At 75.4% G+C, this 56,021-nt stretch carries 46 protein-coding genes and 1 pseudogene (1 of these 47 only partly in view); 24 read left to right on the forward strand and 23 right to left on the reverse strand.

Annotated features, from left to right (window positions below):
• Positions 1-119: 119 nt before the first annotated feature.
• Positions 120-740, reverse strand: coding sequence for an L-threonylcarbamoyladenylate synthase (locus ACH5AR_RS28415; protein ID WP_396304374.1), 621 nt, complete (start codon positions 738-740; stop codon positions 120-122).
• A 95-nt stretch (positions 741-835) separates the two neighbouring features.
• Positions 836-1,261, reverse strand: a complete 426-nt coding sequence (locus ACH5AR_RS28420) for a Fur family transcriptional regulator (RefSeq protein WP_396304375.1) — start codon at positions 1,259-1,261, stop codon at positions 836-838.
• A gap of 217 nt (positions 1,262-1,478) precedes the next feature.
• Between ACH5AR_RS28420 and katG the strand changes: the two genes are divergently transcribed.
• Complete coding sequence (gene katG / locus ACH5AR_RS28425; protein WP_396304376.1) at positions 1,479-3,695, forward strand: catalase/peroxidase HPI; 2,217 nt, start codon at positions 1,479-1,481, stop codon at positions 3,693-3,695.
• Between the two features lie 125 nt (positions 3,696-3,820).
• Here the strand turns inward: katG and ACH5AR_RS28430 are convergent, their stop codons facing one another.
• Entirely contained in the window at positions 3,821-4,468 is a 648-nt protein-coding gene (locus ACH5AR_RS28430; RefSeq protein ID WP_396304377.1) for a hypothetical protein, read from the reverse strand.
• A gap of 386 nt (positions 4,469-4,854) precedes the next feature.
• On the opposite strand from ACH5AR_RS28430, the gene ACH5AR_RS28435 reads away from it, so the two are divergent.
• Both ACH5AR_RS28435 and ACH5AR_RS28440 read left to right on the forward strand, forming a co-directional pair.
• A complete protein-coding gene (locus ACH5AR_RS28435) occupies positions 4,855-6,711 on the forward strand; it encodes an ATP-binding cassette domain-containing protein (protein ID WP_396304378.1) in 1,857 nt (618 codons plus the stop codon).
• On the forward strand, positions 6,690-6,857 hold the full coding sequence (locus tag ACH5AR_RS28440; protein ID WP_396304379.1) for a hypothetical protein: 168 nt from the start codon (positions 6,690-6,692) through the stop codon (positions 6,855-6,857). Before ACH5AR_RS28435 ends, ACH5AR_RS28440 begins: the two co-directional genes overlap by 22 nt.
• A 60-nt stretch (positions 6,858-6,917) precedes the next feature.
• Here the strand turns inward: ACH5AR_RS28440 and ACH5AR_RS28445 are convergent, their stop codons facing one another.
• From ACH5AR_RS28445 to tsaD, 4 genes are all read right to left on the reverse strand, one after another.
• Complete coding sequence (locus ACH5AR_RS28445; protein WP_396304380.1) at positions 6,918-7,925, reverse strand: JmjC domain-containing protein; 1,008 nt, start codon at positions 7,923-7,925, stop codon at positions 6,918-6,920.
• Positions 7,926-7,964: 39 nt separating this feature from the next.
• Entirely contained in the window at positions 7,965-9,011 is a 1,047-nt protein-coding gene (locus ACH5AR_RS28450; protein WP_396304381.1) for a cytochrome P450, read from the reverse strand.
• 563 nt (positions 9,012-9,574) lie between these two features.
• Positions 9,575-9,787, reverse strand: coding sequence for a PPC domain-containing protein (locus ACH5AR_RS28455; protein WP_396304424.1), 213 nt, complete (start codon positions 9,785-9,787; stop codon positions 9,575-9,577).
• A 9-nt stretch (positions 9,788-9,796) separates the two neighbouring features.
• Positions 9,797-10,849, reverse strand: a complete 1,053-nt coding sequence (gene tsaD / locus ACH5AR_RS28460) for a tRNA (adenosine(37)-N6)-threonylcarbamoyltransferase complex transferase subunit TsaD (RefSeq protein WP_396304382.1) — start codon at positions 10,847-10,849, stop codon at positions 9,797-9,799.
• A gap of 163 nt (positions 10,850-11,012) precedes the next feature.
• Between tsaD and ACH5AR_RS28465 the strand changes: the two genes are divergently transcribed.
• Both ACH5AR_RS28465 and ACH5AR_RS28470 read left to right on the forward strand, forming a co-directional pair.
• Entirely contained in the window at positions 11,013-11,615 is a 603-nt protein-coding gene (locus ACH5AR_RS28465) for a superoxide dismutase (protein WP_396304383.1), read from the forward strand.
• Positions 11,616-11,856: 241 nt separating this feature from the next.
• Entirely contained in the window at positions 11,857-12,888 is a 1,032-nt protein-coding gene (locus ACH5AR_RS28470; protein ID WP_396304384.1) for a glycosyltransferase family 2 protein, read from the forward strand.
• 30 nt (positions 12,889-12,918) lie between these two features.
• On the opposite strand, the gene ACH5AR_RS28475 is transcribed toward ACH5AR_RS28470, so the two are convergent.
• Complete coding sequence (locus tag ACH5AR_RS28475) at positions 12,919-14,370, reverse strand: PLP-dependent aminotransferase family protein (protein ID WP_396304385.1); 1,452 nt, start codon at positions 14,368-14,370, stop codon at positions 12,919-12,921.
• Positions 14,371-14,514: 144 nt separating this feature from the next.
• On the opposite strand from ACH5AR_RS28475, the gene ACH5AR_RS28480 reads away from it, so the two are divergent.
• The 3 genes from ACH5AR_RS28480 (at position 14,515) to ACH5AR_RS28490 (ending at position 17,514) form a co-directional block, all read left to right on the forward strand.
• Positions 14,515-15,750, forward strand: a complete 1,236-nt coding sequence (locus tag ACH5AR_RS28480) for a Tm-1-like ATP-binding domain-containing protein (RefSeq protein ID WP_396304386.1) — start codon at positions 14,515-14,517, stop codon at positions 15,748-15,750.
• A 37-nt stretch (positions 15,751-15,787) separates the two neighbouring features.
• Positions 15,788-16,612 (forward strand): phosphoenolpyruvate hydrolase family protein, encoded by an 825-nt coding sequence (locus tag ACH5AR_RS28485; RefSeq protein ID WP_396304387.1) that lies wholly within the window; start codon positions 15,788-15,790, stop codon positions 16,610-16,612.
• A gap of 92 nt (positions 16,613-16,704) precedes the next feature.
• Positions 16,705-17,514 (forward strand): aminoglycoside 3'-phosphotransferase, encoded by an 810-nt coding sequence (locus ACH5AR_RS28490; protein ID WP_396304388.1) that lies wholly within the window; start codon positions 16,705-16,707, stop codon positions 17,512-17,514.
• A gap of 53 nt (positions 17,515-17,567) precedes the next feature.
• On the opposite strand, the gene meaB is transcribed toward ACH5AR_RS28490, so the two are convergent.
• From meaB to ACH5AR_RS28505, 3 genes are read right to left on the reverse strand one after another with little or no spacing between them, the layout of a single operon-like run.
• Positions 17,568-18,554: a methylmalonyl Co-A mutase-associated GTPase MeaB gene (meaB, locus tag ACH5AR_RS28495; RefSeq protein ID WP_396304389.1), complete on the reverse strand. Its 987-nt coding sequence runs from the start codon at positions 18,552-18,554 to the stop codon at positions 17,568-17,570.
• Between the two features lie 12 nt (positions 18,555-18,566).
• The gene (scpA, locus tag ACH5AR_RS28500) at positions 18,567-20,783 is read right to left on the reverse strand and encodes a methylmalonyl-CoA mutase (protein ID WP_396304390.1); all 2,217 of its coding nucleotides are present in this window, start codon (positions 20,781-20,783) and stop codon (positions 18,567-18,569) included.
• Positions 20,780-22,648, reverse strand: coding sequence for a methylmalonyl-CoA mutase family protein (locus ACH5AR_RS28505; RefSeq protein WP_396304391.1), 1,869 nt, complete (start codon positions 22,646-22,648; stop codon positions 20,780-20,782). Before ACH5AR_RS28505 ends, scpA begins: the two co-directional genes overlap by 4 nt.
• Positions 22,649-23,154: 506 nt before the next feature.
• Here ACH5AR_RS28505 and ACH5AR_RS28510 point away from each other — a divergent pair.
• Positions 23,155-24,240: an NlpC/P60 family protein gene (locus tag ACH5AR_RS28510; RefSeq protein ID WP_396304392.1), complete on the forward strand. Its 1,086-nt coding sequence runs from the start codon at positions 23,155-23,157 to the stop codon at positions 24,238-24,240.
• Between the two features lie 125 nt (positions 24,241-24,365).
• On the opposite strand, the gene ACH5AR_RS28515 is transcribed toward ACH5AR_RS28510, so the two are convergent.
• Positions 24,366-24,863 carry a MarR family winged helix-turn-helix transcriptional regulator gene (locus ACH5AR_RS28515; protein WP_396304393.1) on the reverse strand — a complete coding sequence of 166 codons (498 nt, stop codon included), beginning with the start codon at positions 24,861-24,863 and terminating at the stop codon, positions 24,366-24,368.
• Between the two features lie 55 nt (positions 24,864-24,918).
• Between ACH5AR_RS28515 and ACH5AR_RS28520 the strand changes: the two genes are divergently transcribed.
• From ACH5AR_RS28520 to ACH5AR_RS28530, 3 genes are all read left to right on the forward strand, one after another.
• Complete coding sequence (locus tag ACH5AR_RS28520) at positions 24,919-25,995, forward strand: ABC transporter substrate-binding protein (RefSeq protein ID WP_396304394.1); 1,077 nt, start codon at positions 24,919-24,921, stop codon at positions 25,993-25,995.
• A gap of 160 nt (positions 25,996-26,155) precedes the next feature.
• Entirely contained in the window at positions 26,156-27,628 is a 1,473-nt protein-coding gene (locus ACH5AR_RS28525; RefSeq protein WP_396304395.1) for an APC family permease, read from the forward strand.
• Positions 27,625-28,644, forward strand: coding sequence for an acetamidase/formamidase family protein (locus tag ACH5AR_RS28530; RefSeq protein WP_396304396.1), 1,020 nt, complete (start codon positions 27,625-27,627; stop codon positions 28,642-28,644). The genes ACH5AR_RS28525 and ACH5AR_RS28530 overlap by 4 nt, the downstream gene beginning before the upstream one ends.
• Positions 28,645-28,915: 271 nt before the next feature.
• On the opposite strand, the gene ACH5AR_RS28535 is transcribed toward ACH5AR_RS28530, so the two are convergent.
• The 3 genes from ACH5AR_RS28535 to ACH5AR_RS28545 form a co-directional block, all read right to left on the reverse strand.
• A complete protein-coding gene (locus ACH5AR_RS28535; protein ID WP_396304425.1) occupies positions 28,916-29,251 on the reverse strand; it encodes a BlaI/MecI/CopY family transcriptional regulator in 336 nt (111 codons plus the stop codon).
• A 258-nt stretch (positions 29,252-29,509) separates the two neighbouring features.
• Positions 29,510-32,248 (reverse strand): FtsX-like permease family protein, encoded by a 2,739-nt coding sequence (locus ACH5AR_RS28540; protein ID WP_396304397.1) that lies wholly within the window; start codon positions 32,246-32,248, stop codon positions 29,510-29,512.
• Positions 32,245-33,036, reverse strand: a complete 792-nt coding sequence (locus tag ACH5AR_RS28545) for an ABC transporter ATP-binding protein (protein WP_396304398.1) — start codon at positions 33,034-33,036, stop codon at positions 32,245-32,247. Before ACH5AR_RS28545 ends, ACH5AR_RS28540 begins: the two co-directional genes overlap by 4 nt.
• A 375-nt stretch (positions 33,037-33,411) precedes the next feature.
• On the opposite strand from ACH5AR_RS28545, the gene ACH5AR_RS28550 reads away from it, so the two are divergent.
• Together ACH5AR_RS28550 and ACH5AR_RS28555 are read left to right on the forward strand one after the other, a co-directional pair.
• Positions 33,412-34,146 (forward strand): MgtC/SapB family protein, encoded by a 735-nt coding sequence (locus ACH5AR_RS28550; RefSeq protein ID WP_396304399.1) that lies wholly within the window; start codon positions 33,412-33,414, stop codon positions 34,144-34,146.
• A gap of 76 nt (positions 34,147-34,222) precedes the next feature.
• A complete protein-coding gene (locus ACH5AR_RS28555; protein WP_396304400.1) occupies positions 34,223-34,900 on the forward strand; it encodes a YoaK family protein in 678 nt (225 codons plus the stop codon).
• Positions 34,901-35,828: 928 nt separating this feature from the next.
• Here ACH5AR_RS28555 and ACH5AR_RS28560 read toward each other — a convergent pair.
• Both ACH5AR_RS28560 and ACH5AR_RS28565 read right to left on the reverse strand, forming a co-directional pair.
• A pseudogene (locus ACH5AR_RS28560) lies at positions 35,829-36,266 on the reverse strand (acetamidase/formamidase family protein); the annotation flags it as partial.
• Between the two features lie 67 nt (positions 36,267-36,333).
• Positions 36,334-36,990 (reverse strand): hypothetical protein, encoded by a 657-nt coding sequence (locus tag ACH5AR_RS28565; protein ID WP_396304401.1) that lies wholly within the window; start codon positions 36,988-36,990, stop codon positions 36,334-36,336.
• A gap of 404 nt (positions 36,991-37,394) precedes the next feature.
• Between ACH5AR_RS28565 and ACH5AR_RS28570 the strand changes: the two genes are divergently transcribed.
• The 3 genes from ACH5AR_RS28570 to ACH5AR_RS28580 are packed head-to-tail and all read left to right on the forward strand — an operon-like array spanning position 37,395 to position 40,827.
• Positions 37,395-37,919, forward strand: a complete 525-nt coding sequence (locus tag ACH5AR_RS28570; RefSeq protein WP_396304402.1) for a PadR family transcriptional regulator — start codon at positions 37,395-37,397, stop codon at positions 37,917-37,919.
• Positions 37,916-38,602, forward strand: coding sequence for an ABC transporter ATP-binding protein (locus tag ACH5AR_RS28575; RefSeq protein ID WP_396304403.1), 687 nt, complete (start codon positions 37,916-37,918; stop codon positions 38,600-38,602). The genes ACH5AR_RS28570 and ACH5AR_RS28575 overlap by 4 nt, the downstream gene beginning before the upstream one ends.
• Positions 38,599-40,827 (forward strand): FtsX-like permease family protein, encoded by a 2,229-nt coding sequence (locus ACH5AR_RS28580; RefSeq protein ID WP_396304404.1) that lies wholly within the window; start codon positions 38,599-38,601, stop codon positions 40,825-40,827. Before ACH5AR_RS28575 ends, ACH5AR_RS28580 begins: the two co-directional genes overlap by 4 nt.
• Before the next feature lie 72 nt (positions 40,828-40,899).
• Here the strand turns inward: ACH5AR_RS28580 and ACH5AR_RS28585 are convergent, their stop codons facing one another.
• Both ACH5AR_RS28585 and ACH5AR_RS28590 read right to left on the reverse strand, forming a co-directional pair.
• Positions 40,900-41,361, reverse strand: coding sequence for an NUDIX hydrolase (locus ACH5AR_RS28585; RefSeq protein ID WP_396304405.1), 462 nt, complete (start codon positions 41,359-41,361; stop codon positions 40,900-40,902).
• Positions 41,362-41,382: 21 nt separating this feature from the next.
• A complete protein-coding gene (locus ACH5AR_RS28590) occupies positions 41,383-42,801 on the reverse strand; it encodes an SDR family NAD(P)-dependent oxidoreductase (RefSeq protein ID WP_396304426.1) in 1,419 nt (472 codons plus the stop codon).
• A gap of 445 nt (positions 42,802-43,246) precedes the next feature.
• Between ACH5AR_RS28590 and ACH5AR_RS28595 the strand changes: the two genes are divergently transcribed.
• Complete coding sequence (locus ACH5AR_RS28595; protein WP_396304406.1) at positions 43,247-44,686, forward strand: GuaB1 family IMP dehydrogenase-related protein; 1,440 nt, start codon at positions 43,247-43,249, stop codon at positions 44,684-44,686.
• On the opposite strand, the gene ACH5AR_RS28600 is transcribed toward ACH5AR_RS28595, so the two are convergent.
• Complete coding sequence (locus ACH5AR_RS28600) at positions 44,647-45,591, reverse strand: DUF5995 family protein (RefSeq protein WP_396304407.1); 945 nt, start codon at positions 45,589-45,591, stop codon at positions 44,647-44,649. The two genes, ACH5AR_RS28595 and ACH5AR_RS28600, sit on opposite strands and share 40 nt — an antisense overlap.
• A gap of 188 nt (positions 45,592-45,779) precedes the next feature.
• Between ACH5AR_RS28600 and ACH5AR_RS28605 the strand changes: the two genes are divergently transcribed.
• Positions 45,780-46,616 carry a poly-gamma-glutamate hydrolase family protein gene (locus ACH5AR_RS28605; RefSeq protein WP_396304408.1) on the forward strand — a complete coding sequence of 279 codons (837 nt, stop codon included), beginning with the start codon at positions 45,780-45,782 and terminating at the stop codon, positions 46,614-46,616.
• Positions 46,617-46,653: 37 nt separating this feature from the next.
• Here the strand turns inward: ACH5AR_RS28605 and ACH5AR_RS28610 are convergent, their stop codons facing one another.
• The gene (locus ACH5AR_RS28610; RefSeq protein ID WP_396304409.1) at positions 46,654-47,043 is read right to left on the reverse strand and encodes a DUF3224 domain-containing protein; all 390 of its coding nucleotides are present in this window, start codon (positions 47,041-47,043) and stop codon (positions 46,654-46,656) included.
• 116 nt (positions 47,044-47,159) lie between these two features.
• On the reverse strand, positions 47,160-48,251 hold the full coding sequence (locus tag ACH5AR_RS28615) for a PP2C family protein-serine/threonine phosphatase (RefSeq protein ID WP_396304410.1): 1,092 nt from the start codon (positions 48,249-48,251) through the stop codon (positions 47,160-47,162).
• Positions 48,252-48,404: 153 nt separating this feature from the next.
• Here ACH5AR_RS28615 and ACH5AR_RS28620 point away from each other — a divergent pair, with 153 nt between their 5' ends.
• A complete protein-coding gene (locus ACH5AR_RS28620) occupies positions 48,405-49,382 on the forward strand; it encodes a pseudouridine synthase (protein ID WP_396304411.1) in 978 nt (325 codons plus the stop codon).
• Positions 49,383-49,461: 79 nt separating this feature from the next.
• Complete coding sequence (locus ACH5AR_RS28625) at positions 49,462-50,295, forward strand: SDR family NAD(P)-dependent oxidoreductase (protein ID WP_396304412.1); 834 nt, start codon at positions 49,462-49,464, stop codon at positions 50,293-50,295.
• Positions 50,296-50,325: 30 nt separating this feature from the next.
• On the opposite strand, the gene ACH5AR_RS28630 is transcribed toward ACH5AR_RS28625, so the two are convergent.
• Complete coding sequence (locus ACH5AR_RS28630; RefSeq protein ID WP_396304413.1) at positions 50,326-54,009, reverse strand: SpoIIE family protein phosphatase; 3,684 nt, start codon at positions 54,007-54,009, stop codon at positions 50,326-50,328.
• 325 nt (positions 54,010-54,334) lie between these two features.
• On the opposite strand from ACH5AR_RS28630, the gene ACH5AR_RS28635 reads away from it, so the two are divergent.
• The 3 genes from ACH5AR_RS28635 to eccD form a co-directional block, all read left to right on the forward strand.
• On the forward strand, positions 54,335-54,652 hold the full coding sequence (locus ACH5AR_RS28635; RefSeq protein ID WP_396304414.1) for a WXG100 family type VII secretion target: 318 nt from the start codon (positions 54,335-54,337) through the stop codon (positions 54,650-54,652).
• Positions 54,653-54,683: 31 nt separating this feature from the next.
• Positions 54,684-55,010: a WXG100 family type VII secretion target gene (locus ACH5AR_RS28640; RefSeq protein WP_396304415.1), complete on the forward strand. Its 327-nt coding sequence runs from the start codon at positions 54,684-54,686 to the stop codon at positions 55,008-55,010.
• A gap of 74 nt (positions 55,011-55,084) precedes the next feature.
• Positions 55,085-56,021: the 5' portion of a type VII secretion integral membrane protein EccD gene (gene eccD, locus ACH5AR_RS28645; RefSeq protein WP_396304416.1), read on the forward strand. 401 nt of this gene lie beyond the right edge of the window; only the first 937 of its 1,338 coding nucleotides appear in the window; its start codon is at positions 55,085-55,087; its stop codon lies off the right edge, out of view.

Consider the following 56,021-nt stretch of genomic DNA (forward strand, 5'->3'; position numbering starts at 1 on the left):
CCCGCCGCACCACCGGGGCGTCCGCTGCGCGGGTCCGCTGTGGACCCGGGTGAGGTTTCGGCGGTCCCGTCCCCAACGGGGGGGGCCGGGGCCCCCCCCCCCGGGGGGCGCCCGGCCCGTCACTCGAAGCGCGCCGGGTCCCCGGCGCCGCGCCGGGTGATCTCGGCCTCGCCGTCGGAGAAGTCGACGACCGTCGTCGGCACCGTGCCGCAGTCGCCCGAGTCCACCACCGCGTCCAGCTGGTGGTCGAGCCGCTCCTTGATCTCCCAGCCCTGGGTCATCGGCTCCTCCTCGCCGGGCAGGAGCAGGGTGCTGGAGACCAGCGGCTCGCCGAGCTCGGCGAGCAGGGCCCGGGTGACGACGTGGTCGGGGATCCTGACGCCGACCGTCTTCTTCTTCGGGTGCAGCAGGCGGCGCGGCACCTCCCTGGTGGCGGGGAGGATGAAGGTGTAGCTGCCCGGCGTCGCGGCCTTGATCGCACGGAAGACGTTGTTGTCGATGTGGACGAACTGGCCCAGCTGGGCGAAGTCCATGCACATCAGCGTGAAGTGGTGGCGCTCGTCGAGGCGCCGGATCGACCGGATGCGGTCGAGGCCCTCGCGGTTCTCCAGGCGGCAGCCCAGCGCGAAGCAGGAGTCGGTCGGGTACGCGATGAGGTCCCCGGCCCGCAGGCCGGTGACCACGGTGCCGATGGTGCGCGGCTGGGGGGACTCTGGGTGGACGTCGAAGTACTTCGCCATTGGCCGACCCTAAGGGATCCCGCCCGCGTCCGGCCGGACCGTCGGCGCGTCGGCCCCGGGGGCGCGCCGGAGCGGCCGAGCCGCCGGTCGGCCGCTCAGCCGGCGGTGCCGCCCGCGCAGGCCGGGCACAGCCCCCGGTAGGTGACCTCCACCTGCGCCACGGCGAACCCGTAGCGCTGCTCGGCCGGCAGGTCGCCCAGCGGATCGCCCTGCGGGTGGACGTCGCGGATGGCGCCGCAGCCGGTGCAGACCAGGTGCTGGTGCGGGCGGTGCGCGTTCGGGTCGTAGCGCTTGGCGCGCCCGTCGGTGGCCACCTCGACGACCTCGCCGAGGGTGACCAGCTCGCCGAGGGTGTTGTAGACCGTCGCCCGGGAGATCTCCGGGAGGCGCTCCGCGGCCCGGGCGTGCACCTCGTCGGCGGTCAGGTGCACGTGGTCGCCGTCCAGGACCTCGGCCACGACACGCCGCTGGGAGGTGAGGCGCCAACCGCGCCCACGCAGCCGCTCCAGCAGGTCACTCATATCGATTCACCTATTCAGGGCAAGGGGAGGACCGGAGTTTACCAATGTCAGCTCCGGTCCCTTCCGATTCCCGACCGGATATGTCTTTGGTGTCTTTCTTGACTTGGATTCCGTCCATCGTAGGATCGGCTCCGGCGCTAGCCTGGACAGCAGCAGCAGTAGGTGCCGTAGGTAGAGCTGAAGACACCGTGATCCGCCTTGTGAGGGAAGGATTCCCATGTCTGACAACCACGATGCAACCGGCGTAGAGGCGAGCGCGGAGGGCTGCCCGGTGAACCACGGGCGAGCGCCGCACCCCACCCAGGGCGGCGGGAACCGCCAGTGGTGGCCCGAGCGGCTCAACCTGAAGATCCTCGCGAAGAACCCCGCCGTGGCCAACCCGCTCGGCGAGGACTTCGACTACGCCGCGGCCTTCAGGACCCTCGACCTCCCGGCCGTCAAGCGCGACATCCAGGAGGCCCTGACCACCTCGCGGGACTGGTGGCCGGCCGACTTCGGCTACTACGGCCCCTTCATCATCCGGATGGCCTGGCACAGCGCCGGCACCTACCGGATCAGCGACGGCCGCGGCGGCGCCGGCGGCGGCCAGCAGCGCTTCGCCCCGCTCAACAGCTGGCCCGACAACGCCAGCCTGGACAAGGCCCGCCGCCTGCTGTGGCCGGTGAAGAAGAAGTACGGGCGCGCGCTGTCCTGGGCGGACCTGATCGTCCTGTCCGGCAACGTGGCCCTGGAGGGCATGGGCTTCCGGACCTTCGGCTTCGGCGGAGGCCGGGTCGACGAGTGGGAGCCGGACGAGGACGTCTACTGGGGCCCCGAGACCACCTGGCTCGGCGACGAGCGCTACACCGGCGACCGCCAGCTGGAGAACCCGCTGGCCGCCGTCCAGATGGGCCTGATCTACGTCAACCCCGAGGGCCCCAACGGCAACCCGGACCCGATCGCCGCCGCCCGCGACATCCGCGAGACCTTCCACCGGATGGCGATGAACGACGAGGAGACCGTCGCGCTGATCGCCGGCGGCCACACCTTCGGCAAGACCCACGGCGCCGGCCCGGCCGACAACGTCGGCCCGGACCCGGAGGACGCCCCGATGGAGCAGCAGGGCCTCGGCTGGAAGAGCAGCTTCCGCACCGGCGTGGGCGCCGACGCGATCACCAGCGGCCTGGAGGTCACCTGGACGCCCACGCCGACCACCTGGGACAACAGCTTCTTCGAGACGCTGTTCGGCTACGAGTGGGAGCTCACCGAGAGCCCGGCCGGCGCGCACCAGTGGAAGCCCAAGGACGGCGCCGGCGAGGGCACCGTCCCGGACGCGCACGACCCGACCAAGCGGCACGCCCCGAGCATGCTCACCACCGACCTGTCGCTGCGCTTCGACCCGATCTACGAGCCGATCTCCCGGCGCTTCCTGGAGAACCCGGAGGAGTTCGCCGACGCGTTCGCCCGCGCCTGGTTCAAGCTGACCCACCGCGACATGGGCCCGGTGGTCCGCTACCTCGGCCCCGAGGTCCCGAGCGAGCAGCTGCTCTGGCAGGACCCGCTGCCGGAGGTCTCCTACCAGCAGATCGGCGCGGCCGACGTCGCCGACCTCAAGCGGCGGATCGCCGCCACCGGCCTGTCGGTGTCCGAGCTGGTCTCCACCGCCTGGGCGGCCGCCTCCTCCTTCCGCGCCAGCGACAAGCGCGGCGGCGCCAACGGCGGCCGGATCCGGCTCCAGCCGCAGATCGGCTGGGAGGTCAACGAGCCCGACCAGCTGGCCTCGGTGCTGCGCACCCTGGAGGGCGTGCAGCAGGAGTTCAACGCCCAGGCCGGCGACACGCAGGTCTCGCTCGCGGACCTCGTGGTGCTGGCCGGCGGCGTCGGCATCGAGCAGGCCGCCAAGGCGGCCGGCCTGGCCGTCGAGGTGCCGTTCGCGCCCGGCCGGGTGGACGCGCCGCAGGAGCTGACCGACACCGAGTCCTTCGCCGCGCTGGAGCCCAAGGCGGACGGCTTCCGCAACTGGGTCGGCAAGGGCGCCCGGCTGCCGGCCGAGTACCTGCTGCTCGACAAGGCCAACCTGCTGGGCGTCAGCGCGCCCGAGCTGACCGTCCTGGTCGGCGGCCTGCGCGTGCTGGGCGCCAACCACGGCCGCTCCCCGCACGGCGTGTTCACCGAGACCCCCGGCGTGCTGACGAACGACTTCTTCGTCAACCTGCTGGACCTGGGCACCAGTTGGAAGGCCACCTCGGAGGACGCGCACACCTTCGAGGGCCGGGACGAGTCGGGCCGGGTGCGCTGGACCGGCACCCGCGCCGACCTGGTGTTCGGCTCGAACGCCGAACTGCGCGCCGTCGCCGAGGTGTACGCGGCCGACGACGCCAAGGAGAAGTTCGTCGAGGACTTCGTCGCGGCCTGGGTCAAGGTCATGAACGCGGACCGCTTCGACCTGGCGTGATCGGCGGCGGCTGACGGCGCCGACGGCTGACGGGCGTTCGACGGCGGGAGCCCGGGGCACCGACCCCGGGCTCCCGCCGTCGCGTTCGGGCCGGCCGAGGGGCCTCCGGGCGGGCCCGGCGGGACTCACCCGGCCCGCCCGGCCTCCTCGTCCGACAGCTGCCCCTCGTCCGACGGCTGCCCCTCGTCCGACGGCCGTTCCTCGTCCGACGGCCGTTCCTCGTCCGACGGCCGTTCCTCGTCCGACGGCCGTTCCTCGTCCGACGGCCGTTCCTCGGCCGACGGCCGTTCCTCGGCCCGCTGCTCGGCCGCCCGCACCTGCTCCGCGAACACGCGCGCGTCGATCCGCTCCACCGCGGCCCCGTGCCGGGCCGCCAACTCGTCGACCGGGCCGGGAGCGGACTCCCTGATCTCCAGGGCGAGCAGCGCGCCGCCGTCCGGCACCCGGGGCGAGAGCAGGATCAGCCCGGCGCCGCCCTCGCTCGCCTGGTGCTCCTCGGCCGCGTTGCCGAGCGCCGCGCCCGCCGCGAAGCCCAGCAGCACCCCGACCGGCCCGCCGAGCAGCCCGATCAGGCCGCCCAGCACGCTCGACCCCACGGTGGCCAGCCCCGCGCCCCGGGTGAAGGTGTCCGCGACCTCCAGCAGCCCGTCGGCGCTGCGCTCCATCGCCGCCACCATCCGCAGGCCCGGCAGGTGCTGCGCCTCGTCGAAGGCCGGGCGCCAGGCCCCGGCGTCGGGGAAGGTCAGCAGGACGACGTTGGACTGCTCGCTCATCGCGCTCCGATCGGGCCGGGGCCGGCGGTGGCCGGGCTTCCATCCTCACCCGGGGCGCCGGCCGCTGCCAGCGGGGCGGCTCCGCGGGGCCCGCGCCCGGGGGCGGTCCCGGCACCGCGCGTGCCTCGGACACCGGGGATCCCTCCGGTACCCGACCGCCACCAACTCGCCGCCACCGACACGGAATTGACCGGATCGAGTGAGACCGGCCGGGACACGCCGGACGCCCCCGCGGCCCGCTGCCAGGATCGGGGTCCGCACCGCAGGACCACCCCTCGCAGCGCGCCCCCGGCGCCGCTGCCGACCCACCGCGCCCACCCGGCGGTGAGGGCTGCCCGCGGGCGGACCCGCCGCGACCGCCGGCCGCCGTACCAGGGAGGAACACCGTGTCCCAGCAGGTCGCGAAATCCGGGAAACCCCAGGTCGGGACGGACGGGGGCGAACACCGGGGCGCCCGGCACGACGGCGCCCGGGGCCCCGGCGCCGAACACGACGAGGAGCTGCGGCTGCGCTTCCCCGGCGACCGCCGCGAACAGGCCGCCGCCTCGATGTCCGCGAGTGCCATGCTGCGCCGCCTGCCGCACCTGGTGCGCCGGGCGACGACGCTGGCCTGGGCGGCCGACCGCACCTCCACCGTGCTGCTGCTGGTCTGCCAGGCGCTGGCCGGCGTGTTCGGGGCGCTCGCGCTGTACGCCACCACCGGCACCCTCGGTGCGCTGCTGGTGGCCGGCCCGGTCACCGAGCACCTGCGCACCGCCGCCCCCTCGCTGCTGCTGCTCACCGTCTCGGCCGCCCTGCGGGCCGTCCTGGGCATCACCGTGGTCGGCCTGTCCGGGCGGGTCTCGCCGCGGATCACCCGGGAGGCGGAGCTGGCGCTGATCGCGGCCGGCTGCGCCGCCGAGCTGAAGGCGTACGACGAGCCCGCCTACAACGAGCAGTGGGAGGCCGCCGACCGGGGCGCCTCGACCACGCCCGACCTGCTCTCCAACGCCCAGGACGTGATCGCCTCCACGGTCTCGCTGGCCGCCGCCGCGGGCGTCCTGGCCACCCTCCACCCCTGGCTGGTGCCGCTGCTGCTGCTCGGCTCGGTGCCGACCGGGGTGGGCGCCGTCCGCACCGCCCGGATCCACTACCTGGCGGCGGTGACCACCAACGAGGACCGCGGTGCGCTGCGCGTCTACCGGTGGTTCCTGATCGACAAGGCCCGCGCCGACCAGGTCCGTTCGGACCAGGTCACGCCCTTCCTGATGGCCAAGTACCGGCACGCCGAGCAGAAGATCGTCGCGGCCACCGACCGGGCGACCGGGCAGGCCGCCCGGGTGTCGCTGCTGGCCGCGCTCGGCACCGGCGCGGGCAGCGCGCTGGTCTGGGGCACCCTGCTCTACCTGGTGGCCGCCGGGCGCATCGACCTGGCCGCCGCCGGCACCGCCACCTTCGCGCTGCGCACCGCCGCCACCGGCCTGCACGGCCTGGTCGGCAACGGCGCCCGGCTGTACCGGATGGGCCTGTACCTGGACGACTACTTCACCTTCCTGGACGAGGCCGGCGGCCACCGCGTCCGGCGCGGCGAGCGGGTGCCCGCCGCGCCGCGGTCGGTGGAGGTGACGGACCTGGTCCACCGCTACCCGGGCGAGCAGCAGGAGCCGGCCCTGCGCGGGGTCAGCATGACCCTGCGGGCCGGCGAGGTGGTCGCCGTCATCGGGCAGAACGGCAGCGGCAAGTCGACCCTGCTGAAGCTGCTGTCCGGCCTGTACCTGCCGCAGTCCGGCCGGATCACCTGGGACGGCGTGCCGGTCGAGGAGCTGGACGCGGACGCCATGTGGGCGAGGGTCGCCCGGGTGCCGCAGGAGTTCGCCCGCTGGCCGCTGGGCGCCGCCGAGAACGTCCACCTGGGGCACCTCACCGAGCGGGTGGCGGAGGACGTCGAGCACGCGGCGGCGCTCACCGGCTTCGACGAGGTGGTCGCCCGGCTGCGCTCCGGCTGGCGCACCCTGCTGGCCCAGGGCTGGTGGGGCGGCGCCGAGTTGTCCGGCGGCGGCTGGCAGCGCGCGGCGGTGGCCCGGGCGCTGTACCGCACCCTGCGCAGCCCCGGCCTGCTGATCCTGGACGAGCCGACCTCCGACCTCGACCCGCGCGCCGAGCACCGCATCCTGCACGCCCTGCGCGACCTCGCCCCGGGAGGATCACCCTGCTGGTCACCCACAACATCGCCAACGCGGCGGTGGCGGACCGGGTGCTGGTGATGGACCGGGGGCGGATCGTCCAGTCCGGCACCTGGGCCGAGCTGGCCGCCCGCCCGGACGGGCTGTTCCGCGAACTGCTGGACCTCCAGCGGGACCGCGCGGTCCCGGGCCAGCGGACGGGGGAGGCGGAGCCGGCGGTCGGCTGAGCCGTACCGCCGTCCTCCCGTCCCGCTGTCAGCCCGTTCTCCCGTCCGGCTGTCCGCCCGTCAGGCCCGGCCGCGGGCCGCCGCGCGCAGCCTGTGCCAGGGACGGCCGAGGACGGGTGCGCCCGGCCCCCGGGGGCCGGGCGGCCAGGCCAGGGCCGCCTGCGCGAGGCTCTCCGCCGGACCGTCGGCGGGTCCCTCCGCGCGGGCGGCCCGCCGGGCGGCGCGCAGCAGTTCCTCCGGCTCCAGCGCGGCGAGCCTCGCCCGGGCGTGGTCGAGCAGGGCGGCGCAGGCCTCGGCGACGGCGGCGTCGCCGAGCGGGCGGGCCGGGAGGCCGAGGCCCTCGGTCGCCTGCGCGGCCAGGGCGGTGGCCAGGTCCCGGACGGAGAGGTCGCGGACGGTCAGCGACAGGTGGGCGGACAGGCCGCCGGCGCCGACCGCCCGGTGGGCGAAGCCGCGCGGCACGTAGAGCACGTCGCCCGGTTCGAGGACGCCGTGCAGGCGCAGCGGGGAGCGCTCGCCGTCCGGGAGTTCGCCGAGCCGCCAGTCGGCCGTCGCCGGGGCGTCGTGGACGTACCAGGTCTTGCGCCCGGCGGCCTGGAGGACGAACACGTCGGCGTCGTCCCGGTGCACCGCGAGGCCCTGGCCGCCGGCCGGGGTGACGAAGAAGAAGGACTCCACCCGCCGGTCCAGCTCCGCGGAGAGCCGGGCCGCCAACGCGCCGGTCGGCGGGTGCCACTGGTCGACGCGGCGCAGCAGCAGGGTGGCCCCGCGGCGCAGCAGGGCGAGGACCTTCGCCCGGTCGGCGAAGCCGTGGTGGGTGACGCCGTTGACCACGCGGGCGGCGGTGTAGTCCTCGGGCGGGATGGTCACCTTGTCGGAGCGGACCATCTCCAGGTAGGGCGTGCGCAGCAGCCCGGTGTCGAAGGCGGCGTCCAGTTCGTCGAGGCCGAACGGCGCGGCGGCGGCCCGTCGGTCGTTCCGCGGGAAGAGTGCGGGTTCGCGCTGCCACCGGTGGGCGGCGAAGGCGTCGACGTCGCCGACCCAGTCGGCCAGTGCGGGCGGTTCCATGGTGTGTCCCGGGGGTCAGGGGGCCGGGGCACCGGGCCGTCAGACGCCGACCCGTGCCTCGAAGCGGACGGCGAGCAGGGAGCGCAGCGGCACCTCGGCCTCCGGCCGGGGGGTGCGGACGCTGATCCGGTTCTCCAGGGCGGTGGCCAGCAGTCGTTCGGCCAGCGGCACCACCAGGTGCTTGGCCCAGCAGCGGGCGCCCTCGAAGCCGAAGGGCATGAACGCGGGCGCCTTCTCCGGGTCGGCGACGCCCTCCCACCGCTCCGGCCGGAACTCCGACGGGTCGGACCAGTAGTCGGCGTGCCGGTGCATCAGCAGCGGGAGGAGCGCGATGTCGTCCCCCGGGCGGATCTCGGGGTGCAGCCCGGTGTACGCCTCGCCGCCGTTGCGGTACAGCATCCAGGCGGGCGGCAGCAGGCGCAGGGCCTCCCAGAGGACGGTGGTGAGGTCGGTGCGGTGCGCTGCCCGGCGCCGCTGCGGGCCCATGAGCCACAGGGCGTTGCCGGTGAGGGCGGCGACGCCGTCGCACAGGGTGGCGGTGGCCCGGCGGTACATCGCGACGGCCTGCCTGCGCTCCAGCGGGTCGTCGGCGTCGCGGATCAGTCCGGCCAGGGCGGTCGAGCCGCCCCGGCCGCCCCGGCCGGGCCAGCGCGTGACGGCGCGGTCGACGAGCAGGGAGAGGGCGTCGGAGCGGGAGACGCCGCGCTTCGACAGCAGGGAGACCGGCAGCGGGTCGGCGGAGAAGAGCCAGCGGCGCAGGTGGGAGGTGCCCGCGTAGGGCCAGGTGCCGGACATGCCGCGGGCCGGGGGCGGCGGTGTGCGGATGCCCGCCAGGGCGTCCTGCCCCAGCGCCCGGATCGTCCGGGTCGCGCTGTCATGGGGGATGTCGGCGCCGCCGGCGGGTTTGTAGACCGAGCGCTCGGTGGAATGGACGGGGCGTGCCGCGACGATTTCGGCGAGCAGTCCGCAGTCCGATACGCCGACCTTGCCCGGGTCGATCCGGAATACCTTCTCGTCCCTGTCCAGCAGCTCCTGAATCCGCGGGGCGAATGCGAGGGAACGGCTGGGCGCGGTGGTCGTCGCCATTTCTTCCACGGGAATCGGGCCTCCAATTCGCGGTGTCCGGGACGGGCGGTGGCAGGGGGCGGGGGAGCGGGCAGTGGAAGTGTGGAACGGCGCCGGCGGGGGCGCGGCCGACCCGTGCCCCCGCCGGTGGAAGAGCACGTCAGATGACGTGCGGGACCCACGAGTAGTTCGCCAGGTCCTGTTCCTTCTTGAACTTCCTGACCATCGCCTTGATCATCCTCATGACCGCTCTCCGTTCCGGGGATCGTGGCCGCGGCGAAGCCGTCGCGGCCGAGCCATCAGTGCTATTCGGCATTCCGGCGCCAGAAGCCGAATGGGTCCAGCTGTCTCGGACCTTAACCGAAAGTTCGAAGGCCGGACACCCCTCCGGCAGAGAATTATGCAATCCGTACGCCTTGTTGACGGCTATTCGATGGTCGAATCGTTATAACCCGTGGAAATGCGGGCTGGGTGCGGCCGGGCGGACCGGAACGCGAAAGGGCCCCGCGAAGCCGCGGGGCCCTGCTGCGCCTGCCGTGGCGGACGACGGTGCGTGCGCCCGGCCGTGCGTACGGCGCGGTGGGTCAGTTGTAGCTGGTGGTGACGGTCACGCCGGCGAAGTCCTGCCGGCCGTGGAGGCTGAAGTAGACCCAGCCGGCCGGAGGGTCGGCGACGGTGAGGGCCTCGCCGTTGCCGCCGCTGGTGGACTTGGCCTGGTACGAGCCGGTGGTGGCCCAGGCGCCGCCGTTGTAGTAGAGGTCGGCGTCGCCGGTGCCGCCGCTGGTGGTGACGGTCAGGCCGCGGGCTCAGGCCCGGACGAGCGCCCGCGGCGTGAGCGCGGCGGACTCCAGCGGCGCCGACGGGTCCACCGAGAGGTCCGCCGGTGCCGGCCGCGCGCCCGCACGGACCAGCAGGTCCCCGACCGCCGCCACCATCGCGCCGTTGTCCGTGCACAGCCGCAGCGGCGGCACCCGCAGCGCGATCCCGGCCGCCGCGCACCGCTGCTCGGCCAGCGCCCGCACCCGGGAGTTGGCCGCGACCCCGCCGACCACCACCAGGGTGCCGATCCCGTGGTCCGTGCAGGCCCGTACCGCCTTGCGGGTCAGCACGTCCGCGATCGCCTCCTGCAGCGCGGCGGCGGCGTCCGGCACGTTCGGCTCGCTGCGGGACTCGACCCAGCGGGCCGCGGCGGTCTTCAACCCGGAGAAGGAGAAGGCGTACGGGTCGTCCCGCGGCCCGGTCAGCGGGCGCGGCAGCCGGACGGCCGCCGGGTCGCCGGCGCGCGCGGCGCGGTCGATCGCCGGGCCGCCGGGGTAGGGCAGGCCCAGGATCCGGGCGACCTTGTCGAAGCACTCGCCGGCCGCGTCGTCCAGGGTGTCGCCGAGGTGGACGATCGGGTCCCGGGCGAGGTCGCGCACCAGCAGCAGCGAGGTGTGGCCGCCGGAGACGATCAGCACCACGCAGGGGTCGGGCAGCGCCCCGCCGTCCAGGGTGGCCGCGGCGACGTGCCCGGCGAGGTGGTGCACGCCGTACAGCGGGACGCCCAGCGAGAAGGCGTACGCCTTGGCGGCGGCCACGCCCACCTGGAGCGCCCCGGCCAGGCCCGGGCCGGTGGTCACCGCGACCGCGCCGACATCCGCCAGGGTGAGCCCGGCGCGGTCCAGCGCCTCCCCGACCACCGGCGCCATCGCGTGCACGTGCGCCCGGGCCGCGATCTCGGGCACCACCCCGCCGTAGCGGGCGTGCTCGTCCATCGAGGAGGCCACCGCCTGCCCGAGCAGCACGCCGTCGCGCACCAGGCCCGCGCCGGTCTCGTCGCAGGAGGACTCGATGCCCAGCACCACCGGCGACCGCGTCATAGTCACTCACCCTTGTCGGTCATTACATGGAACGGTCACCATTGTGCCCGACGAGGCGTGAGGAATAAGCAGGAGCCCATGCTTCGTTCTTGCAAGCCTTACGCAATAGTGTTGTCCCGGCACGATCACCACCGTTCAACCAGCCGAAAGGGGCCGTGTCCTGATGGGCACCTACACGCTTCCCGACCTGCCGTACGACTACTCCGCGCTGGAGCGGGCGATGTCGGCCGAGATCCTGGAGCTGCACCACTCCAAGCACCACGCGGCGTACGTCAAGGGCGCCAACGACACCCTGGAGCAGCTGGCCGAGGCCCGCGACAAGGAGCAGTTCGGCGGCCTGGTCGGCCTTCAGAAGACCTTCGCCTTCCACCTGTCCGGCCACGTGCTGCACTCGCTCTTCTGGCAGAACCTCTCTCCCGAGGGCGGCGACCGCCCCGAGGGCGAGCTGGCCGACGCCATCACCGAGCACTTCGGCAGCTTCGAGGCCTTCAAGAAGCAGCTCACCAACGCCACCACCGGCGTGCAGGGCTCCGGCTGGGGCATCCTGTCCTGGGAGCCGCTCGGCAAGCGCCTGATCGTCGAGCAGGTCTACGACCACCACGGCAACGTCGGCCAGGGCACCACCCCGCTGCTCGCGTTCGACGCCTGGGAGCACGCCTACTACCTCCAGTACCGCAACGTCCGCCCGGACTACGTCACCCGCCTGTGGGACGTCGTCAACTGGCAGGACGTCTCGGACCGCTTCGCGGCCGTCAAGAGCGCCTGACCCGCACCGGGTGACGCGCGGCCCCGGACCGCTCGGGCGGTCCGGGGCCTCTCCCTTGCGCCCCAAGGCCTCTGTGGCGCGGGCCGGTTGGCGCCGGACACGGCCGGTGCACCGATCAGCCGGCTCGATTCAACCCGGCGTTCGCCCACGGGCCGCGCACGGTCCGTATGCTCGGGCCACTGCCGGTGACCGGCGGTCGTCGCCCGCCCGGCCCGGCCGCTCCAGTGCGAAAGGCCGTGCGATGGCCCCGCGTCTCTCCCTCGTCGTCCCGATCTACAACGTCGAGCGCTACCTGCGGGAGTGCCTGGACTCGATCGCGGCGCAGACCTTCGGGGACTTCGAGTGCGTCATGGTCGACGACGGCTCGACCGACGGCGGCCCGGCCATTGCCGAGGAGTACGCCGCCCGGGACGCGCGCTTCCGGCTGGTCCGCCAGGACAACCAGGGCCTCGGCGCCGCCCGCAACACCGGCTGGCGCCACCTCACCCCCGGCACCGAGTACCTCGCCTTCGTCGACAGCGACGACACCCTCCCGCCGCACGCCTACCAGCTGATGACCGACACCCTGGACGGGACGGGCTCCGACTTCGCCGCCGGCAACGCCCTGCGGCTGCGCACCACCGGCCTCACCCCCTCCCACGGCCACCGCCGACCGTTCCGCGAGACCCGGCTGCGCACCCACGTCAGCGAACTGCCCGCGCTGGTCACCGACCGCACCGCCTGGAACAAGGTCTACCGCCGCTCCTTCTTCGACGGCGCCGGCCTGCTCTACCCCGAGGGCATCCTGTACGAGGACGCGCCGGTCAGCGTGCCCCACCACTTCCTCGCCGAACGGGTCGACGTGCTCGCCGACCCGGTCTACCACTGGCGGGTGCGCGAGGACGGCGACCTGTCCATCACCCAGAAGAAGACCGACCCCCGCGGCCTGGTCGACCGGGTCCGTTCGATGGAACTCGTCCGCGCGTGGCTGCTCGCCCGCCCCGAGCCCGTCTTCGCCGAGCACCTGCGCGCCTACGACCGCAACTGCCTGGTCGAGGAGATCCCGATGTTCTTCTGGACCGTCCCGGACGGCGACCGCGCCTACCGCGCCGCCTACCAGCAGCACGTCACCCGCCTCCTGCGGGCCATCGGCCCCGAGGCCCAGGCCGGCCTCAGCCCCCAGCTGCGCCTCAAGTACCGCCTCACCCAGGCCGACGCCATGCCCGCCTTCGTCGCCGTCCAGCGCGCCCACCGCCTCGCCCGCCGCACCCGCCAGGCCGTCCGCAAGGGCTGAGCCGGCGGTGTCGGGCCCGGCGGGCCGCGCTCAGCGGACGGGACCGGCGCGCTCGGCGCTGCGCAGCAGCACGGGCAGGGCGGCGGCCAGCCGGTCGTGCCGGTCGGCGAACGGCAGCCGCAGATGGCTGCGGAACCCGTCGACGGCCGAGAAGGCGGGCCCGGGCACCACCAGGACCCCGGCCCGGCGGGCCAGTTGGGCGGTGGCCCCGGCATCCGTGTCCGGGAGCTCCACCCAGAGCGCCGAACCGCCGGCCGGCCGCTCCCAACGCCAGTGCGGCGCCCGCGCGGTGAGCAGCCGCTCGGCCGCGTCCAGGCGCTCGCGCAGCTGAGCGCGGCGCTCGGCCCGGGCCTGCGGCAGCGACTCCAGCAGCCGCACCGCGAGCAGCTGCTCCACCACGGGGCAGGACAGGTCGACGGACTTGCGCAGCGCGGCCAGGCGGTGGATGACCGGGCCGGAGGCGCGGATCCAGCCCAGTCGCAGCCCGCCCCAGTAGAGCTTGGAGAGGGTGCCGATGGTCGCCGCCCGGTCGTCCGGCAGCTGCGCGGCGAGCGGGGCCGGCGCACCGTCCCCGGCCAGGGACAGCTCCGCGTACGCGTCGTCCTCGACGGTGTACAGCCCCCGCTGCGCCAGGACGGCGGCCCAGGCCCGCCGGGTGTGCGCGCTCATGGCGCGTCCGGTCGGGTTGTGCACGGCCGGCTGGAGGTACACCAGGCGCGGACGGAGCCGGCCGGTCAGCCGGGCCAGGGCGGCGGGCCCCGGGCCGTGCGCGCCGGCGGTGCCGTCGGCCGCGCCGCCGACCGGGCCGTACGCGGGCAGCGGGAGCAGCCGTGCCCCCCGGGCGCGCAGCGCCTCCAGGGCGCCCCGGTAGGTCGGGTCCTCGACGACGACGGTGTCGCCCGGCTCGACCAGCCCCTGGGTGACCAGCCAGAGCGCCTGCTGGGAGCCGGCCGTGACGAGGATCTGCTCCGGGGCGGTCGGCAGCCCGGCCGCGCGGTACTGCTCGGCCAGCAGCTCGCGCAGCCGCGGCAGCCCGTACGGCAGGTAGCCGTCACCGGACAGCGCCGCGGCCAGCTCCCGGCCGGACAGCGAGTCGAAGGCCTCCGCCACCGCCGGCAGCCCCTCCAGCGCCCCGCTGGAGAGGTCGAGCAGGCCGTCCCGGGTGCCGAAACTGGCGAGCCGCCCCTCGCCGACGGGCTCGCCGACCGGCCCCGAGGCGCGCAGCCGCGAGCCGCTGCCCCGCAGGCTCTCCAACCGCCCCTCCGCCTCCAGCAGCCCGTACGCGGAGGTGACGGTGGAGCGGCTGACCCCGAGCGCCGAGGCCAGCGCCCGCTGGGAGGGCAGCGCGCTGCCCGGGGCCACGTCGCCGCGCTCGGCCAGCTCGCGCAGCGCGTCCGCCAGCAGCCGCGGCAGCGCCCCCGGCCCGTCCGCGGCCCAGCCGGTGAGCAGCCGGGACAGTCGGGTGGCGGGAATCCGGTCCATGCCGTCCATGATGCCCCGGCGGCCCGGGCGCACCTCCGGCCGGGAGGCCTCGCCTGCGGCAGGCCACTTGCCCGCAAGTGGTCTTTGCCGCCGCCCCGGCCCCGCCGGATGATCGGGGCATCGTCCGTTCGAAGGAGCAGGGACATGGCGACCGTCGTGCTGGTCGGGACACTGGACACCAAGGGAGCGGAGTACGCCTGGCTCGCCGAGCGGCTGCGGGCGGACGGCTGCGAGGTGCTCGTGGTCGACGCCGGGGTGCTGCCGCCGCCGCCCGGCACGCCCCGCGCCGACCACGGCCCGGAGGAGGTCGCCCGCGCCGCCGGGCACGACCTGGCGGCGCTGCGCGCTGCGGGGGACCGCGGCGCGGCGGTGACGGCGATGTCCCTGGGCGCCGAGCGGCTGGTCGGCGAGCTGCACCGGGCGGGGCGGCTGCACGCCGTCCTGGCGGTGGCCGGCAGCGGCGGGTCGTCCATCGCGGCCCGCGCGATGCAGGCGCTGCCGGTCGGCGTGCCGAAGCTGCTGGTGTCCACCATGGCGGGCGGGGACGTCGCGCCGTACGTGGGCAGCAGCGACGTCACCCTGATGTACAGCGTGGTGGACGTCGCGGGCATCAACTCGGTCTCCTCCCTGATCCTCGGCAACGCGGCGGCGGCCGCCGCGGGCATGGCCCTGCGGTACGAGCGGGTGCTCGCCGCCCCGCGCCCGCCGGGCCGCCCGCTGGTCGGCGCCAGCATGTTCGGCGTGACCACGCCCGCGGTCGACGCCGCCCGCGCGCGGCTGGAGGAACTCGGCTATGAGGTCCTGGTGTTCCACGCCACCGGAGCCGGCGGCCGGGCGCTGGAGAAGCTGGCCGCGGGCGGCTTCCTGGCCGGCGTCCTGGACCTGACCACCACCGAACTCGCCGACGAGCTGGTCGGCGGGGTGCTCAGCGCCGGGCCCGGCCGGCTGACCGCGGCCGGGCGGGCCGGCCTCCCGCAGGTGGTCGCGCCCGGCGCGCTGGACATGGTCAACTTCGGCCCCCGGGAGACCGTCCCGGAGCGCTTCGCCGGGCGGCTGCTGCTGGTCCACAACCCCACCGTGACCCTGATGCGCACCACCGCGGAGGAGATGGCCGCCGTCGGCGCCGACCTCGGCCGGAAGCTGACCGCGGCGCGCGGCCCGGTGGCGGTGCTCTGGCCGCTCGGCGGGGTGTCCGCCGTGGACGCGCCGGGCGGGCCCTTCCACGACCCGGCCGCGGACCGGGCCGGCCTCGCGGCGCTGCGCTCGGCGCTGGCGGGCGGCCCGGTCGAGCTGCGCGAGCTGGACGCCCACCTGAACGACCCGGCCTTCGCCGTCGCGGCCGCCGACCGGCTGCACCAGCTGATCACCACGCAGGCCTGACCCGTCCCCACCACCCCACCGAACGAGGAGTGCACCCGTGAACCGCACCGAAGCCCTGGCCCGCCTGACCGCGCAGATCGCCGCCGGAAAGCCGGTCATCGGCGCCGGCGCCGGCACCGGCCTGTCCGCCAAGTGCGCGGAGGCCGGCGGCGTCGACCTGCTGATCATCTACAACTCGGGCCGCTACCGGATGGCCGGCCGGGGCTCGCTCGCGGGCCTGATGCCGTACGGCGACGCCAACGCCATCGTGCTGGAGATGGCGGGGGAGGTGCTGCCGGTGGTCCGCGAGGTGCCGGTGCTCGCCGGGGTGTGCGGCACCGACCCGTTCCGGATCATGGGCAACTTCCTGGACCAGCTGAAGGCCGTCGGCTTCACCGGGGTGCAGAACTTCCCCACGGTGGGACTGGTCGACGGCACCTTCCGGGCCAACCTGGAGGAGACCGGCATGGGCTTCGGGCTGGAGGTCGACATGATCCGCCAGGCCCACGAGCGCGAACTGCTCACCGCCCCCTACGTGTTCGACCCGGAGCAGGCCGCCGACATGGCGCGGGCCGGCGCGGACGTGCTCGTCCCGCACGTCGGGCTCACCACCAAGGGCTCCATCGGCGCGGCCACCGCGCTCACCCTCGACCAGGCGGCGGCGGCCGTGCAGGAGATGCACGACGCCGCGAAGCGGGTCAATCCTGAGGTCATCGTGCTCTGCCACGGCGGCCCGATCGCCGAGCCCGAGGACGCCCGCTACGTGCTGGAGCACACCACGGGGATCGCCGGGTTCTTCGGCGCCTCCTCGATGGAGCGGCTGCCCACCGAACGCGCCATCACGGAGCAGGCCCGCGCGTTCAAGTCCCTCCCGCTGGGCTGAGCACGCGCGGCCTCTGGTGCCGGGGCGGCGGTCCCGCCGCCGCCCCGCGGAAACGGCCGGCCGGCGCCGCCCGTCCCGGCGAGAATGGACGGATGATCGCCGCCGCGCCCCAGGGCCCCGTCCAGCCGCCGCCCGTCGTCACCGAGCTCGCGGCCGGGCGGCCGGTCCGGGCCGTCTGGGAGAACGAGCTCGGCGGAGTGACCTTCCAGCTCGGCCTCGGCGACACCCGGCAGTTCGTGAAGTGGACGCCCGCCGGCCGCGGCAGCGGGACCGACCTCGCCGCCGAGGCCGTACGGCTGCGCTGGGCGGCGCGGTTCGCCGTGGTGCCGCCGGTCGTCGGCGAGGGCGCCGACGAGACGGGCTCCTGGCTCCTCACCCAGGGCCTGCCCGGCCGGTCCGCGGTGGACGGGCACTGGAAGCGCGACCCGGCGACCGCCGTCCGCGCCATCGGCTCCGGCCTGCGGGCGCTGCACGACGCGCTGCCCGTCGCGGACTGCCCCTTTCACTGGTCCGCCGAGACGCGCCTGGCGAACGCGCGCTCCCGAGCGGAGGCCGGCCGCACCGACCCGGCCGACTGGCCGGAGGAGCTGCGGCACCACGGCACCGTCGAACGGGCCCTGGGCACGCTCGCCGACATCCCACCCGTCGACCGCCTCGTCGTCTGCCACGGCGACGCCTGCGCCCCCAACACCCTGATCGGCGACGACGGCACCTCCACCGGCCACGTCGACCTCGGCGCCCTCGGCCTCGCCGACCGCTGGGCCGACCTCGCCATCGCCACCTGGAGCACCCGGTGGAACTACGGCCCCGGCTGGGAGACCCCCCTGCTCGACGCCTACGGCATCGCCCCTGACCCGGAACGGACCGCGTACTATCGGCTGCTCTGGGAGCTCACGGACTGAGCCCCGCCCGCCGGGGCGCAGCCGCTCCCGGCGCTCGGTCTCCGCGTGCCGGGTCAGCCGAAGAAGGCGTCCAGGATCTGCTGGGCGGCCAATCCGGCCGGGAGGGTGCCGGCGCGGACCTCGGCCTCCAACCCGGGGGCCAGGCGCCGCACGTCCGGGTTCTCGTGGAGGCGGGCGAAGAGCTGGTCGTGGACCATGGACCAGGTCCACTCCACCTGCTGATCCCGCCGCTTGGCGGCCAGCGCGCCGGTCGCGTCCAGCACCTTGCGGTGCTGCTGCAGCCGCTCCCACAGCGCGTCGAGGCCCGCGCCGTCGAGCCCGCTGCAGGTGAGCACCGGCGGCGTCCAGGCCGCGTCCGGGGGCTGCAACAGCCGCAGGGCGCCCGCGAGTTCACGGGCCGCGGCCTTCGCGTCGCGCTCGTGCGGGCCGTCCGCCTTGTTGACGGCGATGACGTCCGCGAGCTCCAGCACGCCCTTCTTGATGCCCTGGAGCTGGTCGCCGGTGCGGGCGAGCGACAGCAGCAGGAAGGTGTCGACCATCCCCGCCACGGCCGTCTCCGACTGGCCGACGCCGACCGTCTCGATCAGCACGACGTCGTAGCCCGCGGCCTCCATCACCACCATCGACTCGCGGGTGGCCTTGGCCACGCCGCCCAGCGTCCCCGAGGTGGGGGAGGGGCGGACGAAGGCGTTCGCATCGACGGCGAGGCGCTCCATCCGGGTCTTGTCGCCCAGGATGGAGCCGCCCGTCCGGCTGGAGGTCGGGTCGACGGCGAGCACCGCGACCCGGTGCCCCCGGCCCGTCAGCATCGTCCCGAAGGAGTCGATGAAGGTCGACTTGCCGACTCCGGGCACCCCCGTGATGCCCACCCGCACCGCCCCGCCCGCGTGCGGCAGCAGCCGCTGGAGCAGCTGCTGGGCGAGCGCGCGGTGGTCGGGCCGGGAGGACTCGACGAGGGTGACGGCGCGCGCGATCCAGGCGCGCGAGCCGTCCAGCACGCCCGTCACGTAGCTGTCGAGGTCGATCGTCCGCGGAGGCATGCGATCAGGCCGTCACAGCTCGTGGCCGAGGTCGGCCGCCAGCGACTTCAGCAGGTCGTACGCCGCGTCCGGGATGACCGTCCCCGGCGGGAAGACCGCCGCCGCGCCGGCCTCGTACAGGGCGTCGAAGTCCTGCGGCGGGATGACGCCGCCCACCACGATGGTGATGTCCTCCCGCCCCGCCTCGGCGAGTTCGGCGCGCAGTGCGGGCACCAGGGTCAGGTGCCCGGCGGCCAGCGACGACACGCCGACGATGTGCACGTCCGCCTCGACGGCCTGGCGGGCGACCTCGGCCGGGGTCTGGAACAGCGGGCCGACGTCCACCGTGAAGCCGAGGTCGGCGAAGGCGGTGGCGATCACCTTCTGGCCGCGGTCGTGGCCGTCCTGGCCCATCTTGGCGACCAGGATGCGCGGACGGCGGCCCTCGGCCTGCTCGAACCGCTCGACCAGGTCGCGGGTGCGCTGGAGGGAGGCTGACGGGCCCGCTTCGTCTCGGTACACACCCGAGATGGTACGGATCTGGCCGGAGTGGCGGCCGTACACCTTCTCCAGCGCGTCCGAGATCTCGCCGACGGTGGCCTTGGCCCGGGCCGCGTGGACGGCCAGGTGCAGCAGGTTGCCGTCCAGCGAGCCGCCGCGCTGCGGACCGGCCTCGGCGGCCGCCGTCAGCGCGCGCAGCGCGTCCCGGCACGCGGCCTCGTCGCGCTCCTCGCGCAGCCGGCGCAGCTTCTCGATCTGCCGTGCCCGCACCGAGGAGTTGTCGACCTTGAGCACGTCGATCTGCTCGTCGTTCTCCACCCGGTACTTGTTGACGCCGATCACCGGCTGGCGGCCGGAGTCGATCCGCGCCTGGGTGCGGGCGGCGGCCTCCTCGACGCGCAGCTTGGGGATGCCCGCGTCGATGGCCTTGGCCATGCCGCCGGCCGTCTCGACCTCCCGGATGTGCTCCCAGGCGCGCCGGGCGAGGTCGTGGGTCAGCTTCTCGACGTACGCGGAGCCGCCCCACGGGTCGATCACCCGGCAGGTGCCCGACTCCTGCTGGAGCAGCAGCTGGGTGTTGCGGGCGATGCGGGCGGAGAAGTCGGTCGGCAGGGCGAGCGCCTCGTCCAGGGCGTTGGTGTGCAGCGACTGGGTGTGGCCCTGGGTCGCGGCCATCGCCTCCACGCAGGTGCGGGTGACGTTGTTGAACACGTCCTGGGCGGTGAGCGACCAGCCCGAGGTCTGCGAATGGGTGCGCAGCGAGAGGGACTTGGGGTTCTTCGGATCGAACTGCTTGACCAGCTTGGCCCACAGCAGTCGGGCCGCGCGCAGCTTGGCGACCTCCATGAAGAAGTTCATGCCGATCGCCCAGAAGAACGACAGCCGCGGCGCGAAGGCGTCCACGTCCAGCCCCACGTCCAGCCCCGCGCGCAGGTACTCCACCCCGTCGGCCAGGGTGTAGGCCAGCTCCAGGTCGGCCGTCGCGCCGGCCTCCTGGATGTGGTAGCCGGAGATGGAGATCGAGTTGTACCGGGGCATCTTCTGCGAGGTGTACGCGAAGATGTCCGAGATGATCCGCATCGACGGCTGCGGCGGGTAGATGTAGGTGTTGCGGACCATGAACTCCTTGAGGATGTCGTTCTGGATGGTCCCGGCCAGCTTCTCCGGCGGTACGCCCTGCTCCTCGGCCGCGACGATGTAGAGCGCGAGGACGGGCAGCACCGCGCCGTTCATGGTCATCGATACCGACATCCGGTCCAGCGGGATGCCGTCGAACAGCTGGCGCATGTCGTAGATCGAGTCGATGGCGACGCCCGCCATGCCGACGTCGCCGGTGACGCGCGGGTGGTCGCTGTCGTAGCCGCGGTGGGTCGGCAGGTCGAAGGCGACCGACAGGCCCTTCTGGCCGGCCGCGAGGTTGCGGCGGTAGAAGGCGTTGGACTCCTCGGCGGTGGAGAAGCCCGCGTACTGGCGCACCGTCCAGGGCTGGTTGACGTACATGGTCGGGTACGGTCCGCGCAGGTACGGGGCGATGCCCGGGTACGTCCCCAGGAAGTCCAGCCCGGCGAGGTCGGCCCCGGTGTACAGCGGCTTGACGCCGATGCCCTCGGGGGTGTCCCAGAGCAGCTCGTCGACGTCCTTGCCGGTGGACTGGCGCCAGGCGGCCCGCCACTGCTCGTCGGTGACGCCCGGGCCGCCGGGGGCGCCCGCGTCGCCGTCCAGCTCGATTCCGGTGAAGTCGGGGATCATCGAGCGGCTCCGATCTGGTCCAGCAGGGAGGTGAGGACGGCGACCGCGTCGCCCCCCGCGAAGATGAACTCGTCCACGCCGTCCGGTACTTCGGCCAGACGCCCGGCCAGCAGCACCCGTTCGGCGCCGGCCGCCTTCAGGGCCAGGGCGACGGGGGCGGCGTGCTCGGCGTACAGCGCGTCGCTGGAGCACAGGCAGGCGACGGACGCGCCGGAGGCCCGGAACGCCTCGGCGAAGGCCGCCGGGTCGGCGGACTCGGCCGGGACGGTCGCGATGCCGCCGGCCTGGAAGAGGTTGGCGGCGAAGGTGGTGCGCGCGGTGTGCGCGGAGGCGGTGCCGATCGAGGCCAGGAAGAGGGCCGGGCGGGCGCCGGTCGCCGCGAGGTGTGCGTCCGAGCGGTCCCGCAGCGCTTCGTAGGCCTCGGCGCGGCGCACCTGCGGCAGCCCGCCGCCGGGGCCGGCCGGGGCCGGTTCGCGGACCAGCGGCTGCTCGTCCAGGTACGGGAACTCGCTGACGCCGGTGACCGGTTCGCGCCGCCTGGCGAGCCGCACCGAGCGCTCCGCCCAGGTCGCCGCGATCCGCTCCTCGACCAGGCCGGACGCCAGGGCGGCCTGCTGCCCGCCGGCCCGCTCGATCTCCTGGAACCAGGCCCAGGCGGCCCGTGCCAGCTCCTCGCTCAGCTGCTCGACGTACCAGGAGCCGCCGGCCGGGTCGATCACCCGGGCCAGGTGGGACTCCTCCAGCAGGATCGCCTGGGTGTTGCGGGCGATCCGGCGGGCGAAGGCGTCGGGCAGGCCGAGCGCGCTGTCGAAGGGCAGCACGGTGACGGCGTCCGCGCCGCCGACCCCGGCGGCCAGGCAGGCGACGGTGGTGCGCAGCATGTTCACCCACGGGTCGCGGGCGGTCATCATCACCCGGGAGGTGACGGCGTGCTGGCGCTGCGCCGAGGCGGCCGTACCGGCTCCCGACACCTCGGCGACCCGGGCCCAGAGGCGGCGCGCGGCACGGAACTTGGCGATGGTGAGGAACTGGTCGCCGTCCGCGGCGTAGCGGAACTCCAGCTGGCCGAGCGCGTCGTCGAGGGGGAGCCCGGCGGCGGTCAGCGCGCGCAGGTAGGCGACGCCGGTCGCCAGCGAGCAGCCCAGCTCCTGGGCGGGGGAGGCGCCCGCCTCGTGGTACGGCAGGGCGTCCACGGTGAGCGCCCGCAGGCCCGGGTACCCGGCGGCGCAGCGGGCGGCCAGCGCGGTGGCCCCGGCGAGCAGCTCCTCGGTGCGCGAGCCCTGGCCGGTGCGGGCCTGGAGGCCCAGCGGGTCGGCGCCGAGGCTGCCGGCGGCGGCGCCGGGGGAGACCTCCCGCTCCTCGTACAGCCGGAACAACTGCTCGGCGGCGTCGGTGGATTCGGGTCCGGCGTCGAGCGCCACGGCGGCCAGGTCGAGGTACACCCCGGACAGCGCCTCGGGCAGGGCCGCCACCGGGAGGCCCGCGCCGCCCAGCTCCAGCCAGACCGAGGTCACGCCGTTCTCCAGGTCGGCCAGGACGGCCTCGTTGGTGCGCCGGCCGTCCGGGTCGGCGTGCCGCTGGCGGACGTCCCAGCCGGCCACCGCGGAGCCCTGCGGCCGGCCGCCGCGCACGAACGGCGGGAAGCCCGGGTAGCCCGGGTCGGCGTCGGTGTCCTCGGCGGTGTACAGCGGGCGGGCGTTCAGGCCGTCCTGGAGCCGGGTGCTGAGAGCCTGCTCGGCGGCGGAGCCGTCCTCGGGCTGGGCACCGGACTTGCGCAGCACGCCCTGGACGAGCTGCTGCCACTGCTCTCGGTGCGCGGCCGGGAACTCGGCTGCGAGGGGGAGCCCTTCGGGCGGGACCTTCATGTGCGCAGGTTAGCGTCCGTTCGCGGCGCCGCAGGAGGGGAATTGCGTGTGACCTATCCCTCGATCCGGCTGGTCAGGGGCATTTCCCGTGGTGGGGAGTGCCACGGGCGGTCCGGGCGGCCGGCACCGGGGGGCGGTAGGGGTGTCAGGTCAGGGGGTGGGCGGGGCCGGGCCGGGGCCTGCGCAGGGCGGCCGGGAGGGCGGTCGCGGCCCGGTCGAGGGGTCGTCCGGGGCGCCGCCCGGTCCGGCGCCGCCGCCGGACGGTGTCCGAGGTCAACGCCGATGACACGGAACGCGATCGATGTCCCGTCATACCGTCAAATCGTCATGATCAGGGGGATTGCGGAACCCGGCCCCTCATCTATTAAGTTACTTCGAAGAAGGTGGGCGGGGCAGCACCCCCCCGTTGCTCGTCCTGCCCGCCTTCCCCGTCCCCCGGCCCCGGCCGAGCCGTCCCCAGGCCCGTCCGGACCGTCCCCAGATTCCCCCGAAGGAGAGCGACCGCGATGGGAAAGCGTCGCAAGCCCAGCCCCCCGAGCCGGGCCCGCATGGCGGTCCTCACCACGGCCATGGCGGCCGGCGGCGCGGTCCTCGCCTCCGGTACCGCCCACGCCGAGCCGACTCCGAACCTCGCCACCGTCAAGGAGCAGGTCGACAAGCTCAACGAGGACGCCGAGGCGGCGATCGAGAAGTACAACGGCTTCCAGGACAAGCAGCAGAAGCTCCAGGGCGAGGCCAACCAGATCCAGGAGAAGGTCGCCCGCGGCCAGGAGGCGATGAACGAGCTGCGGACCCGGCTCGGCGCGGTCGCCGCCGACCAGTACCGCACCAACGGCATCGACCCGTCGGTCCAGCTGATGCTCGACTCCGACCCGTCCGCCTACCTGGAGCGCGCCTCGGTGCAGAACCAGGTCTCCGACTCCCAGGCGAACCTGCTCAAGCAGGCCCAGGACGAGCAGCGCAGGCTCGACCAGGACCGCGCAGAGGCCACCGCGACCCTGGCCGCGCTCGACGCGGTGGGCACGCAGCTGGCGGAGCAGAAGAAGGACATCCAGGGCAAGCTGGCCGAGGCCCAGGCGATGCTGAACAAGCTCAGCGCCGAGGACCGCGCCAAGATCAACGCCCAGCAGAACGCCGAGAAGGCCAAGGCCGAGGCCCAGCAGGCGGCCGCCGCGGCCGCCAAGGACCGCGCCTCGCGCTCCGCCGACCGGCCGGACATGAACGCCCCGGTGCCCGCGGCCAGCGGCCGGGCCGCCTCCATCATCGGCTTCGCCCAGGCGCAGCTCGGCAAGCCCTACGGCTGGGGCAAGAACGGCCCCGCGAGCTTCGACTGCTCCGGCCTCACCAGCCAGGCCTACCGCGCGGCGGGCGTCACCATCTCCCGGACCTCCGAGGAGCAGTGGAAGGACGGCCCGCACGTCGACCGCGCCAACCTCCAGCCCGGCGACCTGGTGTTCTTCTACAACGACCTGCACCACGTCGGCCTGTACATCGGCGACGGCAAGATGATCCACGCCCCGCGCACGGGCAAGAACATCGAGGTGCTGCCGATCTCGGCGATGCCCTACATGGGCGCCGTCCGTCCGGCCTGACGGCGCGCCCGGTCACCTTCCGGCCCGTTCCCGCCCCGGCGGGGGCGGGCCGGGGCCGTCCGCGGGGCGAGGGCTGTTCCAGGAGTCGCTGCGGGGGCCGGGGCGAAAGGCCGTGGCGGGGCCGCTCAGAGCGCGGCGAGCCGCCGCAGCAGGTCCGCCGGGTCGGTGAGGCCGCAGGCGCGGCGGACGGCGGCGTCGTGGGCGGCGGCGAGGGCGTCCAGCCTGGTCAGCCGGGTGCGGCCCGGGCGGGAGAGGTGGGCGGTGATCCGGCGGCGGTCCTGGTCGTCCTGGCGCCGGTAGGCCCAGCCGGAGTCGGCCAGCGAGTCCACCAGCCGGCTCAGGCTCGCCTGCGGGATCAGCAGGGACTGGGCCAGCTCGCCCATGGCGTGCCCGCGCCCGTCGGCGAGGGCGCGCAGCAGCCGCCACTGGTCGACGGTGCAGTCCTCCTCGGCGAGGGCGGCGGCGAGGCCGCCGGAGAGCCTGCGCTGGGCCAGCGTGACCAGCTCGACCAGCAGCGGCTCCGGGGCGCCCGGGTGCTCGGCGGCCGGGTGCTCCGCACCGGGCTCCGCCGCATGCTCGCCGGGACGGCTGCCGACTCCCGGTGCGGCACCAGCTGCGGTCATCGGACCCTCCCGTTCCGGCCTTTCCCGATATCGCCGGTACGACGATACTCGCACTGTGAGCTTCGAGGTGAGGGTGATCGATCCGCTCGACGCGCTGCACTCGGAGCGGGACGGGGCGGCCTTCCGGGTGGGCCTCGTCGTGCCGCAGTCCGGCCCGCTCGGGCTCACCGGACCGTCCGTGCTGGACGGCGCCCTGCTCGCCGCGCACGAGGTCAACGCGGGCGGCGGGGTCCTCGGCCGCCCGCTGGAGCTGGTGCTGGTGGACGGCGGCGGCACGCCGGCGCGGGTGTCCGCAGAGGTGCGGCGGCTGCTGGACGCCGGGGCGCTGGACGCGCTCGCGGGCTGCCACACCAGCGATGTGCACCGGGCGGTCGAGACCGTCGCCGCGGGCCGCCTCGCCTACGTCTTCACCCCGCCGCACGAGGGCGGCTCCCGGCTGCCCGGCGTGCTCTGCACGGGTGCCGACCCGGCCGGCCAACTGGGCGCGGCGGTCCGGGAGCTGACGAGGAGTCACCGGCTCCGCCGATGGGCGCTGATCGGCAACGACTACATCTGGCCGCGCTCCGTCCACCGGGCCGCCGAGGGGCTGGCGGCGGGCGCCGGGGCCCGGGTGGTGCTGGAGCGGAGGGTGCCCTTCGGGGCGGTCGAGGAGGCACTGGAGCCGCTGCTGGACGCGCTGCGCGCCGCCCGCGCGGACGCCCTGCTGCTCAGCCTGATCGGGCGCGACCTGGTGCACTTCAACCGGGCGCTGCGGCGCAGCGGGCTGGACCGCACGCTGGTGCGGCTCTCCGGCGCCCTGGAGGAGAACGGCCTGCTCGCGCTCGGCGGCGACGACACCGGGACGCTGTACGCCGCGATGCCCTCCTTCGCGACCCTGCCCGAGGTGCGCCGGCAGAGCCTCGCCGAGCGGCACCGGGCGCTGAGCGGCCCGTGGGCGCCGGTCCTGGACGCGTACGCGGTGGGCCTGTACGAGGGGCTGCACCTGCTGGCCGGCCTGGCGGCCCGTCGGGCGCTGGCCCCGGACGGCCTGCGGGCGGCGGCGGACCGGCTGCTGCACGGCGAGGGCGCGGCCCGGCCGCCGATCCACCTCGCCCGGGCCGAGGGCCTGGGCTTCGCCGTCCTGCCGCAGTAGCCGCGCCGGCCCGGCGGACCGTGCCGGCCGCAGGGCCGCAGCGGTCCCGGTGGCCCCCTTCTCGTCAGGTGGAATGCCCGGACAAAACCCTTCCATCTGGAAATAGTTGCCTCTACAGTCTCCCCACACACCCGCAGGGTCGTCACGGAGAGAGAGCACCATGGCTGACACACCCGCGCCCCAAGGCATCGAGAGCTACGGCTACCAGCAGGAACTGCGCCGTTCGCTCGGCTTCACCGACCTGCTCGTCTACGGGCTGGTGTTCATGGTGCCGATCGCACCGTTCGGCATCTTCGGCGGTGTCTTCCAGGGCTCCGGCGGCATGGTCGCCCTCGCGTACGTCCTCGGCATGGTGGCGATGATGTTCACCGCCCTGTCCTACGCCCAGATGTCCCGGGCCTTCCCGATGGCCGGCTCGGTCTACACCTACGCCGGCCGTGGCATCGCCGCGCCGGTCGGCTTCCTGTCCGGCTGGATGATCCTGCTCGACTACGTGCTGGTGCCCGGGCTGCTGTACCTGATCGCCGGCGTCGCGATGAACTCGCTGGTGCCGTCCGTGCCGGTCTGGCTCTGGCTGGTCGGGTTCGTCCTGCTCAACACCGTGGTCAACTACCTCGGCATCGAGACCACCAACCGGGTCAACAAGGCGATGCTGATCGGCGAACTCGTCGTGCTGGCCCTGTTCGTGGTGGTCGGCGTCGTCGCGCTGGCCGACGGCAAGGGCCGGGGCTTCGACCTCACCCCGCTGTACAACCCCCACACCTTCTCCTGGAGCCTGGCCTTCGGAGCGGTCTCGATCGCGGTGCTCAGCTTCCTCGGCTTCGACGGCATCTCCACGCTCTCCGAGGAGAACCGGGACTCCGCCAAGGCCGTCGGCCGGTCGATGGTCGCCGCGCTGCTGCTCGCGGGCACACTGTTCATCGTGCAGACCTGGGTCGCCTCGCTGCTGGTCGCCGACCCGGACGCGCTGATCCGCGACGGCGACCCGAACGGCACCGCCTTCTACGACGCGGCCCGCACCGCCGCCGGCGGCTGGCTCGCCACCCTGACCGCCGCCTCCACCGCCGTGGCCTGGGGCTTCGCCAACTCGCTGGTCGCCCAGGCGGCCACCTCCCGGCTGCTGTTCGCGATGGCCCGCGACCGCCAGCTGCCCGCCTTCCTGGCCCGGATCCACCCCACCCGCCGGGTGCCGGTCAACGCGACCCTGCTGACCGCCGGGGTGTCGCTGGTGCTCGGCCTCTACACGGCCTCGCGCGAGGACGGCATCACCCTGCTGAGCACCCTGGTCAACTTCGGTGCGCTGACCACCTTCCTGGTCCTGCACGTCGCCGTGGTCGTCCACTACCTGGTGCGCAAGCGCAGCAGGGACTACTGGCGGCACCTGATCGCCCCGGCGCTCGGCTTCGCGATCCTCGCCTACGTGGTGGTCAACGCCGACATCGCGGCCCAGCGGCTCGGCTTCGTCTGGCTGCTCGTCGGCGGGATCGTGCTCGCCGGGCTGATGGCGACCGGGCGCACGCCGCGGCTGGCCGTCGCCGAGGCGGAGCCGGGCGCCGAAGGGGCCGGTGCCGGCGCGGAGCCCGGTGCCGCCGACGCCAACGCCACCATCACCACCAAGGAGAACCAGCAGTGAGCCTGCCCGAGATCGTCCAGCTGTCCCCGGCCCCGGAGGACTACGCCTACACCTTCGGCGGCCGCGCCCCGCTGGTCACCGTCCAGCCGGGCACCCTCGTCGAGCTGACCACCGAGGACTGCTTCGGCGGCAGGGTCCGGGGCACCACGGACCTGCCCAGCCGGGTCTGCGCCTTCCCCTACCTCAACCCGGTCACCGGCCCGGTCGCGGTGGCGGGGGCCGAGCCCGGCGACGTGCTCGCGGTGCACTTCGTGGAGATCACCCCGGCCCGGGACCACGGCATCTCCAGCACCTTCCCGCACTTCGGCGCACTCACCGCGACCCACAGCACGGCGATGCTGCACCCGGCGCTGGAGGAGCGGGTCTGGCTCTACGAGCTGGACGCCGAGGCGGGCACCTGCCGGTTCCGGGCCCGCACCGGCGGGTTCACGGTGGACCTGCCGCTCGACCCGATGCACGGCACGGTCGGCGTCGCCCCGGCGGCCGGCGAGGTGCTGGCCTCGATCACCCCCGGGGCGCACGGCGGCAACCTGGACACCCCCGAGATGCGGGCCGGCACCACCGCCTACTTCCGTGTCAACGTCGAGGGCGGGCTGCTCGCCGTCGGCGACGGCCACGCCCGCCAGGGCGAGGGCGAGGTGTGCGGTACAGCGGTGGAGGCGGCGATGCGCACCACCGTGATCGTCGACCTGGTCAAGGGCGGCGGCCCGGCCTGGCCGCGCCTGGAGAACGACGACTACCTGATCAGCACCGGATCCGCCCGCCCGCTGGAGGACGCGTTCCGGATCAGCCAGCACGACCTGGTCGGCTGGACCGGCGAACTGCTCGGCCTGGACCAGCTCGACGCCTACCAGCTGGTCAGCCAGGCGGGGCTGGCTCCGGCGGCCAACGTCTGCGACACCAACTACACGATGGTCGCCAAGCTGCCGAAGAGCCTGCTCGGCCGGGCCCGCGCCTACGACGGGCTGCACGCGCGCCTGCGCGAGACCGCGGCCGCGTACCTGCGGCACCGCTAGGAGCGACCGCCCGGCCGTCGCCTGCCCGGGACAGCCGCCCGGCCGTCGCCTGCCCGGGAACGCACGTGCCGGAGCGCGGGTTCGGGCACCCGGGTCAAGGTCGCGGCAAATCCCACGGACCCCCACCCCGCCCCCACCCCCGGGCCCGTCGGCACCCCCACGCCGATGGGCCCGCGGGGCGCCCCGAGGGGGTGGGGAGCGCAGACCGGCGGGTACCGGGGCAGCGGCGGCGCCGCTTCCCGCAGGGCGGGTGGCAGCCGAGCGGCGAGGGTCACCCGGAGCCCCGGGACCTCGCCTGTTCGAGCGCGGCGAGCAGGGCCGAGGCCTCGTCCCCGCTGATCCGGCCGACGAAGTGGTGCAGGGCGCCCGCCCGGTCGGGGCTGGTCTCCAGCGCCTGGTGCATCAGCCGGGCGGTGTACTCCTCGCGGGTGCAGGTCGGCTGGTAGACCCAGGCACGGCCGACCTTGTCGCGGCGCAGCCAGCCCTTGGTGTGCAGGATGTCCGCGACCGTGGTGACGGTGGTGTACGCGACCGCCCGCTCCCGCTGGAGGTCGTCCACCACCTCGCGCACCGTGGCGGGCCGGCCCCAGGACCAGAAGCGGTCCATGATCTCGGCCTCCAGATCGCCGAACCCCCGTAGCACCGCCTTCTACTCCCTCGCCGAAGCGCCCGTCGGCGCCCTCGGCCGCCGGAACGCGGCCCATGGTACGGCGAGCGCCGGGCGCCCGCCCCCGGGTGAAGGGGAGGGGCGCCCGGCGCGTTCGGGGCGGTATCCGGTTGGTGCCCGGCGGGTGCCCAAGTGGTGTCGGCCGGTGCCCGGCAGGTGTCCAAGCCGTGTCCGGCGCCTCCGGGGGCTCCGGCCCGCTCAGGACAGCCGCCGCCCGAGCGGGACGCGGGAGCGGGTGAACAGCGCGGCGCACAGCCCCGCGGCCAGGGGCAGCACCAGCACGATCAGCAGCAGCTCGAACCAGGGCGCGCTGACCAGCGCCGGCTTCGCCCCGAACCCGCCGGCCCGGGACTTCAGCAGGCCCACCGCCGGCACGAAGCCGTTCACCGCCCCGAGCAGGGCACCCAGCAGCGCGATCAGGGTGCACTGGAGGCCCGCCATGGTCCGCCGGATCCGCGGCGGGGCGCCGACCGCGGCCAGGGTGGCCTGGTCCTGCCGGGAGTCGGCGGCGGCCAGGCCGGTGGCGATCCCGGCCGCGCCGAGCACGACCAGCCCGGCGAAGCCGGTGAGCGCGAGCGTCAGCGCGTCGCTCTTCGGCTGGTAGCCGCGCTCCACGGTCAGCCGGGCGAGCCGGTCCAGCCGCACGGCGGCCGCCTCGGCGCGCTGCTGCGCCTTGCGGTCGGGCGGGGTGGCGGGCAGCCAGACCGAGCCGGTCGGCCGGGCGGTGAGCCCGAGGCCGGGCAGCGCGGAGGGCTGCACCAGGCCCTGGGCGAACTCGGCGGCGGCGGGGTTGTCCACCAGCACCGCGTCCACCGGGACCTCCTGGAGCTCCGGCTTGGGCGTCTCGCCGGGCTGCACCGGGGCACCGCCGCCGCGCAGCATCAGCACCGCCTTGCCGTCGGCGCCCACCAGGGCCCGGTCGAAGACCAGCAGCTTCCCGGCGGCCAGCGCCTGCTCGGCGGCCGGGTCGTGGACGGCGAAGAGGTTGTGCAGCACGGTCGCGTCGCCGGCGGCCAGGTGCGGCGGCGCACCGAGGCCGCGCCGCTCCGCCGGGCCCTTGAGCTGGACGACGCTGGAGCAGTTGTCGCAGAAGCGGTACTCCACCTCGCCGAGGTCGCCGCGCGGCCCGAGCCCGGACAGCTGCCGCTCCAGCTCGGCGCGCTCGTCGGCGAGCTTCGGCCCGTCGACGTGGCTGACCAGCTGGACGGCGCCGTACGGGGTCTCCGGCTGGTAGTCGCGCCGGTTCTCGGCGTCGGTGCTGGTGGTGTAGACGCCGATGGCGACGGCGCCGGCCACCGCGGCCATCACCGCGGCCACCGCCGGAGCGGTGCGCGAGCGGTGCCGGGCGGAGTCGCGCAGGGCCAGCCGGGGCCCGAGCGGCAGCTTCCCGGCGGCCCGGCCGATCAGGGCGACCAGCATCGGGGTGCACAGCAGCAGGCCGAGTTCGGCGACGACCGAGCCGCCGAGCACGGTGAGCGTACGGGTGTCGTAGCCGCCCGCGCCCACCTGGCCGCGCTGCACCGCGCCGGCGCCGTACAGCGCGAGCACGGCGCCGAGGACGAGCAGCGCCAGGCCGGCGAGGGTGACCAGGCGGCTGGGGGAGCGGACGGTGTCCCGGTCGGTCAGGCCGGCGGTGACGCTGCGCCGGGCGGCCTGGAGCGCGGGCAGCGCGGCCGCCATCAGCGCGGTGAACAGCCCGATCCCGGCGATCGCGAGCAGGTCCAGCGGCGGTACGGCGAAGTGGCCGAAGCGCACGCCGCCGATCTCCTCGATCCACGGCCGCAGGACGGCGACCGCCGCGGTGCCGAGCGCCACGCCGACCACCGCGCCGACCGTGCCGAGGACCACGCCGCCGCCGAGCACCACCGCGCCGACGTGGGCGCGGCTGCCGCCGGCCGCGCCGAGCAGGGCGAGCTGGCGGCGCGAGCGGCGGGCGCCGACGGCGAAGGCGGGCCCGGCGAGCAGGGCGACCTCCAGCAGCGCCATGCCGGTGACGGTGGCGACGACGACCCGGGTGTTGTTGGCGGCGGTCGGGTCGCTGTAGCGGTACGCGTCGCGGTAGTAGGGGACGGCCCGCTCGGGCGGCGGGGCGAGCGCCACCGAGCGCGCGGTCAGGGTGTAGCCGTGGGCGTTGAACTGCTGGACCTTCGCCCAGTCGAGGGCGGCGCCGGACGGCAGCCGGACCAGCCAGGCGGAGCGGGTGGCGGAGGGCTTCTCCGCGACGGGCCCGCCGGCCTCCAGGGCGGCGTTCAGCGGCTCGATCAACTCCCCGGGCCGGGCGACGAGTTCGACCCTGCCCAGCTCGCCCGGGTGCTCCACCACCCCGGTGACGGTGTACGCGGTGTGCTCCAGGCCCTGGAGGGTGGTGGTGGCGCCGGGCCTGAGCCCGGTGCGGTCCAGGAAGGCCCGGGTGGCGGCGACTTCGTGCGGGGCGCTCGGGGCGCGGCCCTCGACCAGGTCGAGCCGGCCGCGCCAGATCGGGTCGCCGAGGTCGGCCTCGGTGGTGAGGGTGCGGACCATGCCCTCGGGCGAGGTCGCGCCGGCCTCCGGGCCGGGCCGGGCGGGGGTGAGCGCGCTGCCGGGCGGCAGCAGCGAGCCAATCAGGGTGACCGGGTCGGTGCTCGCGCCCTTCTCCTGCTCGGGCGTCGGCTGCTCGCCGGGCCGGGGCTGGACGGCGAAGGCGCCGTCCTCGGCGATCGGGGCCTGCTCGACCGGCTGGCCCGGGTAGAGCGAGGTGACCAGCGCGTCGGCGCCGCCCACCACCCGCTCGACCCGTTCGGCCGGGGTCAGCTGGCCGCTGCGGTGCACCACGTCGGCGCCGGTGACGCCGAGCACGGGCAGCGCGATCATGGCGGCGATCAGCGCGCTGCGGCCCTTGGCGCGCAGCGCGTCACGGCGGGCGATCCGCAGGGCGACCCGCCAGGCTCCGAGCCTCACCACGCCACCTCGCCGGAGGGCTGCACCGCGGTCAGGCGGGCGGAGGAGCGGCGGCCGGGGGCCTCCGAGGCGATCTCGCCGTCCCGCAGGTGGACCACCCGGTCCGCCCAACTGGCGTGGGCCGCCTCGTGGGTGACCATCATCGCGGCGGCGCCGGCGTCGCAGCGGGCGCGCAGCACGGCGAGCACCGCCTCGCCGGTGGCCGAGTCGAGCGCGCCGGTCGGCTCGTCGGCGAGCACCAGCCGGCGCTCGCCGATCAGCGCCCGGGCGATCGCGACGCGCTGCTGCTGGCCGCCGGACATGTCGTCGGGGAAGCGGTCGGCGAGCTCGCCGATGCCCAGCTCCTCCAGGGCGGCCACTGCCTCCCGGCGGGCCCGGCGCCCGGGGACGCCGTCGAGCTCGCGCGGCAGGGCGATGTTCTCGGCGGCGGTCAGGGCCGGGATGAGGTTGTAGTCCTGGAAGACGTACCCGATCGAGCGCCGCCGGAGGTCGGCGAGCCGGCCGCGGCCGAGCCCGCCGAGCGCGACGCCCTCCACCCGGACCTCGCCCTCGCTGGGCTGGTCCAGGCCGCCGGCCAGGGTCAGCAGGGTGGACTTCCCGGAGCCGGACGGGCCCATGACGGCGACGAACTCGCCCGGGTGGACGGCCAGGTCGACGCCGCGCAGGGCGTGCACCTCGGCCGCGCCGCGGCCGTGCACGCGGGTGACGCCCGCCAGGCACAGGACGGGTGCGGGCCGGGTCGGATCGGTGTGGGACACACTTCCCCCTCGTGAGCTGCTCAACTGCATATGTCGGTGAACTATATATGCCGGAGGACGTGGTGCAAGTCGGCCCGGTTCCCGGCTCCGGGGAGGCCGATCGGATTCGGTCAAACTTCTACAAAGCTGTCGAGGACGGTGCGGGAACCCGGCCCGGGTCGTTCGAAGGCGGTCTATGCTCGGGACGACCCGGGCGCCGCGAGGCCGACGGGCCGAGGGGTGGCACCCGGCGCGCCCGACGCGCCGTCATGCCGCCGTGCGGCCCCGACCGCTCGGTGGCCGCGCCCTGCGCGCCTCCCCGCCGACCGCCGCGGCGGTGGCCATCATCGAGGTCGTCCCGGCCCCGCCCGGGTGCCGGGCGCGGGCCGCCGTCCGTCCCCCTCCGTCCGCGAAGGAGGTGCCGCCGTGCACACCCTGACCACCGTCGACTTCCTGGTACGGCTCGCCACCGGCGTCGCCTGCGGCGCGCTGATCGGCGTCGAACGCCAGTGGCGGGCCCGGATGGCGGGCCTGCGCACCAACGCCCTGGTCGCCGCCGGGGCCACCCTGTTCGTGCTCTACAGCGAGGCCGTCGGCGACGCCGGCAGCCCCACCCGGGTCGCCTCGTACGTCGTCTCCGGCATCGGCTTCCTCGGCGGTGGCGTCATCCTGCGCGACGGCGCCGGCGTACGCGGCCTCAACACCGCCGCCACGCTGTGGTGTTCGGCCGCCGTCGGGGTGCTGGCCGCCTCCGGCAAGCTCGGGTTCGCCGTCCTCGGCACCCTCGGCGTGCTCGGTGTCCACCTGGTGCTGCGCCCGGCCGGGCGGCTCCTGGACCGCGCCCCGCAGTCCGGGAGCGACCCGGACTCCACCGTCCGCGCCACCCTCCACCTGGAGTGCGACCGCAAGTCCGAGACCCACATCCGGGCCCTGCTGCTCCAGGCCCTCGCCGCCTCCGGGCTCGCCCCCACCGGCCTGCGCGCCCGCCGCACCGAGAGCGGCGAGGCCACCAGCCTGCGGGCCACCGTGGCGATCACCGGGCAGGTCGCCCCGGCGCTCGAACAGGTCGTCACCCGGCTGTCCCTGGAGCCCGGTGTCCGCGACCTGCACTGGCACCTGGACGAGGACCCGGAGGACCCGGGCAACCCGGTGCTCGCCTGACGGGGCGGTACGAAGGGCCGTCCGCCACACCCGAGCACCACCGCTGTCCGCCGTCACCGACCCGCCTGGAGGACCGATGCCGACCCCCGATCCCGAGCACGGGCCACTGGTGCCGATGCTCCTGGCCCTGACCGTGGTCACCGGGGTGGTGGACGCGGTCAGCTACCTCGAACTCGGCCACGTCTTCGTCGCCAACATGACCGGCAACGTGGTGTTCCTCGGCTTCGCCCTGGCCGGCGCGGCCAACCTCTCCGCCACCGCCTCGCTGGCCGCCCTCGCCGCCTTCCTGCTCGGCGCCCTGGCCGGCGGCCACCTTGCCCGTCGGCTGCCCGGCCACCGCGGCCGCCTGCTGGCCGCCGCGGTCGCCGTCCAGTCGGTGCTGGTCGCGGCGGCCACCGTGCTGGCGGCCGCGGCCGGCCACACCTGCGACCCGGCCCGCTACACGCTCATCGGGCTGCTCGGCTTCGCCATGGGCGGGCAGAACGCGGTGGTGCGGGCGCTGAAGGTCCCGGACCTCACCACCACCGTGCTCACCATGACCATCACCGCCCTCGCGGCCGACCGCACCGGCCCCCGCCGGCTCGCCTCCGCCGTCTGGATGTTCGCCGGCGCCCTCCTCGGCGCCGTCCTGGTCCTCCACGCCGACATCCCCGTCGCCCTCGCCCTGGCCCTCGCCCTCCTCCTCGCCGTCGCCGCCCTCACCCACCGCGCCGGCAGGCCCACCCCGGCCCCGGCCTGGACCCGGGCCCGCTGACCGGGGCCGGTGGCGGGTGCACGGCGTCGGCGTCGGCCCGCCCCGGCCCCGGCCGGGCCCGCCCCGGGCCGTCCCGCCTGCCACCCGGCACGTCCGCGCCGGAGGGGGTCGGCCTGCGCGTCGCCGCCAGGTCCCCGAGGCGCCGGGCCCGGGCAGCGGCGGTGAACCGACCGTCGGGGGCGCGCCCGGTGGCGGGTGCACGGCGCCGGCGTCGGCGTCGGCGTCGGCCGTACGGTCCAGCCGGCATCGGCCCGCCCCGGCCGGGCCTGCCCCGGGCCGTCCCGCCTGCCACCCGGCACGTCCGCGCCGGGGGCCGCCCGGCCCCCGAGGCGCCGGGCCCGGGCGGCGGCGGTGAACCGATCGTCGGGGGCGCGCCCGGTGGCGGGTGCACGGCGTCGGTGTCGGCGTCGGCCGTACGGTCCAGCCGGCGTCGGCTCGCCCCGGCCCCGGCCGGGCCCGCCCCGGGCCGTCCCGCCTGCCACCCGGCACGTCCGCGCCGGAGGGGGTCGGCCTGCGCGTCGCCGCCCGGCCCCCGAGGCGCCGGGCCCGGGCGGCGGCGGTGAACCGATCGTCGGGGGCGCGCCCGGTGGCGGGTGCACGGCGTCAGTGTCGGCGTCGGCCGTACGGTCCAGCCGGCGTCGGCCCGCCCCGGCCGGGCCCGCCCCGGCCGGGCCTGCCCCGGGCCGTCCCGCGTGCTACCCGGCACGTCCGCGCCGGAGGGGGGCCGCCCGGCCCCCGAGGCGCCGGGCCCGGGCAGCGGCGGTGAACCGACAGTCGAGGGCGCGCTCGCGCCTTGACGGCCGGGACTGCGGGCGAGCCGTCAGGGTGGCGGTGTCCAGGGGCCCCGGGCGTGCCGCGAGGGGTGTCCTTCGGGGCGCCCGTGGACGGCTGTTCGCGGGGTCGAGGCGGTTCCGGCCGGAGCATTCCGTAGGTACGCGGCCGCGGTCTCGCGCAGGCGCGCGTGCAGCCCGTCGTAGGCGCGGGCCCGGCCGAGCAGGCTCTTCGGCAGCTTGGCGACCGTCGTGTGGTTGGTGTCGCAGACGTTGGCCGCCGGAGCCAGCCCCGCCTGGCTGACCAGCTGGTAGGCGTCGAGCTGGTCCAGGCCGAGCAGTTCGCCGGTCCAGCCGACCAGGTCGTGCTGGCTGATCCGGAACGCGTCCTCCAGCGGGCGGGCGGATCCGGTGCTGATCAGGTAGTCGTCGTTCTCCAGGCGCGGCCAGGCCGGGCCGCCGCCCTTGACCAGGTCGACGATCACGGTGGTGCGCATCGCCGCCTCCACCGCCGTACCGCACACCTCGCCCTCGCCCTGGCGGGCGTGGCCGTCGCCGACGGCGAGCAGCCCGCCCTCGACGTTGACCCGGAAGCAGGCGGCCGCGGGGAGGGGCCTGCCGGCCGCCCTCGGCCGCCCGGTCGGAGGGCGGCGGCGCCGGGGCTCAGTCCTCCCGGCGGTGGCCAGCGCGGCCGCTCCAGAGGGGTTCGAGGCGGGCCCACTCGGTGGTCCAGGCTGCTTCGGCCCGGCGGTCGAGCGTCTGGAGGCGCAGCCGCAGGGCGAGGGTGAGCAGGGCCAGGAGCACGAGGAGGGCTCCGGCGCCGGTGCAGGCGGCGGAGACGGCGAGGGCGGCGCGGGCGGCCGGCGCGGCGGTGACGGTGCCGTCCGGTTCGACCCAGACGGGGATGCGGCTGCCGGTGACGGCGGAGTGCGGGGCCTGGACGGTGCCGACGCGCTGGGTGCCGTCGGGGGCGGTCCAGGCCGCGTCGACGTCCAGCTGGTTGCTGTAGCCGCCGGTGAGGCGGCTCCCGGCGGTGGTGGTGCGGTCCGGGACGGCGCGGACCACGGCGTCGACCCGGTGCAGCCGGGCGCGGTCGGCGTCCGCCTGGTGCGCGGTGGCGCGGTAGAGGAGCAGGGAGGCGCCCGCGCACAGGGCGAGGGCGAGCAGGGCGCCGAGCGCGGCGCACAGCCAGGCGCGGGCCCGGGCGCGGTCGACGGGGCGGGCGAGCGGCTCGTGCCGGGCACCGAGCGCCCGCCGCAACCCGCGGCCGGCGCGGCGCGGGGGCGGCGCGGGCCGGGCGGGACGGGGCGTGCTGGACACGGTGAGGGCTCCTCAGGGGCGCGGGGAGGCTGGGCGGTTACGCCCCAATGTCCACCCGGCGGCCCCCCGCGCACAAGAGTCGTGCGCGTTCGTAGCAACGCCAGGGCCGCTCGGCCCCGAGGCCGGGACGTTCGGCCCTCGGCGGCGGCCGCCCCGGTCGGGCAGGCTGGTCAGCGGCGGCGCCCTCCCGGTGCTTGGGCGCGGCCGAGGCCCGGTCGGCCGTGGGGGCGCCGGGCCGAGGTACGGGGCAGGGGGTGGTCGTGGGGTCACCCCCTGCCTGTGCCGTCTCCGGCTGTCGGGTCGTCTCCGCCCCCTGCCTGCAAGGCGTCTGACGTCGTCCCAGGTCGGAGCCGTATTCTGCCCAGATATACACTCGGAGTATACGTCGGGTGTATGTTCCCCCCATGAGTGTTCCTCTGACCCTGCTGGGGCTGCTGGAGCGTGAGCCGAGCCACGGCTACGACCTCAAGCGCGACTACGACGCCCTCTTCGGGCGCGGCAAGCCCCTTCCCTACGGCCAGGTCTACGCGACCCTCGGCCGACTGGCCCGCGACGGCAAGGTGGTGGCCGGCGAGGCCGAGCCCGGTGACGGCCCGGAGCGCAAGCGGTACGTCATCACCGAGACCGGGGCCACCGAGTTCGAGACCTGGCTCCGGGAGCCGGTCGCACCCGAGCCCAACCTCCAGTCCGTGCTGTTCACCAAGGTCGTACTGGCCCTGATGCTGGGCCGCGACGCCGAGCACTACCTGGACACCCAGCGCGCCGCCCACCTGCGCCGGATGCGCGAACTCACCGAGCTGCGCCGCACCGGAGCCCTGGTGGACGCCCTGCTCGCCGACCACGGCCTGTTCCACCTGGAGGCCGACCTGCGCTGGATCGACCTCACCGCCGCCCGCCTGGACGCGCTCGCCGAGGAGGTGACGGCATGACCGCGGTGATCGAGGCCCGGGACGTCGCCCTCTCCTTCGGGCAGACCCCGGCGCTGCGCGGGGCCAGCCTGGCCGTCCGGGCCGGCGAGGTGCTCGCCGTGATGGGCCCCAGCGGCTCCGGCAAGTCGACGTTGCTGCACTGCCTGGCGGGCATCCTGGTGCCCGACGCCGGGGAGGTGCTGTTCGACGGGCGGCGCCTGGACACCATGCCGGAGGCCGAGCGCAGCGCCCTGCGCCGGAACACCTTCGGCTTCGTCTTCCAGTTCGGCCAGCTGGTGCCGGAGCTGACGGCCGAGGAGAACGTCGCACTGCCGCTGCTGCTGAACGGGGTGCGCCGGTCCGCCGCGCTGGCCGACGCCCGGCCGTGGTTCGCCCGGCTGGGCCTGGACGGCCTGGAGAAGCGCCGCTCCGGGGAGCTGTCGGGCGGCCAGGCGCAGCGGGTCGCCCTGGCCCGCGGCCTGGTGGCCCGTCCGCGGGTGCTGTTCGCCGACGAGCCGACCGGCGCGCTGGACTCGCTGACCGGCGAGCAGGTGATGAACCTGATGGTGGGCGCGGCCAGGGAGGAGGGCACCACCGTCGTGCTGGTCACCCACGAGCCCCGGGTCGCGGCGTACGCGGACCGCGAGGCGGTCGTCCGGGACGGCCGGGCCCGCTCCCTCTCCGCCGGCCCGGTGGCACCGTGATCGCCTTCGCGCTCCGGCTGGCCGTCAGCGGCGGCCGGGAGGCGGTGGCCCGGCTGCTGATGATCGCGGCGGCGGTCGCGGTCGGGGTGGGGCTGCTGCTGTCGACCTTCTCCGGCGTGAACGCGATCGACCGGGCCAACGAGCGCCAGTACTGGATGAACACCGGCGTCAGGGGCGCGACCGCGGCCGCCCCGGTGGACCCGCTCCGGTGGGCCGCCCGGATGGACTACTTCCGGGGGCGGTCGCTCTTCCGGGCCGACGTCGCCCCGACCGGGTCCAGCACGCCGTCGCTGCCCGGACTGAGCCGGCTGCCCGCGCCCGGCGAGTACTACGCCTCGCCCGCGCTGCAGAAGCTGCTGCGCGAGACCCCGGCCGTCGAGCTGGGCGACCGCCTCCCCGGGCAGCAGGCCGGCACCCTCGGCGAGGAGGCGCTGCCCTCCCCGGACACCCTGGCGGTGATCGTCGGCCGCACCCCGGACGAGGTGGCGGCGCTGCCGCGGGCCACCACCGTCACGAGCGTCGCCACCGCGCTGCCCCCCACCTGTGACGACGACTGCTACGGCGCCGGCGTGCACGGGGACGCGATGGTCCTGGTGCTGACGGTGGTGGCCGCCGCGCTGATCTTCCCGGTGCTCGTCTTCATCGGCACCGCGACCCGGCTGTCCGCCGCCACCCGGGAGCAGCGCTACGCCGCGATGCGCCTGGTCGGGGCGACGCCGGGGCAGGTGTCGGTGATCTCGGCGGTGGAGTCCACCCTGGCCGCGGCGGTCGGCACGCTGCTCGGCTTCGGCCTGTTCGCCGCGCTGAGGCCGCTGGTGGCCGGGGTGCCGTTCACCGGCGACCGCTTCTTCGCCTCCGACCTGGTCCTGACCCTGCCGCAGGCGGTCGGCGTGCTGCTGGCCGTGCCGGCGGCGGCCGCGCCGGCCGCCCGGTCGGCGCTGCGCCGGGTCACCGTCTCGCCGCTCGGGGTCGCCCGCCGGGTCACCCCGAAGCCGCCGAGCGCCTGGCGGCTGACGCCGCTGGTGGCCGGTCTGGCCGAGCTCGGCTTCGTCGTCCACCACCGGCCCGGCACCACCGACGGGCAGGCCACGGCCTACCTGACCGGCTTCGTGCTGGTGATGCTCGGCCTGGTGGTCGCCGGCCCGTGGCTGACCATGGCCGCGGCCCGGGCGGTGGCCGCGCGCACCCGGCGCCCGGCCTCGCTGATCGCGATGCGCCGGCTGGCGGACGACCCGCGGGCGGGCTTCCGCTCGGTGGCCGGTCTGGTGCTGGCGCTGTTCGTGACCACCGCGACGCTGGGCATCATGAGCACCATCAATGCGAACCAGGGCATGCTGAACGGCGCCCCCGAGGTGCGCAAGGCGATCGTGGTCGTGCCGTACGGCGGCCGGGACGACATGGCCCTGGCGCCGTCGGTGCCCGCGGACCTGCCGGCGCGGGCCCGGGCCGTCCCGGGCTTGCAGGGCCTCGCCGTGGTGCACGAGGACCCGACCGGCACCCGCCTGCGGGACCGGCACGGGATCGTGCGCGCGCTGGTGAGCTGCGCGGACCTCGCACAGGTCCCGGTGGTCGGCCACTGCGCGCCCGGCGCCGCCGTCGCGGAGGTCGACCCGTACCAGCTGGTCAACCTGGCGGCCGCCTTCGACCAGGAGTGGCCGGCCGCGCCGTTCTCCGCGGCCGAGCTCTCCGCGTTCCCGGTGCGGCTGGTCTACGCGACCACCGACGGCTCCCCGGCGGCCAAGGAGCAGCTGCGGACCCTGTTCACGCGGGAGTTCCCGCGCTACGACACCCGGTTGGCCGAGGACTGGTCGTCCGCCGGGCAGAAGAAGCTCCAGGCCTGGCGGCAGCTGGCGAACGTGGTGCTGCTGACCACCCTGCCGATCGCCGGGTGCAGCCTCGCGGTGAGCGTGGTGGCCGGCCTCTCCGACCGCCGGCGGCCGTTCGCGATGCTGCGGCTGGCCGGCGCGCCGCTGCGGCTGCTGCGCCGGGTGGTCGCGCTGGAGAGCGCGCTGCCGCTGCTGGTCGTGTCGGCGCTCGCGATCGGGACGGGCTTCGCCGCCGCGGCGATGTTCCTCGAGGCGCAGAAGGAGTACGCCCTGGTGCCGCCGGGCCCGTCCTACTACGGGCTGACCGGCTTCGGGCTGGCCGCCTCGCTCGGGATCATCGCCTCGACGCTGCCGCTGCTGAAGCGGATCACCGGCCCGGAGGCGGCCCGCAACGGCTGATCCGGGCGCGTCACCACGGGCGCCCGGCGCGCCACCCCGGGCCACGCCGGCGCGTCACCCCGTCACCCGCCCTCAGCGGGAGACGGGGTAGCCGTGCGTCCCGGCCGCCCGCGCCACGGCCAGCCCCGGCAGCCAGCTGCCGAGCACCAGCGCGGACGGGTAGAACAGCGGCTCGGGCAGGGCGTCCACCGGGAAGCGCTCCCAGCCGGCGCAGGCGTGCGGCTCGGTGACCACGGCCTCGGCCAGGCTGGGCGGCGCCAGGACGGCGGCGGTCAGCCGGGGCCGGCCGAGCTCGTGGTCGAGGTGGACGGCGAGCACCCGCATGGACCGGGCGGGCAGCACGATGCCCGTCTCCTCGGCGAGTTCGCGGGCCGCGGTCTGCTCGAAGGACTCGCCGGGGTCGACCTTGCCGCCGGGCAGGCTCCAGGTGGGCGGCTCCCCGGCGGTGGTCCGGCGGCCGATCAGCACCCGACCGTCCCCGGTGGGCACGACGATCCCGGCGCCGAGTAGCGGTGCGGTCTGTGCTGTGCTCAACTCGCCTTCTCCTTCGGCTGGTTACCAGTTGGCGCGCTCGTAGTCCTTGAGGAAGACGCCGTACAGGTCCTCCCCGGCCTCGCCGCGCACGATCGGGTCGTACACCCGGGCCGCGCCGTCGACCAGGTCGAGCGGGGCGTGGAAGCCCTCGTCGGCGAGGCGCATCTTGTCCGGGTGCGGGCGCTCGTCGGTGATCCAGCCGGTGTCGACGGCGGTCATCAGGATGCCGTCGGTCTGGAACATCTCCTGCGCGCTGGTGCGGGTGAGCATGTTGAGCGCGGCCTTGGCCATGTTGGTGTGCGGGTGCCCGGCGCCCTTGTAGCCGCGGGAGAACACGCCCTCCATCGCGGAGACGTTGACCACGTACTTGCGGCGGGAGGGGGAGGCGGCCATCGCCGGGCGCAGCCGGCTGATCAGGATGAACGGCGCGGTGGAGTTGCAGAGCTGGACCTCCAGCAGCTCCATCGGGCCGACCTCGCTGATGGTCTGCACCCAGCTGTTGGTGTCCGCGAGGTCGGGCACCAGGCCGCCGGCGTCGATCGCGGTGCCGGCCGCGATCCGCTCGGGCGTGGCGGAGCCGGTGACCAGGGCGAGCGAGGTGACGTCCTCGGCGGCGATCCGCTGCGCCTCGCCGCCCGCCTGGTGGGGGAGGGCGGGCAGGTCCACGCTGCCGCTGCCGAAGCGGCCGATGGTGGTGGCCTGCGGCAGCTCGCCGGCCGGCAGCGGGGCGGACTCGGCGCTCACCAGCTCGCGGTAGGACTCCGGCGGGCGGCGCACGGTCTGCGCGGCGTTGTTGATCAGGATGTCCAGCGGGCCGTCGGCGGCGACCTCGTCGGCCAGCGCCATCACCTGGGCCGGGTCGCGCAGGTCGATGCCGACGATCTTGAGGCGGTGGATCCACTCGGCGCTGTCCGGCATCGCCTTGAAGCGGCGGATTGCGTCGTTGGGGAAGCGGGTGGTGATGGTGGTGTGGGCGCCGTCGCGCAGCAGCATCAGCGCGATGTACATCCCGATCTTGGCGCGGCCGCCGGTGAGCAGCGCGCGCTTGCCGGTGAGGTCGGCGCGGGCGTCCCGGCGGGCGCGGTTCTTGACCGCGCAGTCCTGGCAGAGGTTGTGGTAGAAGGCGTCGACCTCGACGTACCGCTGCTTGCAGGTGTAGCAGGAGCGCGGCCGCTCCAGGATGCCGGCGATCTCGGTGGTGGTGGCGGTGGTGAGGCCGAAGGCGCCGGCCGTCTCGTCGTCGATCCGGGTCGGTGCGCCGGTCGCCGTCCGGGCGGTGACCGCGCGGTCGTTGGCGGTCTTGCGGGCCCGGGTCTCCTGGCGGCGGCGCTGCTTGAGGGTGCGGAATATGCCGCCGACGGCCTTGCGGACGGTGATCGCGTCCGGATGGTCCACGTGCAGCTCGTCGAGCTCGGCGAGCACCTCCAGGCAGAGCCTCAGCCGCTCGGGGTCGAGGCCGGGACCGTAGTCGACCTCCTCCTCGGCGCCGGCCCGGTCCTGCCCGAGGTCGGTCCGCCCGAGGTCGGTCCGCCCGATGTCCGTCTGCCCGATGTCCGTCTGCCCGATGCTCACGCTTGCTGCCGCTTTCCCGTCTCGCCACGCCCACACGCGTGAAGCCATGCCCGTTACCGCGTGAATGCTACGGGAGTGCTCCGGAGCGGGGCGAAAAGCCGACGTCGGAGGAGGTCTTTGGACGATCCTCCATGTCTACGCGCGGAGCATTGATCACGGTTTGTGGACAGCCCCAGCAATGCCCGCCGGGCTGGCTTTTGCCCCCCGTCCTCACGGAGAATCGAACGCTGGGTGCCGGGCGCCCGAGTGCGCCCCGGCGGCATCGCCGCACCCGCACCCGAGGTGTATCCCCCCAGCCAGAGAGCCCTTCTTCATGCGCTTCCTGAACGACCTCAAGCCCTCGTACGACCTGACGTACGACGACGTCTTCATGGTCCCCAGCCGTTCCGCCGTGGGCTCCCGGCAGGGCGTCGACCTCTCCTCGAACGACGGCACCGGGACCACCATCCCGCTGGTCGTGGCCAACATGACCGCCATCGCCGGCCGCCGGATGGCCGAGACCGTCGCCCGCCGCGGCGGCCTGGTCGCCATCCCGCAGGACATCCCCACCGAGGTCATCGCCGAGGTCGTCTCCTGGGTCAAGCAGCGCCACCTGGTCTTCGACACCCCCATCACGCTCGCCCCCGGCGCCACCGTGGCCGAGGCGCTCTCGCTGCTGCCCAAGCGCGCGCACGGCGCCCTCGTGGTGGTCGAGGACGGCAAGCCGGTCGGCGTCGTCGCCGAGTCCGACTGCCAGGGCGTGGACCGCTTCACCAGCCTGGCCGACGTGATGTCCCGCGACCTGCTGGTGCTGGACGAGGGGATCGACCCGCGGACCGCCTTCGAGAAGCTCTCCGGGGCGCACCGCAAGCTCGCCCCGGTCGTGGACGGCGAGGGCCGGCTGGTCGGCATCCTCACCCGCAAGGGCGCGCTGCGCGCCACCCTGTACACCCCGGCCGTCGACGCGGCCGGCCGGCTGCGGATCGCCGCCACCGTCGGCATCAACGGCGACGTCGCGGGCAAGGCCGCGGCGCTGATCGAGGCCGGCGCCGACGTGCTGGTGGTCGACACCGCGCACGGCCACCAGGAGTCCATGATCAACGCGCTGCGCGCGGTGCGCGGCCTGGACCCGCGGGTCCCGATCGTGGCCGGCAACGTGGTCTCCGCCGCCGGTGTCCGCGACCTGGTCGAGGCGGGCGCCGACATCCTCAAGGTCGGTGTCGGCCCCGGCGCCATGTGCACCACCCGGATGATGACCGGCGTCGGCCGGCCGCAGTTCTCCGCCGTCCTGGAGTGCGCCGCCGAGGCCCGCCGGCTCGGCCGGCACGTCTGGGCCGACGGCGGCGTGCGCCACCCGCGCGACGTCGCGATGGCGCTGGCCGCCGGCGCCTCCAACGTGATGATCGGCTCCTGGTTCGCCGGGACCTACGAGTCCCCGGGCGACCTCCAGACCGCCCCCGACGGCCGCCAGTACAAGGAGAGCTTCGGCATGGCCTCGGCCCGCGCCGTGAGCAACCGCACCGCCCAGGACTCCTCGTACGACCGCGCCCGCAAGGGGCTGTTCGAGGAGGGCATCTCGCACTCCCGGATGTTCCTCGACCCGGCCCGCCCGGGTGTCGAGGACCTGATCGACTCGATCGTCGCGGGCGTCCGCAGCTCCTGCACCTACGCGGGGGCGGGCAGCCTGGAGGAGTTCCACGAGAAGGCGATCGTGGGCGTGCAGAGCGCGGCCGGCTACGCCGAGGGCAAGCCGCTGCACTCCAGCTGGGCCTGACCGCCGGCTCCGCCCGCCCCGGCGCCCGCCGCGCCCGTACCGTCCTCGGCCGTCCGGCCCCTCGCCTCGGGGAGCCGGGCGGCCGCGGCCGTGGCCGTTGCGGGAGCGCGCCGACGCCGTGCGTCCGGCCCCTCGCCCGGCTCCTCGCCCGGGCGGTCGTCGCGCCCCAGCGGGAGCAGCAGGGCGCGGCCGAGCAGCCCGACCGAACCGTCCAGCACGGCGGCGAAGGCGCGGGCCGCGCGCGGCAGGCGCCGCAGCTCCCAGAGCGCCTCGACGGCGTCCCAGGCGCCCTCGCGGGCCGCCCCGACCGACCAGGCGCCGAGCAGGTGGGCGAGCGGCTCGGCGCGCTCCAGCAGGTCGGGCCCGGGCATCAGTTGCTCCCGGGCGGCCGTCTCCACCTCGGCCAGCACCCGGTTGATCCGGTGGTAGTCCTCCTCGACGTCGGCCGGTCCGCAGCCCCGGCGGCGGCAGGTGTCCACGACGGCCAGCGGCAGGTCGTGCTGGATGTGGGCGGCCATCCCGGCCAGCGCGAACTGCAGCGGGTGCACCGCCGGGTGGGCGCGCAGCGCGAACAGCGGCCGCCAGCAGGCCGGCGGCTGCTGCCCGGCCGCGTCGGCGGCCACGGCCCGCAGGTACCGCCCGGCGAACACCACGTCCAGCTCGGCCACCGCGGGCGGGTCGGCGAAGCACCCGCTGCCCAGCCGGGTGCGGACGGCCTCCGTCACGGTGAGGTAGAGCCGGTTGAACACCGCCACGCCGTCGGCCGGGGGCAGCCCCGCCCCGATCTCCCGCAGCCGGCCGACCACCTGCCCGACCGTCCCCGGGCCCGCGGCCGCCCGCCGCCCCGTGGCCGCCCGCCGCCCCGTGACCACCCCTGCCGTACGGTCCACCGCCGTGCCGCGCATGCGCCACCCTCCGATGCCGATCGTGCACTGATCGCATCATCGTGACAGCGGTGCCCGGCAGCCGGGCGGACGCGGCCCGCGTCCGTCGGGCGGCGTCACACGGTCGGACCGGTCCCGCCCCGGCCGGGCCGTCGGCCCGTACCCGCCCCACAGGGTCTTTCGCGATCTCCCACCTCCTGCCATGATCCGTGACCGTGATCAACCGTCGAACCCTGATCGCCGCGCTCGCCGCGGCCCCGGCCCTCGGCACCCTCGGTGCCGTCGCGGGCAGCACCCCCGCGAGCGCCGCCGACCGGTACCCCTCCAACACCGCCCTCTACGCCGACCCGGCCCTCGTCGAGGGCGTGGACTACGGCCGCCGCTACCGCCGGCACCTCGTCGACGACCAGAGCCCGCAGAGCCGCGCACCGTTCGTCCGGACCACCGTGATCGCCCCGCACGGCGGCGGCATCGAGGTCGGCACCTCCGAACTCTGCCTGGCCGTCGCCGGCTACCACCCGGCCGACCTCGCCCCGACCCCGGCCGCCGGGCCGACCCACGACTTCTGGCTGTTCGAGGGCCTGCGCTCCGCCAACAACAGCGAACTGCACGTCACCTCCACCCACTGCGACGACGGCGTGGCCCGCGCGATGTGCGCCGGCAGCCTCAACGTCCTGTCGCTGCACGGCTGCACCGCCGCCCAGGCCGGGCTGGAAGCCGGTGCCCAGGGCGTGCTGGTCGGCGGCCTGAACCCCACCTTCCGCCAGTACCTGACCGAGGAGCTCACGGCGGCGGGCATCCGGGCCGTGACCGCCTCCGGCGAGGAGGAGATCGCGGGCATCTCCCCGGAGAACATCTGCAACCGCAGCCTGCTCGGGATGGGCGCCCAGCTGGAGATGACCACCGAGCTACGGGCCGCGATGTTCGCCCCGGGCAAGAACACCCGCGCCGAGCGGGCGGCGAACACGCTGCCGTTGTTCTGGAGCTTCACGACCGCCGTGCGGACCGCGATCCGGCGGCTGGAGGCGGGCCAGCCCGTGCGCTGACGGACCGGGCAGCCGGCTGCGCGCGCCGCAGCCGGCGTCAGCCCAGCTCGTACTCCAGGACGTAGGTGTGGGTGCCGGACCCGTCGATGGTCAGACGGAACTCCCCGGTGATCCCGGCCAGCTCGCCCGTGCCCGTGCCCGGCACCACGCGTATCAGCGTGCCGGTGGTGTCCCACGCCGTGTGCTGGAGCACGAACGAGCCGCTGCGCCCGTCCAGCTGCCCCGTCACGTGCTCCACCGCGACGTACGAGGCCGGGCTGCCGGACGGGCCCGCGACGGAGAGCATCCGCACCTCGCTCCGCCCGCTCAGCCCGCCCGTGAAGGCCTTGGAGACCCGGACCCGCCCGAACGCCGCGCCCTCCCGCTCCTCCGTCTCCACCGGCTCGAACGCCGTGATGTCGAACGACCCGCTCGCCGTGGCACCCATGGCACGCTCCCCTCGTCGGTCGTCTCCCCGCCGGGCAGCCGCCGGCCGGGCGGCCGGCACGTCCCGACCGTGCCCGCAGCCTTGCACACACCACTGACAACGGCCGTCCGCGCCCGTCACGGCTCCCAGCGGACGGCCAGTACCGCCGCGTCGTCGGCCAGCCCGGCGTCCCCGACCCAGCCGTCGACGTCCGTCAGCACGGCGTCCAGCAGGTCCGCGGGGGAGCCCCCGTGCAGGCCGGGCAGCCGCTCCGCGATCGGGTAGAACCGCCCTCCGGCGTCCCGGGCCTCGGAGACCCCGTCGGTGTGCAGGAGCAGCACGTCGCCCGGCTCCGGGTCGAAGCGCCGGTCCGGGTAGCCGCCCCCGGTGAGCCCCAGCAGGCCCAGCGGAGGCGCGGGGAACGGGGGCTCCAGCTCGCTCACCCGCCCCGCCCGGCGCAGCAGCGGGGGAGGGTGGCCGCAGTTCACCAGCCGCACCGGCCCCCGGCCGGGGGCCACGTCGAGCAGCAGCGCGGTGGCGAACCGCCCCTCCTCCGACGACCGCGCGGCCAGCGCCGCGTCCAGCCGCTCGGCGAGCCGACCGGGGTCGGGCTCGGTCCGCGCGGCCTCCCGGAACACCCCGAGCACGTCCGCCGCCGTCTCCACCGCCGGCAGGCCGTGCCCCTGGACGTCCCCGAGCAGGATGCGCACCCCGAAGCGGGTCTCCACCACCGCGTACAGGTCCCCGCCGATCCGGGCCTCGGCGGCCGCCGCCACGTAGCGCACCGCCAGCCGCAGCGGGCCGAGCCGCTCCGGCGGCGGGCGCAGCAGGGCCCGCTGGGCCGCCTCGGCCACCGTCCGGACCTGGAACAGCTCGCGCTCCCGGGCTGCCACCAGCAGGACGCTGGCGGCGCTGGCCAGGGTCGAGGCCAGGATGGTGACCGGCACGCTGATCCGCACCGAGAGCGGCAGCTGCGCGTTGGCCGACTCCAGCAGTCCGACGGTCAGCAGCGCCACCGCGCCGACCAGCAGCGGCACCCGGGCCTGCCGGGTGGTCGCCCCGGCCAGCACCGGGGCGACCGCGAGCAGCGGCGCCAGGGTGGTCCCCGGCCCGATGGCCAGCGCCGCCACCACGGCGGCGACCAGCAGCAGGAGCGCGCCGTAGAGCAGCAGCCGGGTCCGCCTCGGCAGGTGCAGCGGCGGCACCCCGTCCGGGCCGTCGGCGGTCACGCGTCCTCCAGTGGTGCCGGTCGGTCGGTGGTCCGGCGGTCGGTCGGCGGGCCCCGGCGGAACGAGGGCCTCCGGTCCACTCTCCCCGCCCGGCCCCGGGTCAGCACCTCGGCCGCGGGTCGTGCGCCGGCGCGCACTACGCTGGGCCGGGAGATGAGACGCAGAAGCCGCCGCCCGGCCTCCCCCCTCCCGCAGCGCCGCGGCGTGGACCCGGTGCACCTCCGGCTCCCGCCCGAAGGCCCCTGGCCGACGGTGCGGGACCACCTGGTGGACCGGCTGCCCGCCGTCCCGGCCGAGCGGATCGACGCGGCCCTGCGGGACGGCGAGATCCTCGGCGAGCAGGGGCCGATCACCCCGGCGGAACCGTTTCGCCCCGGTGCCCACCTGTGGTTCTACCGGGACCTCCCCGAGGAGGTCCGCGTCCCGTTCGAGCTGGTCGTGCTGCACCGCGACGAGCACCTGGTGGTGGTCGACAAGCCGCACTTCCTGGCCACCACGCCACGCGGCCGGCACGTCACCGAGACGGCGCTGTCCCGGCTGCGCCACGCCCTCGACCTGCCCGCGCTCAGCCCCGCCCACCGCCTGGACCGGCTCACCGCGGGCCTGGCCATGTTCGTCGTACGGCCGCAGGACCGCGGCGCCTACCAGACCCTCTTCCGGGACCGCCTGGTGCGCAAGGAGTACCAGGCCGTCGCCGGGTACGACCCGCGGCTGAGCCTGCCGCGCACCGTGCGCAGCCACATCGTCAAGGAACGCGGGGTGATCGCCGCCCGGGAGGTCGACGCGCCGCCGAACAGCGAGAGCCGGATCGACCTGCTGGAGCAGCGCGACGGCCTCGCCCGCTACCGGCTGCGGCCGCTGAGCGGGCGCACCCACCAGCTGCGCCTGCACATGTGCGGCCTCGGGCTGCCGATCCTCGGCGACCCGGTCTACCCGGAGGTGCTGCCCGAGCCGGCTCCGGACGACTTCCGCCGCCCACTGCAGCTGCTCGCCACGACGGTCGAGTTCACCGACCCCCTGACCGGCCGCCCGCGCCGCTTCGAGAGCCGCCGCACGCTGGCCGCCTGGACGGACCCGCAGCACTGGGCCGACGGCGTCGGCCCGGCGGCGGGGGACGATCGAAGGATCTAGGGATCTAGGGCCAACGCCCGAGGGGTCCCGGTTCCGGCGGCCGATCCGCGGAGCGCGCCGGTGGCGGGAGGGTGGCGTCATGGACGCAGGCATCGGCACCGGCACGGGTACGGACATCGGCTTCGGCACCGGCGCGGGTGGAGACATCGGCTTCGCCGCCGGTACGGCTCCCGGCGCGCGTCGCAGCGGCGCGCGCCGGGGCGTCGCCGTGGTCACCGGGGCGTCCCGCGGCCTCGGCCTGGCCCTCGCACGGGGCCTCGCCGCCGACGGGTGGCGGCTGGTGGTCACCGCCCGGGGAGCGGCCGAACTGGCCGAGGCGGCGGCCGGACTGGGCGCCCTGACCCGGGTCGTCGCCCTGCCCGGCACCGTCGCCGACGACGACCACCGCGCCCACCTCGCCATGGCCGCCGAGGAGCTGGGCGGTGCGAGCCTGCTGGTCAACAACGCCGGGACGCTCAACGGCGCCCCCGGCCCCGGCCGGGCACCGCTGCCCCGGCTGGCCGACGTCCCGCTGCCGGACCTGCTGGAGACCTTCGAGGTCAACGTGCTGGCCCCGATCGCTCTCACCCAGCTCGTGCTGCCCCAGCTGCGCGCCCGCGCGGGGGCCGTCCTGAACATCAGCTCCGAGGCCGCCGTGGTGCCCTGCCGGGGCTGGGGCGGGTACGGCGCCAGCAAGGCCGCGCTGGACCTGGTCGGCGGCGTACTCGCCCGGGAGGAGCGGGAGTTGCGGGTCTGGACGGTGGACCCGGGCAGCATGCGCACCCGGATGCTCCGGGAGGCGGCCCCCGGCGAGGACCTCTCCGGCGCGGCGCCGCCCGAGCAGGCGGCGCAGGCCCTGCTCGCTCTGATCCGCGACCGCGGGCCCTCCGGCCGCTACCGTGCCGCGGACCTGGCCGCAACCCGTCCGGCCTGATCGGGGCCGGCCCGGAGCCGCCCCGGCCGTTCAGGCGGACGGCGCGGCCCCCGGCGGCAGCTCCAGCTCGAACCAGACCACCTTGCCGTCCCCGGTCCGGCGGCTGCCCCAGCGGTGCGCGAGCTCGTTGACCAGGTGGATGCCGCGGCCGCCCTCGTCCTCGCCGCGGGCGCGGCGGATCCGCGGCACCTCGGACTCCCGGTCGGCGACCTCGACGGTGAGCACCCGGTTGCAGTACAGCCGCAGCTGGGTCGGCGAGCCGGCGTGCACCAGGGCGTTGGTGATCAGCTCGCTGGTGAGCAGTTCGGTCCAGTCGGTGAGCGCGTCGAGCCCCCAGGCGGCCAGGGTCTCGCGGGCGAAGCGGCGCGAGTGGGCGACCATGGCGTGGTCGCCGGTGAGCGGGAGGGTGGCGATCCGGTCCGTGCCCCGCGGATGGACCTGCGCCATGATGACGGCGATGTCGTCCTCGCCGGTGGTCTCGGTGAGCCGGCTCAGCACGGCGTCGCAGGTCTGCTCCAGCGAGCCGCGCCGGTCGGCGACCGTCCGGCACAGCAACTCCAGCCCCTCGTCCAGGTCCTGGCCCCGGCGCTCGACCAGCCCGTCCGTGTAGAGGGTCAGGATGCCCTCCTCGGGGAGGGTGAACTCGGCGCTCTCGAAGTCGGATCCGCCGACGCCGAGCGGGGTTCCGGTCGGCAGCTCGATCAGGCGGGCCCGGCCCCCGGTGTCGGCGACCACGGGCGGCAGGTGCCCGGCGCTGGCCGCGGTGCAGCGGCGGTCCACCGGGTCGTACACCACGCAGACGCAGGTCGCGAACTGTCCCTCGCCGACCGTCGCGGTCGCCTCGTCCAGCCGGTACAGCACCCGCTCCGGGGGCAGGTCGAGCGTGGTCAAGGTCCTTGCGACGGTGCGGAGTTGGCCCATGGTCGCGGCGGCCCGGATGCCGTGTCCCATCACGTCGCCGACGATCAGCGCGACCCGCCCGGAGGACAGCGGCACCACGTCGAACCAGTCGCCGCCGACCTCGCTGACCACGCTGCTCGGCAGGTAGCGGTAGGCGAGGTCCAACCCGAGGGTGCGGTGCACCTCCTGCGGCAGCAGGCTGCGCTGGAGGGTGAGCGCGGTGTCGCGCTCGCGGCGGTAGAGCCGGCCGTTGTCGATCGCCAAGGCGGTGCGGGCGGCCAGCTCCTCGGCCAGTGAGCGGTCCGCCGGCCCGAACGGCACCGGGTTGCGGGAGCGGACGAACTCCGCGCCGCCCAGCACGTGTCCGCGCGCCACCAGCGGCACCATCAGGTACGAGTGCACCCCGGCGTCCAGGCTCGGCTGGATCCGGTCCGGCGAGGCGACGAGCCGGCCCAGCTCCGCCTCGGTCACCTCGGCGACCAGGATCGAGCGCCGGGTGCGCAGGTTCTGCGCGTACAGCTCGGCGGACTGCGAGGTCTCGCCCACCTGGTCGGCGGCCCCGTGCATGGTGCCGTCCGAGCCCCGCTCGCCGACCGCGACCGCCCGCATCAGCACCGGGCCCTCCGGCGGGACGGCCCCCGGCTCCTCGCCGCCGAGCACCTCCTCGCGCAGGTCCACCGTCGCGAAGTCGGCGAAGCGGGGGATCACCACCTCCACCAACTCCCGGGCGGTGCGGTGCAGATCGAGCGTCGTGCCGATCCGGTTGCTGGCCTCGTTCAGCAGTGACAGCCGCTGCTGGGCCGCCCACGTCTCGTCCAGCGCCCGCTGCCGGGCGGCCGCCGCGTCGCGCTCACGGGTGAACAGCAGCGCGTTGTCGATCGAGACGGCCGCGCGCACCGCCAGCTCCCCGGCGAGCGCCAGGTCGTCGTCGCCGTACGGGCGCTCCACCAGGGTGCGGTAGAAGCCCGCCACGCCGACCGGGGTGCCGCGCGCGATCAGCGGGACCGCCATGAACGACAGCACGTTCTGCTCCCGGACGGCAGCCGTGCGCACCGGGTCCTCGGCGAACCAGGCCATGCCCTCCTCGTCCATCCGCGGCACCAGGACCGGCTTGCGGTGCGCCAGGCACCAGGCGTACGGCGAACCGGGCAGGAAGCGGTGCAGGTTGCCGGTGCGGGCGATCGGCGCCATGGTCGAGCCCGGCACCGAGTGGAAGGCCATCCGCCGCAGCAGCGCCGAGCCGTCGGCGGGAGCGGTCGCCTCGCGCTCGCCGCGGACCAGCTCCTCCAGCACCTCCACCACCACCGTGTCGGCCAGCCTCGGGGTCGCCACCTCGGCCAGCTCCTGGGCGGTCTGGGCGAGGTCGAGGGTGGTGCCGATCCGCGTCGAGGCCACGTTCACCAGCGCCAGGCGCTCCTGCGCGGCCTTCGCCTCGCGCAGCGCCTGCTGCCGGGCCAGCACGGTCTGGTGCTGGCGCAGGTACAGCCGGGCGTTGTCGATCGCGACGGCCGCACGCGAGGCCAGCTCGTCGCCGAGCGTGATGTCGGCCGCGGCGAAGGACTCCCGCGCGCCGCGCCGGGAGTACACCACCATGCCGAGCGTGGTGCCGCGCGCCACCAGCGGGGTGATCCGCACCGAGCGCGGACGGTCGCCGAGGTAGGCCCGGCGGCGGCTCTCGGTGAGGCGCTCGCCCAGCATCGGCAGCTCCCAGGACGGCACCACCATGGTGCGCCCGCTGGTCAGCGCCCGGGCGTACGGGGAGTCCGGCGGCAGCTCGTACACGGCGTCCACCGGCAGCGCCTCGGCCGGGTAGACCGTGTCGGCGGAGGCGATCGCCAGGCGGCGCACCCGCAGCGGCGCGTCCGGTGCGGGGGACTCGACCTGCCGGCCGGCCACGAGCTCCTCCAGCCCGAACACCGCGCTGATGTCGGCGACCCTGGGCACCATCGCGTCGACCAGCTCCCGGGCGGTCTGCCGCAGGTCCAGCGTGGTGCCGATCGAGGCGGTCGCGTCCACCAGCAGGGACAGCCGCTCCTGGGCGCGGGCCGCCCGGGCGTCGGCGTGGAACCGCGAGGTGACGTCGATGACCGTGGCGCACACGCCGAGGGCCCGGCCGCCGCGGTCCGTCAACCGGAAGTAGGAGGTCGACCAGGCGTGGTCGTGGTTCGGGTCACCCGGGGTGCGGCCGTGCGTGAGTTCGTCCACCACCGGTTCGCCGCTCGCCAGCACCCGGCGCATCACCGCCTCGGCCTCGGCGCCGTTGATCCTGGGCAGCACCTCGGTGAGCCGCCGGCCCAGCGGCTCCTCCAGGCGCAGGCCGTTCGCGTCCGCCAGCGCCTCGTTCAGCCGCACGAAGCGCAGGCCGGTGTCGAACACCGCCATGCCGACCGGGGACTGGGTGAAGAACCCGTCGAGGAGGGCCAGGTCGGCCCGCAGGCGGTGCAGCGTGGTCACCTCGGAGGCCACCGCCAGCACCATCGGCGCGCCGCCGGGGCCGCGGATCGGGTGGGTGCGGAACTCCAGGTCCACCAGGTGACCGTCCCGGTGCCGCACCGGGAACACCCCGGACCACGGCCGGCCCTCCAGGATCTGCCGGAACAGCTGGAGCACCTCCGGCCGCTGCTCGTCGGAGGTCAGCAGGGTCGCCGCCCGCGTTCCGACCGCCTCCTGCGCAGGGTGTCCGAGCAGCGCCTCCGCGTCACTGCTCCAGTGCAGGATCCGCCCGTCGGCGTCGATCAGCGCCGTGGCGATCGGCACCATCAGCAGGGCGTCCTGCCGAGGCTGCCCCGCGCGCTGCGCGTAGTCGTCCACCATGGCCAGAGAACCGTCCCAGAAACCGTCCGGAGATCGTTCCCACCAGCCCTGCCATCTTCGCACGCACCCCCCGCCCCCGCAGCCGCCCCGAGACCCGGCCACGGGCCCCGGAGGCGGGGCACGAGGGACGTCCCGACAGCACGAGGGACATCCGAAACGGTGACTGGCAGCGTCCCGGGGCGGTGCGGGAGGCTGGCGGCGACAATCCGGGCGTGGTGATCGCGGCCGAGCCCCGACGGGTGCCGGCCGGCCGCTCGCTCTCCGTCAGCAGACGCCGAAAGGGCCAGGAATGACGCAGCCGGGCAGTACGACGGGCAGTGGCGGTATGACGAGCGGCTACAAGGTCACGCCCGACGACGTCTCCGCAGCGGCCGTGTACGTGACCAACCAGGCCGGCGAGATCGATACCAAGATCGCCTCGCTGCGCACCTACGTCGCGGGCCTGAGCGGCTGCTGGCAGGGCTCGGCGCACGCGGCCTTCGAGGTGCTGATGGCCGACTACGACATCTACGCGCGGATGATGCACGACGCGCTCACCGACATCGCCTCCGGGCTGCGCGGCAACTACGTCAACTACGTCGAGTCGGAGCAGGCGAACCTCGCCAACCTCCGCAAGGTGACGCTGCCCCCCGCCCAGTTCTGAACCGCGTCCCGCCACCTCCAGGAGTACCGCGATGACCTTCTCCGACGCCGTCCCGATCAGCGTCCAGCAGGACCTGGGGAACGCCGGCCCCTACCTCAACGGGCAGGCGGCCGACATCTCCCACCAGCTGCACGAGCTGGCCCTGTACCTGAACCAGCTGCCGGAGGGCTGGCAGGGCACGGCCTCCGCCTACTACCAGGGGCTCCAGAACGAGTGGAACACCGCGGCCAACGGGCTGTTCGGCCCCGAGGGCGTGCTCGGCCAGATCGCCCACGCCATGAACGCCAACTGGGCGAACTACGGCGAGGCCGAGTGGTCCAACTCGCAGACCTGGAAGCACACCGGTTCGGGGCACTGAGGTCCGGCCGCCGCCACCTCGGTCGGCCTTCATCCGTACGACGATCCGCATGAACGAGGGCAAGAGAGCGACGCATGGCTGACGGGCACTGCCGAGTGACAGTGGTCGGCGAACACAAGCGGGTGGACCTCGCGGTCCCCGCCGCCGCCCCGATCGCGGAATACGTCACGATGTTGGCCCGCCTGGTCGGGCAGGAGGAACTGGAGGCACTGCCGGCGGCCTGGTCGCTGGCGGTGCCGGGCGGGCCCACGCTCCACCCGGTCTCCTCGCTGAGCGAGGCCGGTGTGCAGGACGGTCAGTTGCTGTACCTGAGGGACGCCGCCGAGGGCGAGTTCGAGGAACCGCTGGTCCGCGACGTCGACGAACTGGTCGCCGATGTCGCCGACTCCTTCGGCGACCTGCGCTGGACCGCGCGCGCCCGCGCGGTCTGCGCCACCGTCCTGGGCGCGCTCGGCCTGGCCGGCGCCTGCGTGGCGGCCGCCGTGCGCGGCGGCTGGCCCGGTACGGTGGCCGGCCCGGTGGCGGTCGGCTCCGCCTTCGTCCTGATCCTCGCCGCCTGGCTGCTGCGCCGAGCCACCGTGGAGCTGCCGCCCAGGCTGGCCCTGCCGATCGCGCTGGCCGCGGTGCCCTGCGCGGCCGTGGCCGGCTGGTTCCTGCCCGACCCCTCGCACGGCAACGCCATCGCGGCGGCGCTGGGTGCCATGGTCGGTGCCGGGGCCGCGCTCTGGGCGGCGCCCTCGGCGGTCACCGCCGCCGTGCTCGTGTTCGGCGTGGCAGGGGCGGCCGTGACGGGGCTGCTGGCGGGCTTGCACGCGAACCTCGCCCAGGGCGCGGCCACGGTTGCCGTGGTCGGCTACGGCATGCTGCTGAGCGCGCCCTGGCTGGCCGCCCAGCTGGCCGCGCTGTGGCCCACCGAGCGTGCGTCGGAGGAGGGCATGGTGCGGGTGATGGTGCACCGGGCCCGGACCCTGCTGTTCTGCTGGACCGCCGCCGTCTCCTTGTTGCTGGCCG

The organism is Kitasatospora sp. NPDC018619 (assembly GCF_044391605.1).
In the GTDB taxonomy this organism is placed as follows: Bacteria; Actinomycetota; Actinomycetes; order Streptomycetales; family Streptomycetaceae; genus Kitasatospora.

What these genes read in the sequence shown, in the direction of transcription:
- ACH5AR_RS28620 (WP_396304411.1), top strand. Translation starts at nt 48,405, where the DNA reads ATGAGACGCAGAAGCCGCCGCCCGGCCTCCCCCCTCCCGCAGCGCCGC.
- ACH5AR_RS28445 (WP_396304380.1), bottom strand. Translation starts at nt 7,925, where the DNA reads ATGGAACCGCCCGCACTGGCCGACTGGGTCGGCGACGTCGACGCCTTC.
- ACH5AR_RS28525 (WP_396304395.1), top strand. Translation starts at nt 26,156, where the DNA reads ATGGCTGACACACCCGCGCCCCAAGGCATCGAGAGCTACGGCTACCAG.
- ACH5AR_RS28505 (WP_396304391.1), bottom strand. Translation starts at nt 22,648, where the DNA reads ATGAAGGTCCCGCCCGAAGGGCTCCCCCTCGCAGCCGAGTTCCCGGCC.
- ACH5AR_RS28595 (WP_396304406.1), top strand. Translation starts at nt 43,247, where the DNA reads ATGCGCTTCCTGAACGACCTCAAGCCCTCGTACGACCTGACGTACGAC.
- ACH5AR_RS28630 (WP_396304413.1), bottom strand. Translation starts at nt 54,009, where the DNA reads ATGGTGGACGACTACGCGCAGCGCGCGGGGCAGCCTCGGCAGGACGCC.
- ACH5AR_RS28490 (WP_396304388.1), top strand. Translation starts at nt 16,705, where the DNA reads ATGATCGCCGCCGCGCCCCAGGGCCCCGTCCAGCCGCCGCCCGTCGTC.
- ACH5AR_RS28420 (WP_396304375.1), bottom strand. Translation starts at nt 1,261, where the DNA reads ATGAGTGACCTGCTGGAGCGGCTGCGTGGGCGCGGTTGGCGCCTCACC.
- ACH5AR_RS28450 (WP_396304381.1), bottom strand. Translation starts at nt 9,011, where the DNA reads ATGGCGACGACCACCGCGCCCAGCCGTTCCCTCGCATTCGCCCCGCGG.
- ACH5AR_RS28415 (WP_396304374.1), bottom strand. Translation starts at nt 740, where the DNA reads ATGGCGAAGTACTTCGACGTCCACCCAGAGTCCCCCCAGCCGCGCACC.
- ACH5AR_RS28570 (WP_396304402.1), top strand. Translation starts at nt 37,395, where the DNA reads ATGAGTGTTCCTCTGACCCTGCTGGGGCTGCTGGAGCGTGAGCCGAGC.
- ACH5AR_RS28635 (WP_396304414.1), top strand. Translation starts at nt 54,335, where the DNA reads ATGACGAGCGGCTACAAGGTCACGCCCGACGACGTCTCCGCAGCGGCC.
- ACH5AR_RS28465 (WP_396304383.1), top strand. Translation starts at nt 11,013, where the DNA reads ATGGGCACCTACACGCTTCCCGACCTGCCGTACGACTACTCCGCGCTG.
- ACH5AR_RS28625 (WP_396304412.1), top strand. Translation starts at nt 49,462, where the DNA reads ATGGACGCAGGCATCGGCACCGGCACGGGTACGGACATCGGCTTCGGC.
- ACH5AR_RS28510 (WP_396304392.1), top strand. Translation starts at nt 23,155, where the DNA reads ATGGGAAAGCGTCGCAAGCCCAGCCCCCCGAGCCGGGCCCGCATGGCG.
- ACH5AR_RS28515 (WP_396304393.1), bottom strand. Translation starts at nt 24,863, where the DNA reads ATGACCGCAGCTGGTGCCGCACCGGGAGTCGGCAGCCGTCCCGGCGAG.
- ACH5AR_RS28480 (WP_396304386.1), top strand. Translation starts at nt 14,515, where the DNA reads ATGGCGACCGTCGTGCTGGTCGGGACACTGGACACCAAGGGAGCGGAG.
- ACH5AR_RS28545 (WP_396304398.1), bottom strand. Translation starts at nt 33,036, where the DNA reads ATGCAGTTGAGCAGCTCACGAGGGGGAAGTGTGTCCCACACCGATCCG.
- ACH5AR_RS28600 (WP_396304407.1), bottom strand. Translation starts at nt 45,591, where the DNA reads ATGCGCGGCACGGCGGTGGACCGTACGGCAGGGGTGGTCACGGGGCGG.
- ACH5AR_RS28575 (WP_396304403.1), top strand. Translation starts at nt 37,916, where the DNA reads ATGACCGCGGTGATCGAGGCCCGGGACGTCGCCCTCTCCTTCGGGCAG.
- tsaD (WP_396304382.1), bottom strand. Translation starts at nt 10,849, where the DNA reads ATGACGCGGTCGCCGGTGGTGCTGGGCATCGAGTCCTCCTGCGACGAG.
- ACH5AR_RS28430 (WP_396304377.1), bottom strand. Translation starts at nt 4,468, where the DNA reads ATGAGCGAGCAGTCCAACGTCGTCCTGCTGACCTTCCCCGACGCCGGG.
- ACH5AR_RS28555 (WP_396304400.1), top strand. Translation starts at nt 34,223, where the DNA reads ATGCCGACCCCCGATCCCGAGCACGGGCCACTGGTGCCGATGCTCCTG.
- ACH5AR_RS28610 (WP_396304409.1), bottom strand. Translation starts at nt 47,043, where the DNA reads ATGGGTGCCACGGCGAGCGGGTCGTTCGACATCACGGCGTTCGAGCCG.
- ACH5AR_RS28470 (WP_396304384.1), top strand. Translation starts at nt 11,857, where the DNA reads ATGGCCCCGCGTCTCTCCCTCGTCGTCCCGATCTACAACGTCGAGCGC.
- scpA (WP_396304390.1), bottom strand. Translation starts at nt 20,783, where the DNA reads ATGATCCCCGACTTCACCGGAATCGAGCTGGACGGCGACGCGGGCGCC.
- katG (WP_396304376.1), top strand. Translation starts at nt 1,479, where the DNA reads ATGTCTGACAACCACGATGCAACCGGCGTAGAGGCGAGCGCGGAGGGC.
- meaB (WP_396304389.1), bottom strand. Translation starts at nt 18,554, where the DNA reads ATGCCTCCGCGGACGATCGACCTCGACAGCTACGTGACGGGCGTGCTG.
- ACH5AR_RS28640 (WP_396304415.1), top strand. Translation starts at nt 54,684, where the DNA reads ATGACCTTCTCCGACGCCGTCCCGATCAGCGTCCAGCAGGACCTGGGG.
- ACH5AR_RS28535 (WP_396304425.1), bottom strand. Translation starts at nt 29,251, where the DNA reads ATGGACCGCTTCTGGTCCTGGGGCCGGCCCGCCACGGTGCGCGAGGTG.
- ACH5AR_RS28475 (WP_396304385.1), bottom strand. Translation starts at nt 14,370, where the DNA reads ATGGACCGGATTCCCGCCACCCGACTGTCCCGGCTGCTCACCGGCTGG.